The following is a 57,671-nucleotide window of genomic DNA, read 5'->3' on the forward strand; positions in this document are numbered from 1 at the left end:
GAAGAGGCAGAAGAGTTTACTGGAGATATGAGAGGAGTACATACTAAGAATTTATTTCTTAGAAATTCCAAAGGAAGCAATCATTATCTTGTTGTGACAAAGGATAGCAAAACCTTGAATATCAAAGAATTCGAAAAAAGAATAGGCGAAAAAAATATGAGTTTTGCTTCTAAGGAACGCTTAATGAAATATCTGGGATTAACACCAGGAGGAGTTAGTATATTTGGTCTAATTAATGATGAAACAAATTGTGTGAAATTAATTGTTGATCGAAGTATTTTGGAAGATGAATATATTAATTCACATCCAAATGTTAATACTGCTACAGTAAACTTATCAATTAATGATTTAATGAAATTTATAAAATGGAGTGGAAATGAAGTTGAATATCTAGATATCTAATAAAATGTTCAAGTGCACGTACCGTACACAATAATGTTATTTCATAGGCAAAGAATAATATTGCCGCTAATTGCTTATTCAAACAAGTAAGCCCCCTATCGCAGATACTATACCGCGATAGGGGGCTTAATAGGTGTAAAAAACACTGTGATTTAGTTTCTATTTATTGATAACTATTTCTTTTTTTCTTTACGCCACTTTTTTATTGATAATAATTTCTTTTCCCTCTTTACGCCACTTAGCAAATTCTGCTGCTGCAGTGAAAAGTGCATCTGTAGATGAGTTAACTGCAGTTTCACAAGAATCTTGAACAACTGCTACTATAAAGCCTACACCTACTACCTGCATAGCAATGTCATTTGGAATTCCGAATAAGCTACATGCTAGAGGAATAAGTAATAATGAACCACCAGAAACTCCTGAAGCACCAGCAGCACATACTGCAGATAGTACACTAAGAATTAATGCTGTAGGAAAATCTACATTAATACCAAGTGTGTGAACTGCTGCAAGTGTTAAAACAGAAATTGTAACAGCTGCACCAGCCATGTTAACAGTAGAACCTAATGGAATAGATACAGAATAAGTATCTTTGTCTAACCCAAGACTTTCACACAATTTCATGTTTACAGGAATGTTTGCAGCTGAGCTACGTGTAAAGAATGCTGTAATACCACTATCCTTTAAGCATCTAAACACAAGTGGATATGGGTTTTGACGAATACAAATGTATACGATAATTGGGTTCATAATAAGAACTACAAACACCATACAACTTACAAGAAGTATAAGTAATTTTCCATAACTCGCTAATGCTCCGAGACCATTTGTAGCGATAGCATCAAATACTAGTCCCATGATTCCGAGTGGTGCAAAGCCTATAACCCATACAACCACTTGAGATAATGCATCTGAAAAATTAAGAATCATTGATTTTGTTGAAGTTGCTGCATTTTTCAATGCAAATCCAAGAACACATGCCCATGATAATATACCAATATAATTAGCATTGAACAGTGCTTTTACTGGATTATCTACAAGGTTTAATAATAATGATCTAAGAACCTCTACTACACCACTAGGCGGTGTAACATTTTGAGCGCCTGAAACAAGCGTTAAGGTTAATGGGAACGCAAAGCTGGCAATTACTCCAACAAAGCCAGAGAAAAGTGTTCCTAAAGCATAAAGAGCTACAATATTTTTCATATTAGTCTTATGACCAGCCTTATGTTGAGAAATAGCTCCCATTACCAAAAACAATACCAATATAGGTGCAATCGCTTTCAGAGCACCTACAAATAAAGAACCAAAAATAACTATAAATTTTGCTTGTTCTGGAATCGTTAAAGCCAAAGTAATACCAATAAGTAACCCTATAATTATTCGTACTACTAAGCTCATTTGATTCCACATATTCATTAGTTTTTTCATATTTTGTTCCCCCTTAGTTTTTATAGAAACGACTCAGCACAAATCACTTCAGATAAACTATAATTCGACATATTGTCGTCGATAACTCCTTGATAAAACTAAGTTTACCACACATTTTGGCTAATTGGAAGTAATTTTTTTACACCTTTTTTTTCCTTAATAGCCATATTAAAAATAGAATTCACTAATTTTCATTTCCCGTAATCAATAATCTTCCTTCCTTTTATTTCAGGATGTCTTACAAGAAATATAATAAACCAACTTGTAAGTATTAATCCTTTTAGGATACTGCTAAGGCTAATGCTCCACCATACCCCACTAAGTCCAAGAAACGTTGATAACAAGAGAGCGCCTGGAATTCTCATAGCGTTTAGCACGATGCCTACTATTGATGGAGGAACTGTCCTTCCAAGACCATTAAAGGCTCCTGCAGTTGTTATTTCTAAACACATAAAAAGTTGAGAAAATCCAAGTATTCTCAAATATATTATGCCATCCTTTATTACCGCTTTTTCTGAAATGAAAATAGAAAAAATAGGCCCAGGCAAAAATATTAGAAGACAGGATGTCATAGTACCAATGATTGCAATAATACCTAGAGCTGTAAAATAGCCTTTATATATTCTATCCCACTTTTTCGCTCCAAAATTTTGCCCTATAAAGGCACTTAATGCAGTTTGGAAACCGCCAGCAGTCATCCAGGATATTGATTCGATTTGTGCCCCAACGCTTTGTACAGCAATGGGAGTTGATCCCCATCTGACAATTATCCTTGCTATTATCATTGCTATAAACGTAAATACTCCACTTTGAACCGCAACGGGTATTCCAAACCTAACAATTTTCCCTATGTGTCTCCAATCAGGTTTTTGCAGGAAATTTAATCCATTAAAATAATCGGTTTTCTTTATGATGACAAAAATAAATATTATTGTTACAACAAATTGCGCAAAAATTGTTGCAATAGCTGCTCCAGGAACTCCCATTCTAGGAAATGGTCCAAGACCCAATATCAAAACAGGATCAAGTACTATATTAACCATAAGCCCCACTGTGTTTATTCTAAACGGCGTATGACTATCTCCATGTCCATTGAATATTGCTGTAAGTACAGGTGGTAAAAAGTAAAATATCATTCCCGATGAGACTATAGCAAGATAAGTGGTTGCCATACCAACAATATCAGCACCCTTAATATTAAAAAAAACTATAAGCTGCTTTCTAAAGATTATCATTGTAGCTCCATATAAAATTGCAAAAACTAAATTCATTTGCAACGAATGTCGTATATAGCTTTTGATCTCTTTTATATCTTTCCTTCCTACAGATTGTGATACCCCAACCGCTGCTCCTATTTGTGGAATTGTAATAAATGCAAAGGCAAACCAAGTAAAAAAGCCCGCCGTACCCACTGCAGTAACGGCCCTAGCGCCTAATTGACCAACCCATATCATATCCGTCAGACTATAAGCTGTTTGTATCAGTGATGTTCCCATGATAGGTAGCGCTAGAATTATAAGTTTTTTTAAAATATTACCCTCAGTTAAATCATTCCTCATTAAGTAATCCCCCAACTTTTAGATCTAGACTTTAATTAAACTAATCCATTATTAATTATAAAATATTCTATACCTAATTCTACAAATATTTATCATTACCCTTCAAATTTCTACAAAAAAAATGAAAACTCCGTAATATTACTTTCAGAGCTTTCTTAAATAAGTTAGATTTATATCTTTAGGTTATATTATTGTGGAATTCTGTTCTATGATTCACTACAAATAATTCAATTAATAATTATACTAAACATATCTTAATACCTAAGCTATTATTTCTTGGAGTAATTTTGAGAAATACGCCGCATGAGCTTTTTCTTCTTCAAGTATAACAGACAATATTTCTGAAACATATTTTTGAGATGCTCTTTCATACATTTGAGTATAAACGCTTATTGTAAGATTTTCTGCATTAAGTGAATATGTAAGTGCTGATTTTAAATCTTTAAAGGTGTCCCTTGGTTTGTCGTTTTTATTGAAAACTTGATTTTCTATTAAGTTTCTCAAGTATTTAGTTACTACTGTATCAAAAAGATATTCAGAATCACTTTGTTTATTTGTTATTAATTCATTAAAAAGTTTTGTGAATTTCTCTTTGTGAATGAATTCTTGGCCAGCAGCCGCTAACAAAAATTCTTTGGTTTTTCCTGTGGTATAATTAACTCCATTGCTGTAAAAGTCATAACCTTCTTCTTCCATTAGTATAGCAACTTTAAACATTTCAAGTCCACTAAAAGTGTTATTTATCATAAGATCGCTCCCTTTTTATTAATTTTATATATATTTATCATAAAGTTCTTTTGTCTCTTGTTTTTTTGAATACATTAATATTAACTCCATTCCACTATATATATTCAAGACTACTTTGTAAAATCCTGCTTTAATTACTGAATATATTAGTACTAGTGCTTTTTATAGATTTAAAAGCCACTCCATCATATTGGGTAACTTAAAATTGTTCTTCGTACATGAAGTATATAACTTAGATTTTTGGCTATATTAAAGAAAGTTATTAAAATTACAAGGATAATATTTAAGACAAATTCATATAATATTAAGGCATGAAATATAATGGAGGAAAAAATGTTTAATAATAAAAATAAAAACCTAAATAAAATATTTAAAACTGCGGATGCTTATGCTGAATCATTAGAGGTAAACAGCAAAATAATTTTAGATAAAGGAACTATAACATACTATTTGATTAATATTGTAGATTACGCTGGAGGAACTACTGTATTGTTAGATAATGAAGGTAATCCTATGCTTTCCCAAGTAAGGCTATAATATTTTTATAAATGGACACATTAAATATACCCTCATTTTGCCATATTTTATTTACTTGAGGTTGATAATAATTGAGGTTTCTACTATGCTACTTATTTTTTAACAAGTAATATCGACGCCTAAAAATGGGCATGAAAAAAGCACCTGCATTGGCAGATACTTTTAATAATCAATGAGTTTTTAACAATCAATAAGTATATTAAAACCGAATTTATGCTTTTTTAACAAACTCAGATTTTAATTCCATAGCTCCAAAACCCTCGATTTTGCAATCAATATTATGATCTCCATCAATCAAACGTATATTTTTTACTTTTGTACCTATTTTAATAGATGATGAACTTCCTTTTACTTTAAGATCTTTGATTATTGTTACAGAATCGCCATCAGTTAAGACATTTCCATTTGCATCTTTGACAATCTTTTTATCTTCACTACGCTCAGTTTCTAATTCTAAACTCCACTCATGAGCACATTCGGGGCATACAAAAAGACTTCTATCTTCGTAAGTATATTCTGAATTACATTTTGGACAATTTGGTAAATCTAACATAAATTCATTTCCTCCATTCGTTATTGTTAATTCTACTATATAAGAATTATTTTTATTTTTTTACAATTTTGTGCAAAAGCCCATTTCTTTCTATGGAGCGTTTAGAACGCGTAAGAATAACAATTAAGAACTTAAAATCCACAAAAAAAAAATAGGCAATTTCTTATATTCTTATATACTATCATAGTCTTCTCATATTGACAAACCTCAACTAGGTTACCAATTTTTGTACTGCTGCCGTATCCTACTCCTAAAAACCATGTATATCAGATTGATAATAAAACAAAACAGACATGAGATTTCTCTCAATGCCTGTCTATTTTAATCTAGGAGTTTCTGTTTGCTAATATTTTGTGTTTTTATACTACTAAATATAGAGTCGATAGGTTTTCCCTCGATGTTTAAACCCTCTCGCTACCAGTTTATCAATATCTGATGCCATAGCTGCTGGTAAACAATTTGAAAAATATCTTGTTAATAATAACACAATTGTATTAAAGTTCTTTTTGCATATATCTAAGGATTAGATGGAAATATTAAAGCATTAATGCAAGAAGTGAAAGAGAGCAAATAATTAGCAAGAATAACCTGTAGACATACACTTTTAAATTTTTGGTTATTTAAATATACGAAAGATTATAAAGCTACTATTTGAATCCCTAAAAATCTTAGAAAGCAATCCAATAAAATCACAACAAAGTATTATAAAAATGAGGGAAGCCATGTCGAATTAGCAATGTTTTATCGACATGAATTTACAGAGCTTAGTCACTTGATGACAAGCTCTGTTGAACAGTACTATTTATTTGAAGTTAATTCCGATTTCATGCCAATAGCATCATTTTTAAATTCTTCATCAGCTGTAGTATTTATAATAAAGTCTAAACATTTAATCGCCTGCGTGTCATCTTCTAACGCATTATATGCATAAACTTTATAATAATAAATAGTACAAATTGATTCTACATCGTTTTTATCTACTAGCTGTAGCATTTTATCACAAATGTTAACTGCCTTTATATATTGATTAGAATTCATATACAGACATTGTAAATAATATAATGAATCAGATTTATCCCCTTCCATACTAATAGCATTTTCAAAAGCTACTATAGCTCTACTAAACATATTCAAACCAATTAGTGACTCACCTACTCCAAATAAAGCATCTGCAGAATCATTAATTTCCCTTGCAGTATTGTAATAGAGAAATGCCTTATAAAAGTCTTCCTCATTAATTAATTCCTCACCTTTGTCTATAAGAGCTTGATACTCTGTAGATGTCATGTCTAAAGTCTTTTGAAGTACTTCTTCTGAATAGACTGTATTTATAAACCCTCCGTTGTATGATTCCATATACTCTAAAACTTTTGGAATAAATATTGTTTTAGCAAAGCCAGATTCTGCATACCATATGTTTGACTGCCCCATACCCATATCTTTTCCAACAACTGCAGCTCTTGGTATTTCAAATTTTCTTTGTGATTCCGGTAGTAAGAAAGAATCTTTACTCAATGCCTCTGTACTGAAATTTAAATCTCTACCTATCCCACCATAAGGGTAAGATTCTTGTGAGTATTTATATAAAGTGGCCTTTTTGTACCAACCAACAATAACATTTTTACCTGTCTTGCCCTGTTTTGCAACCCATATTACAAGCACATTATCTATACTATCATCATTTACTGTTGCTTTTTCAAATCTTTCTAAACGCAGAGAACCGCCTCTATTTGATACATATCCATAACATTTACCGTTATAATCTTGAAAGTTATATGATTCATGAACCTCATTATTTTTGCCTTTATCCCGTCCATCAGTTTTGCCGAGTTTATCAGCATCACTTACTCCTATATAATTTTTCAACCATGTTATGTTACAAAATATAATCCTCATTATATTACCCCTCCTACATCTCAAATATATTTATCTGATAACCAAAATGATTATCATGTTTTTCTCTATTATCCATAAAAATACCCTATAGGGCAGACTTTTTTTAAAATTGTCTACTCTATAGGATACATTGCAATAATTGGAAATTATTGTTTTCTATTTTTCAGGGAATAGACTAATTTTTGGCATAAAACTCTAAAATTTTTGGAAATTTTAGGCTTACTGGAATCTCATCTTTAATAGGCACTTTTATTAAACTGCCTGAGAAATTTTCCTTATCCTTGCTTAAGTAGCTATAGATATTTTCTGTTGAAATAAAATTCTGACTAAATAGCTCATTCTTTCTTGACTTCTCTCTAAGACTTAGTGTATCACCTTGGTTAACTTTATAGGAAGGAATATCAATTCTCTTTCCATTCACTAAAATGTGGCGGTGGACTACTAATTGTCTCGCTTGTCTTAGTGTTGAAGCAAACCCTAGTCTATAGGTCATATTATCAAGCCTTCTCTCAAGGTTTTGTATTAAAACCTCTTCTGACTTTTGTTTTGAATTTAAGGCTTCAAATACATATCTTTTAAATTGTTTTTCAAGCACACCATAGTATGCTTTAAGTTTTTGTTTTTCAAGTAATTGCTGTCCATATTCAGAAAGCTTTTTATGTTCATCCACACCTCTTTCTAGTGCTTTGGGGTGATTAAACACATTTACGCCTAAGTGCCTTGCTAACTTAAATCTTGGTCCTATATATCGTGCCATTGTTATCCTCCAATATTATAAATTTTATCATATTGCGGTTAATTTGGCGCCAACAGCCTATTTATATTCTAGCATAAGAAAATCAAATTGTAAATAATAATGATTATCATTCCGATAATATATTGTGTGTTATCTTATTATTTTGTTATTTTCCAAAAGTCACAATTACCCATTAAATTTTATCTCTTTCTTAATTCCACTAATGTACATCCCTCTACTGCTTGAATTCCATTAATTCTACAAAAGTCAAGTATTTCAGCGCTTTCCGCCCCTGGTTGAATAAGTATTTTATCTATTTTTAGCTGGTGAGCTTCCTGAAGTATTTTAATACCTTTATCTGGATTAATGCATAAATTTAAAATTTCTATCTTATACGGTACATCACTTAAACGTTTATAAGCCTCATCATTTATAACAGAAGGGTTTAAACCCACTACATTAAATCCACCTTCTTTCAAAGAACTCAATATTTTATAAGCATATTTTAAACGATTTAATACATCCCCAACCACAACCCAGTTTTTATATTCTAAAAATTCATTAGCCTTCAATATTATCATCTCCTAATAAAATTTTTTTTACTTACTCATACTAATTTCCACAATGTTAGTTTACCATCTATTACACTTACTATTCTATCACAGTATGATGCAACATTTAAATCATGTGTTAGAATAATGATTGTCTTTCTACTTTCGTGAATAGATGATAAGAGCAGGTACCTAAGCAGAAATTGGTTAGGTACCTGTTTCTTATTATTTGATGAATATTATACTTGTATACTTTTTAGTTGCTCCAAATAGTAGTTTCAGCTGGAATATTATCATATATAAATTTAGCATTTTCTAGAGATAATCTTACACAGCCGTGAGATACAGGAACTCCAAGAGTGTTATCTATAATATAATTGCCTTTATTATCATATAGTACGCTATGGAATAAATAATTACCACTTATTTGAGTATAGTATTTGCACCTAGCGCCCCCATCTGCTATAAAATAACCACCTTTACTTCCAACAGTAAAATTACCTTTAACAGTAGGGGTGCTTGTTTTTCCAGAAGAGCAAACCATGGATTTAACAAGATTCCATTTTTTATTAGAGCCATTGAAGACATTTACTTTTTGTTGAGGCAAGTCAATCCATATAAAATAAGAAGTCAAACTAGCTATGTTTTTACTGTTTATAAGTTTTTCTACCTCAACCTTTGAAACTATAACCTTAGGTATAGATATTTGTGTAACTGGAGGTTTGTACATCGTCCCTGGTGCTATGGGCATATCAAGTTTTCTTAATGTTAAATTACCCACTATACCATCTTTAAGTAGATTATTTTTCATTTGAAAGTCAATAACCGCATTGTAAGTTGTGCTCCCAAAGTCACCATCTACATAAAGTTTGTAACCAAATTTATTAAGCTTTTGTTGTATTTCCTTTACTTTATTACCCTTATCTCCTTGCTTTAAGGTCGTTGTACCAATTGCCTGTTGCTTATTTTGAGTCTCGATCACAATGCCTTTAACTTGATTGCTAGTATATATTTTATTTAGGTATACTGTAACATTGTTTTTATATAGTGATGAGTCAACAATAGTCAACTTCGCAGATTCATTATCTTTAGTCGCTAAAGTAGTTCCACTTAAAATAATCATAAGTATAAAGAGAATACATGATAAGTACCTTTTATTCATACTGATACCCCTTTTTTAGGCTGTTCCCTATCAGTATATTCTCTTGGTAGTAAAGTGCTCCTAAACTTTATCTGTATGAAATTATAGGCCATTACAGTATAATAATTATATTGGTATGCTATATAATTGAATAAGGACTCAATTCTTTATAAATTTAAAAAATCCTTATTGAATTTTAATATTGAAAAAAACACCAGATTTCTCTGGTGTTTAAATTGATAATCTTGCTATTTTCAAAGCACTCTCCATACTTTTAACTGATGCTATAAACCCTGCCTTGTGACAAAATATAGCATCATCTATTTTAATTATAGAATTTATTTCTTCACTTGATTTTCCCCTAATGGATTCTAATATATCTTTTCTTGCTTCAAAAGTATCTGAAGTTTTCTTTACAGTCTGAATTTTATACTCTGAGTTGTTATCACCTGGAGAAATAACGAATAATACCTCATTATTTATATCTATTTTAAGTAACTGTTGCAGCCAAGGGCACCCGCTTTTTAAAACCATTATTTCATTAATATCTCTATTTTCAAATGCCTCGTTTACTATGGTCCTTGCTTTTATAACAGAAACCTGTCTATTTATTATTCTTTTTATAATCTCAGTAGCATACCCAGTAGCTTCTTCAAATGCCTCATCTTTAGAATCAGCAGAATCCCATGTAGGATTAAAACTTTGGATAATATCACTTATAGAAGTTACTTTAATTTCTGATTTTATATCTATGCCATTATCTGTAGCGTCAATTCCTTGTATTAAATTTTTATCAACATTATCAAAAATCGAAATTATATCATTTTCATCAAACTCCGAATTGAACTTTTGTATTACCCTAGGCCCAAATTCTCTCCAAACTAAACCACAAGCAGCATAAGGAATATTATTTTCTCTTACTTCTTTATTTAATTGGTGATGGTCAAATTCGCCTAGAGAAATATCGTAAACAAAGTCTAGGTGTCTAAGTATATTTTCATCTCTTGTTCTTGTTACCTTTATATCCCCTAGTAGTAAACTAAGTATAGCCGTAGCCATAACATCGTCTGCATGAAATTTTCCACTATGTGTTCCTAAAGTTTTAATATTCTTTTCATTAATCATCATTTACCTCTTTCATATTTATATTATAAACATATTTAAAATCATTCATTTAGGTAGTTTTTTTCTAAATCCATATAATCGTAGCAATGGCCCTTCATTTTCTGCACATTAATTTATTATTATATCACAACATTGGAGTATTTACCCTAATAATCTAGTGCGTCTTGCCATTTAATAACGTATTAATGGATTATAATATATAACAAGAAAAAAAGAAAAATTTAGATATATTTTACACCAAATCAGATAAAAGGTATATAATGGAGTTACTTATACTAAATATACTTTTGTTTCCTATTTATGCAGATGTGGCGGAATTGGCAGACGCACTAGAATCAGGGTCTAGCGCTTTACGGCATGCAGGTTCGATTCCTGTCATCTGCACCAAAAAAAACACTCGTTTTACGAGTGTTTTTTTATTTATCAATTGAATTAGTTAAAATTCCTATATTATAATATTTCAAAATATTATCTTCAGGCAGATCCTTCTTGGAGCAGCCTTTTTATCTGGTAAATACCAACTCTGTATCAGAAGACAGATATTCATTATAACTATATCCCTCTTCATTAAATTCTTTCAGTTCACCTGGCAAAATAATTTCATTCTCAATTATAAACCGGCTCATAAGCCCTCTTGCCCGCTTTGTATAAATAGTTATGACCTTGTGAGTTCCATTTCTATAATCCCTAAACACTGGTGTTATAACCTTTACATTGATTTTGCTCATATCTATTACCGATGAATATTCCTTTGATGCTAAATCTATTAGTATATTATCATTTTGACTTTGTAATTCTTTTTTAAGGTATGTAGTAATCTTATGTTTCCAAAAACTATATAAATTATTACCTCGCCTATTTTTCAACTTAGTTCCCATCTCTAACCTATAAGGTTGGATTAGGTCCAATGGTCTCAATACGCCATATAAACCTGAAAATATTCTTAAATGGTCATTAGCAAAAGATAGCTGTTGTTCACTTAAATCCCCTGTACTTAATCCTTGATATACTGCACCATCATATGCTAATAAGGCTTGTTTACCATTTGACAAGTCATGTACTTCTTTCCACATAATATGCCTCATAAAATTCTGTTGAGCAAGCTTACCGTTTACTTTCAATAATTCTTCCATTTCTGGTGGAGAATATTTTATAAGTTCCTTAATTAGAGTACTTGCTTCCTTGATAAATATAGGTTGTGTATATATATTAGTATTTAGCGCCTCCTCCATTTTCAAAGTTTTTGCTGGTGATAATATGGTAATCATTCGTAATTCACCTCATCATGATTATATCACATTATATTTTTTTATTGAGATTGAGTAATTCTAGTATCTTATTCAATTAAGCCCTTTCTCTGCATTTTTTTTGTATCATGAAACATTGCCATTCCAGTTTTCAATTTTTTGAAATTTAGCTTTTCATAAAAAATCTCTTTGCCTGGCGCTGCGTACAATATAAAATTACATTGAGGAATACATTTTAAAATGTAATTAACAATTTCTCTACCTATGTTTTTACCTTGATATTCAGGTAATACTGCTATATCATAAATTGCAGCTTGGCAAATTCCGTCTGAAAGTGCACGGCCAAATCCAATTAGCTTATCATCATCGAAAGCAAATACTACGATATAACTATTTTCGAAAGCTTTCTTGTGCACCTCATTTTCATAATAAGCCATTCCAACTTTTTTTAATATTTCAGATACACAATTCCAATCAATATTCAAACAATTGTATTGAATTCTTAGGTTCATCCCATCTCCTCCTTCAAGTATTAATGTAATACTATAAAGTAAGTATATACAATTACGTAGCGTGAGGTGCAAGTGAAATTTTCTGTATACATTCCGTATCGGTAGATTTTGCGATATATTTAATTCAACTATCTTTAATTTTGACTGTGACCCTTTTAAAAATCTATAGGGCATATATACTTTAAGTATTACAACTAAAAAGACTGTAATATAGCAATGCCTAATTACAGTCTAAAAACCATCTCTCCGGTTTCCGTGTTACTATGTATATAATATTTTCAAGTTTAAATATATGAATACTTATTAAAGTAAGTGTTTATTTATCAACTATTTATTTAGAACGTCTAAGAATAATTTTACATTGTACTCTTTTTTCCACTCTACAATTTTAGCTTTATATATCTTTTCACTTTCCACATTCAATAAATGTGCTTTTATTGAAGCTGTAACTTCAGCATCTAATGTTCTCTTTACTGATGCTTTTATTGCCTTTGCTTCAATTATGTGATACCCAAATGAGGATTTAACAGGTGAGGATACTTGACCTGCTGTTAGAGTATTTAACCCCGCCATAAAATCCGGGTCATAATTAGTATTAATTTTGGGAACTTCTCCCAAATCTTCAGATATAGGTAATAATTTATCTGCTGGACTTGCTGTAGCTGCCGCCACTTTTACTTTGTTACCTTCATATTGTTTAAATAGAGTGTCAAAAGTTGTAGTCTTATTTTTTATTTTAGCATCTATAGCTTTTGCTTCTGCCTCAGTTTTGAATAATAAATGTCTGGTCATAACCGTTTCCGGATCTACAAAAGTTTCCTTGTTTGCTTCATAGTATTTTTTAATAGCTTCATCAGTTATTTTAACGTCTTTGGTTAAATATTTTACAACTGTCTGACCTATTTCTTGTTCCCTAAAAGCAACTTTTAAAGTGTCTAAAGTATATCCATAAGTTGCTAAATCTGCAGTGAAAGCTGCCTCAGTTTCATAATTTGCTTTTGATTCTGTAATTCTAGCATCTACTGCTGTAGTTAAAGCTTCCTCTGTAGGTGTAATCTTTAACTCTGCAGCTTTTTTAAATAAAATTGTCTTTTCTACTATAGTATTTAAATATTGTTCTTTAGAGGTGTTAAACGCTTTTTTAGAAGCTGCATCTTGAGTAGTTGCAAAGTCTTCACCATACTTAGTTTTTAGTTCTTTTATTTTCTTTTTTAAATCTGTTGCATAAACATCAGCTAGTGTGATGCTCTTTCCGTCTACTTCCCCTACGATAGTCTTTTCTTCTACTGTTTTAGCGGGTGCTTCTACTGTTTTAGTTGTTTCTCCTTTGCTACACCCTTGTAAAATCAGACCCATTGTTACTATCATAACTGTTATAATTAATTTTTTGAATTTCATTACCCTACCCCTTTTTATTTATTTTTTAATTATCTATTTAATTCTTTGCGCAAACGCCTTTTAAACCGTTATAGTAGTTATTTAAAATCATTAAAAAATATTGCATACTGATAATCTTTACTCACTATGCCACAATTCCAATATTTACGTATAGCAAGTTTTAATCATCCTATTAGAACACCTCCTATGTATTAATAGGAAAATTGTACCTATTTACCGTTAAAAAGTCAATGAAAATGTAAACAATTTCAATTATAGTAGAAAAACTAGCTAATAGGTCTGAGCTAAAAATATAAAAACATACCTTAATATATAAGGTATGTTTTATGATTTTAAGCTTTTTTAACATTAAAAATCCACTAAAGTGCCCTTATTAAAGACCTCAAAAATAAATTTAAACTATTCACTTATAGAGGCGATGAACTTTCTTCTGAAATATCATTAAATAATATTGGCTTAGATGGAGTTATAGTAGAAATAGCATGCTTATATATCATCATTTGTTTTCCATCGCAATTTAATATTACTGTAAAACTATCAAACCCAGTTACATTGCCTTTTAACTGAAATCCATTTGTCAAATATAAAGTAACCGGTATTCTGTTTTTTCTTGACCCATTCAAAACTATATCCTGTAAATTATTAGTAGATTTATTCATAGGTGCACCTCCACAATTAGTATTTTTAGAATATTCTATAAACACTTTAAAAATCCTTTTAATTTTATAAAAATATAGCTATTTATTATTTATAATTTTTTCATAATATTAAGCTTACTAACAATGTACTCTACAATTTCATCATCACTGTTGAAATCATCTTTATTAATCCAATTTATTCGTGGATCTTTTCTAAACCAAGTTAACTGTCTTTTAGCATAATTCCTACTTCCTTGTTTAATCATTTCTATAGCCTCATCTAAGGATATTTCATGGTTTAAATGATATAATAACTCTTTATAGCCTATGCCCTTCATTGACTGCATATCTGAATTATATCCCATTTTTTTAAGTTCCATAACTTCTTGGACTAAATTATTTTTCACCATTATATCTACACGGGAATTTATTCTACTATATAGCTTTTGTCTATCCATATTTAGCACAAAATAATATACATTATAAGGGATATCTAAAAGGTTTTGTTCCTCTTTAAACACACTCATAGGTTTTCCACTAACTCTATACACTTCTAAAGCTCTAATAACTCTTTTTAAATCATTAGGATATAGTTTGATAAAGGATTCTTCATCAATATCTTTAAGCAAGCTATGTACATGTTCATTTCCTTCTCTAACTGCAAGCTTCGTAAGGTAATCTCTATATTCTTCATCCTTAATAGTCTCAGCAAAGTTATAATTATATATTAGTGAATTAATATAAAAACCAGTTCCACCAACTAGCATTGGAAGTTTATTTTTATTAGTTATTAGTTCGATAGCAGTTTCAGCTTTTTCTTTAAATTCAGCCACACTAAAATTTTCACTTGGCTCTATTATATCTAGTAGATGATGAGGAACTCCATTCATCTCATCTTTCGCTATTTTACCAGAACCAATATCCATATATTTGTATATCTGCATTGAATCAGCTGATATAATATCTCCATTTAGCCTTTGTGCAAGCTTTACAGAAATCTCTGTTTTTCCTATAGCTGTAGGACCTGCTAAAATAAATAAATCTTTCATATTTTCACCTTTTCTCTATTGTATTCTTTTAAATTTTTTTTCTAGTTCATTTAGTGTTATTTTTATTATTGTAGGTCTTCCATGGGGGCAAGTAAAAGGTTCATCAATATACCTTAAATCATTAATCAATTTATTTGTTTCCAGTTCTGACAGCTGATTATTTGCTTTTACAGCTGCTTTACAGGCCATAGTTGCTATACGATTATACTTAATTTCTACAGTTTTACCCGTGCCCATATTTTTTAAATTATCCAAGATCTCATTAAAGAGATTTTTAATATCTGGTTTGCCAAGTATAATAGGAACTTCCTTTATACTTATTGTGTTTTCACCAAATTCTATAATATCAAAACCAGAATTCTTAAACACCGCTTCATTTTCAATGTAGTTTGCGTAATCATCTTGGCTAAGTTCTATTACTGTTGGAGTAAGTAAAATCTGGGATACAACCTCTGAATTCATAATTTCAATTTTATATTTCTCAAATAGCACTTTTTCATGAGCTGCATGTTGGTCAATTAAATAAAGCTCATTGTATGCCTCACCAATGATATAGGTTTTATTAAATTGCCCAATAATTCTCAGCTCAGGAAACTTTGAGATTTCAGAAATTTTATTTGCTGAAGGCTCTTTATGCATATCATAATTATCACCATAGTTCTCTTTAATATTTTCAAGCCCATCTTCATTGGCGAATCCATTAGTAGTTACACTATGTGAATTATTCCACTCATTGTTTACCGTTTTATAATTAAAATCTAATGGGATTTGAACCTGTTTTTCTAGTTCCTGCTTATCTCTTTCATCTATGACTATCCTATTAAAATCATAAATTTCGCTTCTTAAAGTATTTTTTTCTATTTCATTTCCACTATAATTTTCATTATCTTCTTCTTTTATAGTGAAATTGCCACGTAAACTATCACCAATTGCAGTATGCACTGCATCAAAAACAATCTTAAATACCGCTTTATCCTCTTGGAATTTAATCTCAGTTTTTTGTGGGTGAACATTTATATCTATATACTCAGGAAAAATGTCCAGAAATACAACAAAAAAAGGAAACTTATTTATAGTCAAAAAAGATTTAAAAGCCTGCTCTACCGCTGCAGTAACTAGACTACTTTTAACATACCTTTTATTAACGAAAATACTTTGTCTATTTCGACTTCCGCGACTTATTTCTGCATTACCAATGTATCCATGAACAGACATTATATCGTTAAACTTTTCAAAACTTGTAATGTTATCTACAACCTCTTTGCCGTATATATATCTAATGGTATCAGAAATATTTGTAGAACTATAGGTAGATAAGCCCTTTTTATCATTACTCAGCAGTTTAAAAGAAATTTCATTGTTAGCTAGTGCAAGTCTGCCCAAAATATCTGATATTAAAGCTGCCTCTCTTTGAGGTGATTTCAAGAATTTTTGCCTTGCAGGCACATTAAAAAATAAATCCTTAACTTCTATAGTTGTACCAACATTACATCCTATTTCTTTAACGTATAATATATCCCCTGAGGACTGAGATATCTCTTTTCCAACCGTTGAATCTTTAGTTCTACTATTTAGTGTAGTTCTAGAGACAGAGGCTATACTTGGTAATGCCTCTCCTCTAAAACCTAAGGTGTGTATATTATAAATATCTTCAACATTTTTTATTTTACTAGTAGCATGAGGTAAAAAAGCCTTTTCTATATCATCTATATGTATTCCTTCCCCATCATCAATTACTTTTATATTTTTTTGTCCACCCTCAAAAATCTCTACGATAATATTTTTAGCACCTGCATCTATGCTATTTTCTACTAACTCCTTTACTACTGACGAAGGACGCTCTACCACTTCACCTGCAGCAATTTTGTTAGAAGTTTCAACTTCTAATATATTGATTCTCATGATAACTCACATCCTTCGCTATCTCCATAGCAACTTTGCTTTTTTTATAGCAATTTAGCTCTATTAACTAACTCATATAGTTTATTAAATCCGTCCATTGGTGTTAAATTAAGAATATTTATATTTTTAATTTCCTTTAATATATTATCTTTCTCTATGTCACTAAAATTAATTTGAGTGGCCTCATCTTCCACTATATTAGACTCATAAGTTATAGCTACTTCTTTGACTGCAGTATCAATTACTTTTTTATCATTCTTACTATTATTTTTTTTACTTGAAGTTTTCTTGTCAATTAAATCAATTTCTGTATTATTAAGATTTTCTAGTACTTCTAATATTTCGTTCGCTCTACTAATTACATCCTTTGGAAGACCTGCTAGCTTTGCCACCTCTATACCATAGGATTTGTCAGCTCCCCCAGGTACGATTTTTCTTATGAACACAATTTCATTTTGGATCTTCTTTACAGCTACAGAATAATTTTTAACTCCCTTAATCATTCCCTCAAGTTTTGTTAACTCGTGATAATGAGTCGCAAATAAAGTTTTACTCCTCAAATTGGAATTCTTACAAATATACTCAATCACAGACCAAGCAATACTTAGTCCATCATAAGTACTAGTTCCACGACCTACCTCATCAAGTAACACTAAACTTTTATTAGTTGCGTTTTGTAATATATTAGATACTTCCCACATTTCTACCATAAAGGTACTTTTACCAGCAGCAAGATCATCTGAAGCTCCTATCCTAGTAAATATCTTATCACATATAGATATATCAGCAGATGTGCAAGGAACAAAACTTCCTATTTGAGCCATAATAGTTATTAAGGCTACTTGACGCATATAAGTGGATTTACCAGCCATATTAGGTCCAGTTATTAATAGTAGTTGATTATCCACAGTATCCATAATTGTGTCATTTTCAATAAAAGTATTGGTGGGCATCATCTTCTCAACTACAGGATGCCTTCCTCCTTTAATATTAAAAATACCCTTTGCATTTATTTCCGGTTTTATATAATTATTTTCAAGCGCAATTGTTGCAAGGGAGCTTAAACAATCAATTTCTGATATTAGCATCGCAGTATTTTTCATTCTTTCAACGTGCTTTTCAATATCTTCCCGAATACCTGTAAATACCTCATATTCAATATTCACCAATTTTTCTTCTGCACCTAAAATCTTTTCTTCCATTTCCTTAAGCTCAGGAGTAATATATCTTTCTGCATTAGATAGTGTTTGTTTTCGTATATATCTACCCTCAGGAATTAGCTGAATATTTGCTTTTGTTATTTCTATATAATAACCAAACACTCTGTTATACCCTACTTTTAAGGATCTTATTCCAGTTATACCCTTCTCATCATTTTCTAATGTAGCAATCCATTCCTTACCATGAGCCTTAGCAAGCCTTAGCTCATCTATTTCAGAATTTAAGCCACCTTTAATAATATTTCCTTCTTTAATAGAAATAGCTGGATTTTCTATAATGGACTTATCTAAAGTATCATATATATCTTTTAAGTCATCTAAGCCTAAAAATATTTTCCTCATTAATTTGCTATTGAGCCCTGCTAAGATGGATTTAACCTTTGGTATTTTTTCAATAGAATTTTTAAGAGAAATCAATTCTTTTGCATTAACATTTTTGGAAGAAATTTTTCCTACAAGCCTTTCTATATCATATATATCCACTAATACATCTTTTAAATCTTCGTGGGTGGATATATTACTTTTCAATTCCGAAACAGACTCTAATCTTTCTTCTATTAAACTTTTATTTATTAGTGGTTGATCTAACCATTTACGGAGCCTTCTAGCTCCCATGGCAGTATTAGTTCTATCTAATACCCAAAGTAGCGAGCCTTTCTTAGTTTTATCCCTTAGTGTTTCCGTGAGCTCCAAATTTCTCCTAGAATTTGCATCTAAACTTACATAATCTAAAATATCATAATATCCTATAGTATCTATGTGTGACAAAGAATTTTTTTGAGTATCCATAATATATCTGAAAAGTCCTGTAATACTCCTAAGTAATGCTTCTGATAGAGTGTTCTCATAAAAATTATGAAACTGATCTTTTATCAACGTATAGTCTTTGGTTATAAAATAATCATTTGGATAAGATGAATAGGATACATTAAATCTTTCTTTTATAGCTCCTAGCATCTCGCCCGATATATCCTCTGATACAATAATTTCTTTTGGACTAAACTTTGAAATTTCATCTAATATATTAACCAGATTCAGTTTAGTATCCGTACAACTAAATTCACCCGTTGATACATCACAAAAACACAATCCACAGAAATTAGTTTTTTTATCAATGAAAATACTCATAACATAATTATTTTTACTTTCTTCTAAAAAACCAGAATCAGTATAGGTTCCGGGAGTAATTATTTTAATTATATCTCTTTTAACTATTCCCTTTGCCACTGCTGGATCTTCCACTTGTTCACATATAGCAACTTTATATCCTTTTGCAATTAGCCTGCCCACATAAGTATTGGCTGCATGGTATGGAATTCCGCACATAGGTGCTCTCTTTTCTAGTCCACAGTCACGTCCTGTAAGCACCAGCTCTAATTCCTTTGCTGCAACTTCAGCATCAGTAAAAAACATTTCATAAAAGTCACCTAATCTAAAAAATAGTATACAGTCCTTGCAGGTTTCTTTTATCTCAAAATATTGTATCATCATTGGAGTTAATGCCACTTGTAATGCCCCCTTGCTTGTCTATGCGCCTAATATTTCTTCACCCATAAGTGAAAAAGAGTGTGCATTGGTTATTTGAACTGATACCAGCTCTCCAATAGCTTTGTAATTACCTTCAAAGTTAACTAATTTTCCTGTTCTTGTTCTTCCAGTTAATTTGCTTTTATCATTTTTACTAAAACCTTCAACTAACACTTCTACAATTTTTCCTACATATTCTTTGTTTTTTTCTTTAGAAGTTCTGTTAACAACTTCTATTAATCTATTAAATCTTTCATGTTTAATTTTATCTGGTATTTGCTCGAGCATTTCATCTGCTGGAGTTCCTTTTCTTTTAGAATAAAGATACATAAATGCTAAATCAAATTTTACCTCTTCCATAAGACTTAAGGTCTCAGCAAAATCTTCTTCTGTCTCTCCTGGAAATCCAACAATAATATCTGTACTGAGTCCAACACTCGGTAATACATTTTTTATATTTTTGACTAATTCCAAATATTGATCCCTATCGTAATGTCTATTCATTTTGTTTAAAAGATTAGTTGAACCAGATTGTACTGGTAAATGAACTTGCTCACAAATTTTATCACACTCAGCTATTACTTCTATTACCTCTAAAGATAAATCCTTTGGGTGGGATGTCATAAATCTTATTCTCTCTAAATCCTCAACATTATTAATCCTTCTGAGTAACTGCGCAAAATTTATTTCAGGCACTAGTCCCTTGCCATAAGAGTTAACATTCTGACCAAGTAAGGTTATTTCTTTATAACCCTCCGCTACCATAGTTTTTATTTCACCTATAATATCTTCAGGAGTTCTACTTCTTTCTCTTCCTCTTACATAAGGAACTATGCAATAAGTACAAAAATTATTGCAACCATACATAATAGTAACAAATCCTTTTATGCTACTTTCCCTGTCTATTGGCATTCCTTCTATTATTTCTTGTTCTTTATCCCAAATTTCTACAATAGACGGTTCGCCGCCTTGAATTCTTTTTAAGTATTCAGGAAATTTATAAGCATTATGTGTTCCGATTATAATATCTACAAATGGAAATTTAGTGATTATATGTTTAGCCATGCCCTTTTGCTGCATCATACATCCAGTAACTGCTATTATAAGGTTTGGCTTTTCTTTTTTCATATTCTTTAAAGCTCCTATGTTCCCATCAACCTTTTGCTCTGCGTTTTCTCTAACACAGCAAGTATTAAATATAATTATGTCCGCAGCTTCCTTATCCGTAGTTTTTTTATATCCCATAGGTATTAACATACCGGATAACTTTTCGGAGTCCTCATCATTCATTTGACAACCCCATGTCTCTATATAATAGTTAAGTATTTCATCCATTAGTTGATTCTCCTTTATAAAAAAAGTATTACTATCTTCCTATTATATATAATTTGTAGGTTTTTTTAAAGTCATTTTTAATAATTCAATATATTTAATCATTAAATTTCTGATTTTTGGGTAATATACCTAAAAGGAGTGATTTTATATGTATGATGCAAAAAAAGATGGAAATTTTAGAAATAAACAAATACAATATGATTGTATAGGCGACAGAAGTTATTTTTGTATGTGTGCACATAGCAATATGATAAACATAAAAGTACCCTATGTACCTGTAGAAATTATAATAAGAGAATTTAAATAGTTTTTAAATTTAGGATGGGAGTCATTGGGCCATAACCATTTAGTTCCATACCCATTTTCATTCTTTATTTTAATTCTAACATAAATAGTAACACTCACTTATTTTTATTTTAACAATAAAAGTTTAAAGGAAGTGTTCATTATAATAAGGAAGTATCTTGTTAATTAAGATACTTCTTTATTATTTTGTTACGGAAAAATTAAATTATTAAGATTGGCACTCATCTGACACCGTTTTTATCGGTTTAGTACTCGGCAAATAATATATATTTAATCACACCATAATTACCATAAATTGAGCATCATAGCAATAATTTAATTAACCTGATATAATGTATGAAGGTAAATATTTTTTAAATTATAATTATATTTTTAGGAGGTATTTTTTATGAACAAACCAATACTGTCAAACCATTTCAAGAAAAGGATGCCATCAGACGTCAGACTTGGTCAGATGAAATTTGGCGAGCGTAAAGTTAAACCTGCGTTAGTCAATGTAGCAATTGGAAACGTTTCACTTCCAACAAATCCCGCTATGCAGAAAAGGATGTTTTCATTGGATGCACCTGAAAGCCCATTTGCAAAGGGTGTTGTAAGATATTCAGGTACTGCCGGTGTAGCTGAGGCTCAGGATGCATTTAAAAACATTCTAAAGTGCCAAGGTTTTGATACTAGTAAATTATTCGTTCAGGTAACCGATGGCGGATCCTCTGGTATGGAACTTTTATTACTTGGCGTTTGCGGAGCTGCAGGCACTGATGATAAACCTCTTATGATGATTGACCCAGCCTATACAAATTATATTTCTTTTGCAGAAAGAATCGGACGTAAAACTGTTACAGTAAAACGTCATTTAGGCGAAGATGGCAAGTTCAGCCTTCCAGAGCTAGACAAAATTGAAGAAACCATTAAAAAGCACAATCCCGGAGCACTTCTTGTAATACCTTACGACAATCCTACAGGACAGCTCTACGACTATGCAACTCTTAAAGCGCTTGCTAAAATATGCGTAAAATATAATATGTGGATGATCAGCGATGAAGCTTATCGTGGACTGTTTTATGTTGACGGTGACCTGGTAAGCATCTGGGGAATCACTGATGCAGATGTACCTGGCATAGAAGGCAGAAGAATAAGTCTCGATACCGCATCAAAGGTATGGAGTGCCTGCGGTTTAAGAATAGGAGCTTTAATCACTGATAGTGAAGAGTTTCATACTCAGTCAGTAGCTGAATATACTGCTAACCTTTGCGCCAATGTAATAGGTCAGTATATCTTCGGAGCACTGGCTCATGAAAGCAAGCAGCAGATTGATGGATGGTGCAAAGACATTCGTGAGTATTACAAAAAGATCATGTTTAAATTCTATAACGGTATGAAGGAACTTGACCCTGGCTTGATTGTTTCTAGCCCTGATTCATCTATATATTCAGTAGTTGACGTTAGAAATGTTGTAAAACCAGGATTTGATTCAATCAACTTTGTTATGTATTGTGCCCAGGAAGGATCAGTGGACTTAAGCGGTGTGGAAACAACTCTTCTGGTAGCACCTATGAAAGGCTTCTATGACCTTAAACCAGACGAGTTTAATCCAGGAAGCACTCAGATGCGTATCGCATTCGTAGAAACTCCAGAAAACATGGAGAAGGTTCCTGAGTTATTTGTTAAGCTTCTAAGGAAGTATGAGGAAGCACGCTAAATATGTATTAAAAATGGGGTTGTTTCAAAACCAAGTAGCCAAGCTTCCAGTAGAAAGTGGAGAAGATTTTGCTAAGTGGTTATTAACAGATTTCAATTATAATAATAAGACAGTAATGGTTGCACCAGCAGAATGTTTCTACGCAACCAAGGGACTAGTAATAAATGAAATTAGATTATCCTATTGTCTAAATACAACTGCATTAAAAGATGCTTGGAAATTTTAGGAATAGCTCTTGAAAAATATATGATACTAAATAAATAGACAATAATATAAAAGGAGGTACTCTACCTCCTTTTATATTATTAAAATTTAATTTTTTGCCAGGTATATAATTCCCTTTTAATATTAAAGCCCAGTGAACGATATAATTTAAAGGCATCAACATTATTAGAATCTACCTTCAGAGCTGCATTAGAAAAGTCATTATCCCGAGCTATATTAAGCAAATAGCCCAATAGTAACTTTCCATAACCTTCTTTTCTATATTTTCTTATAATTCCAAAATTTACTATTATAGCTACCTTATCTTCCACTATAATTTGACCATATCCAATTGGTATCTTGTCAAGTTCAATAAATATTGCACCCTTATCAAAATAATATTCTTGCGCTTCATCATAATATATATCTTCTATATTTATTGGAATTCTATCATCGTTGTTAAATATCTCATTTTGTAATAGGCAGCGTGCTTTTTCATCCTTATCCTTTTCCACTATAGAAAAAGTAATGTTATTAGGAGTAGATATACTAACATATTCTGTGCACTGTTTTTCTAGTTCCATAAATCCCTTAGCTCTTTTAAATCCTAGCTTACCTAAAATATCTATATTAACTTCATTATCTTCACATTCATAAGTTATTAAACTATCATTTTTCAGTGGACTAATTAAAGTTTCATAATAATAAATTAAATTTTTATCTTGGATTACATTTATTGAGTTAATTGAACTATGGTGTTTATTATGTTTTTCAAACCATATATAACCTATAAAATTGTTTTTTTCTTTTGTTATTTCTATTAGCAGTTTTACATTTTTCCTTAAGAATATTCTTTGGATAATATTACTTTTATCATACAGTTGAAAGAAATCTTTATTTGACAAACTAAAATTATTATTAAATTGAAAAATTTTTCTAAATTTATTAATGTTTTTTAAAGTTAGACTCATTGATTTATACATTTAGCTTTACTCCATTAATTTTATTTTTAAATAAATATCACTACTGATAAAGTATAATACATTTCTAATTATAATTCCATTACTAATATATTTACAATAAATTTATTATAATTTATATATATTCTTCTAAAAAGATCAAATAATCTTCAAAAAATTTCTCTTGATTTTCATTATAGCTTATTATTTTGTTTAGTTTATGCAAATATTTACTTTCGGACCATTTTTTTCGATTTATATATCTTCTATATCCTAACTTCCAAAATTTTTGCGGAAAAATTATTAATGCAAACATTATTTCTAAATCCTCTTTACTCAATCTATTTATGGAATTATAAGCTTCAATTAGAGCTTTAGCAAAATTAAAATCCCATCCATAAGATTTTTTGAACATCAATCTCCTAATAAGAGTTACTAAATCACTTATTTGTAAGTCAATCTTGATACTATCGAGACCAGTTATGAAGTATTCCCCCTCTTTTTTAATTATATTCTGATAATAAAAACTATTGTGACATATCGTCTTCTCATCATTCGATACTTTTAATAAAGTGTAATATTGTGACTTATTTAGCATGTTAATTGCCTTCAAACCTCTATTATAGAAGTTATCAATTCCCTCTAAAAAAATCACATCAAAATTATTTTTCACCCTTTTGCTAATAATCATTTTTTTGAATTTTTCTAGATTACTTAAATTATTAGAGAAAACCTTTGGCCAATTTTTTAATTTTTTTTCTAAGTGAATTTTGTTATGATCAATCTTATTTGATATATTATGAAATTGTGCTAAGAGTTTTGTACAATTTACAGCTTCATCAATATCAGTTAAATCACACTCACAGCCTTCTAGCCATTCCGTTAAGTAAAATATATTACTTTTATACCTTACATAAAAAGCTCCCTCTCTTGTTCTAAAATACTTAGCTATATTCGAAAATTTATTAAATATTAGCTCTTCTGCTAAAATGCAACCATTTTTAGCCTTATTTCTTCCATGTCTAATTCTCTTTAAACAGAAATCACCAATATCTGTTGTAACTTTGTACGTACCTCTAACTTTTTCTGCACTTACTAACTGGATGTTATACTTATGCATTACTGTTATTAATATTTGCATCTCTTTATTTGTAATTATTTTAAAACGTTCAACTGTCCTTGTACTCCCTTTCAATTTTTTCTCTCCCTATAATAGTGCTATTAAATTATATTAATTACTTTTATTTAGTATTCTACAATTTGTAAATAAGACATTTTTTTAGAAACAATTTCAGCTTCCACAACTCTTCTAGCACAAAAAAACGTGTATGCATAATTTTATGCTACACGTTTTTGTAAGATATTATTCTTATAGTAAATATTATACTCTTATAAATCTATTTACCAGAATTCATTTTTATAATTGCCTCTTTAATAATCCAATCTGGTGTAGACGCTCCTGCTGTAACCCCTATATTTTTAAACTTTCCATCGTTTATAAATTCATCCGGAATACCTAACACATTTTCTACATGTAATGTGTTTTCACAATTTTTTTTGCATATTTCATAAAGTTTTGTAGTATTTGAACTATTAAACCCACCAATAACTACCATAGCATCCACTTTTGTTGAAAGTTCCTCTGCGGATTCTTGACGCACTTCTGTTGCACTACAAATAGTATTAAATGCAACTATTTCCTTACATGTTTTTATAACTTTAGTTAATACCTCTTCCCAAGTAGATTGTCTTTCAGTTGTCTGAGATACGACGCATACTTTATTTGGTATATTAAAAGTGTGATCACCACTCTTAAGTATTAACGCTGAATCATTACACCATCCATTAATTCCAATAACTTCAGGATGGTTCTTATCGCCTACAATAATAATGTTGTATCCTAAATCATAGTATTTTTTCACCTTCTTGTGAATGTTCTCTACATAAGGACATGTTGCATCTATTACATTAAGCTTGTGTTTTTTCAAGACATTTAACGCTTCTTCAGATACTCCATGTGATCTTATAATAATTGTGTCATTTTCTTTTAAGCTATCAATATTATCAAGTTCTATGGGAAATATTAAATTTTCTTTTAAAAAATCTACAACATCGTTATTATGAATGAGTGGTCCTAGTGTATAGATTTCATTTTTGTACTTTTCTTTCATATTTAAAGCTGTATCTACTGCTCTTTTAACTCCAAAACAAAATCCTGCTGAATCTGCAAGTGTTATTTTTTTCATTCCGTCTTCTCCTTATATAATATATCTCATAAAATGCTAATTAATATTTGAATTAATATATTCTATCATTTTTTGCGCTACTCCATTAATACTTAAATCATTAGAATCAATTTCTATAGCATCTATGGCTTTTTTAAGCGGACTAACTTCTCTATTGGTATCAATATAGTCCCTTTTTATAATATCGCTTAAAATAGTATTGTAATCAACCTCTATCCCCTTTGAAATTAATTCTTCATACCTTCTTTTAGCTCTCTCTTCACTGCTTGCAGTTAAGTAAAATTTAAAAGTAGCATCGCGAAGCACAACAGTACCAATATCTCTGCCATCCATAATAACATTGAATTTTTTAGCTATATCTTGTTGTAACTTAACAAGAATTTCCCTGATTTTCGGCACAGCCGCATACTTTGAAACATTGTTGCTTATGATTGGCATGTTTATCATATCTGTCAAATCTTCATTGTTAACAAATAAACGGTCCTCTTGAAAATGCATTTCTAAGGATTCCACTATTTTAACTAAGTCATCTATATTTTTTTCAGAGATATTTGCATTCATAGCCTTTAAAGTAACCGCTCTATACATTGACCCTGTGTTAATATACATAAGATTGAATTTTTCACCTATTATTTTAGCAATGGTACTTTTCCCTGCACCTGCAGGTCCATCTATCGCAACAGAAATCCCCATTATACTCCACCCTCTCCTACATTGTTTCCAGCTAAATATCCTGTTGATAATGCTATTTGAAGGTTAAACCCTCCTGTATATGCATCTACATCTACCATTTCGCCTGCAAAGTAAAGATTATCAATTATTTTTGATTTCATAGTAGAAGCATCTATTTCTAAAGTATCTACCCCACCACTAGTTATAATTGCTTCTTCTATTGGTCTAAGCCCCTTAATGTTAAGCGGTAAATTTTGCAGTAAATTCACTAAGGTTTTTCTTTCTTCCTTAGTAATAGAATTCACTTTTTTGTTTTCATCAATATTAGATAATTGAATTATTGTATTAATTAGTTTACTAGGAAGTAAATCATTTAATGAATTTCTAAAATCTTTGTTTGCATATTTTAAGAAATCACTTTGAATTCGCTTATCAAGCTCAACTTCACTTAATGCTGGTTTTAGATTTATGAAAGCTTTTAATTTCACTCCTTCTTTCACAAAACTACTGCCACTTAAAACAATAGGTCCTGAAATTCCATAATGAGTAAAAAGCATTTCTCCAAATTCTTTATATATACTTTTATTTTTACAATCAGTAATTCTTAATTCTACATTTTTTAGAGAAAGACCCTGTACATCCGGGATCCACGCCTCCTCAAGCTCAATTGGTACAAGGGATGGTCTAGGTTTAATTATATTATGTCCTAAAACGCGAGCATAGGATAATCCTTCACCAGATGAACCTGTTTGTGGATATGATAAACCACCAGTACATAAGATAAAGTAATCCCCTAATATAATACTTCCATCAGCAAGCTCTACTCCAGCGATCTTTTGATTATCTCTAATTAACTTTTTCACTTTTGAATTTAACATAACTTCAACCTTATTATTTTTTAATTCCATATTAAAAGCTTTTATAATATCTGAAGACTTATCTGACTGCGGAAATACTCTATCTCCTCTTTCAACTTTAAGGTTAACTCCCAATTCTTTAAAGAAATTCATGGTATCTTCATTTGTAAAGGAATATAGTGAACTATATAAAAAATGCGGATTACATGGAATATTTTCAAAAAAATCACCAATATCCTTCGCATTTGTAATATTGCATCTACCCTTACCGGTTATATAAAGTTTTCTTCCTAATTTTTCATTTTTTTCAATGAGTACCACCTGATGTTTTGATGAAGCTGTAGCAGCTGCCATCATACCCGCTGGTCCTCCTCCAATAATAATTATTTTTGACACTTAATCACTCCCTTATAATACTTACTATTATAACAAAATATAATATAATAATCTATTATCCTTATTTAAAAAAATAAAATAATATATTAATGTATGGTTTTTATAGCAACTTCTTTTAAATAAGTAAAAAACAAAAAAATAAAAGAGAATCCCAACAAAGGGATTCTCTTTCAAACGTTTACTTGTGAATTAATAATTTCCTTGTGCGTGCATTGCGCTTGCAACTTTAACGAATCCTGCAATGTTAGCTCCAGCAACTAGATTATAACCAAATCCAAATTCTTCAGCAGAATTTTTACAATTATTGTATATATTTATCATAATTGCATGTAATTTTGCATCCACTTCTTCAGCAGTCCATGATAATCTCATGCTATTTTGACTCATTTCAAGTGCTGATGTAGCAACTCCACCTGCATTTGCAGCCTTAGAAGGTCCTACTTTAATTCCCATTTCTAAGAAGTAATCAACAGCTTCATTAGTACAAGGCATATTAGCACCTTCACAAACAATTTTTATTCCATTTGCAACTATTTGTTTAGCATGTTCAATTCTAATATCGTTTTGCGTTGCACATGGTATTACTATATCAACTTTTACATTCCATGGTTTTTCTCCAGCGTGGAATTCACAACCATACTTGTCAGCATAGTCTTTAACTCTTGCGCCTTTGTTTACATTTAACATTTCAACCATATAATCTATTTTATCTCCTGTTACTCCAGCTGGATCATATATATATCCGTCTGGGCCAGAAAGTGTTACTACTTTACCACCGAGTTCAGCAACTTTTTTACAAACACCCCAAGAAACGTTACCGAAACCTGACGCTGCTACTGTTTTACCTTTGAAATCGATTCCTTCATGTTTAAGCATTTCTTGACAGAAATAAGTTATACCAAACCCTGTAGCTTCTGGTCTTACTAAACTTCCACCATATGATAAACCTTTTCCTGTAAGAACTCCATTTTCAAATGTTCCTTTAATTCTTCTGTATTGTCCATATAAATAACCAATTTCACGTCCACCAACACCAATGTCTCCAGCTGGAACGTCCACGTCTGGCCCAATATGTCTGTAAAGTTCAGTCATAAAACTTTGGCAAAATCTCATTATTTCATTATCTGATTTTCCTTTTGGATCGAAGTCAGAACCACCTTTACCTCCACCTATTGGAAGTCCAGTTAATGAATTCTTTAATATTTGTTCAAATCCTAGGAATTTAACGATTCCTATGTAAACTGATGGATGAAATCTTAAACCACCTTTAAAAGGTCCTATACATCCATTAAATTGTACTCTAAATCCACGATTAACTTGATTAACACCTGCGTCATCTATCCATGGTACCCTAAACATAATTTGTCTTTCTGGTTCACAGAATCTTTCTAAAAGGTTTGCTTCAATGTACTCTGGGTGTTTTTCTAATACTGGTCCTAAAGATCCTAAAACCTCTTCTACTGTTTGTAAAAATTCAGGTTCGTTAGAATTCCTCTTTTTTACATTTTCCAATACTTGTTGAATATAAGCTTTTGTTTCCATAACTTAATCCCTCCTAAAAATGAATGTTTAATTTCAATTTAATATTTTAATGAATACCAAATTGCTTTATAATTAGTATATTCTATATACTTTTCAATAATCCTTCTTTATTTCTAAAAAAAAAATAATATTTCTAAAAAAAGAGTAAACATTTACATATACTGATTCTAAAGGAATATTATAGATGGACTATCTTTCATTTTTGTCTTTATATGAATAAACTTGATATTCTTCCCATATGCTCTCAAGAGTAGAAAATGTTCTTGAAATTTTTTCTTTTTCTCGCAGTCCTACAGCAATAATTAATGCATTTATTACACTAAGTGGAGCTACTAAAGAATCAACAAAGGATGCCATATTACTTTGGGCTATTAATGTGTAATCAGATCTAGCTGCAAGTGGGGATAATAAGCTATCTGTAATTGCTACAACATCTGCATTTCTACTTTTAGCAAAAGCTAAAGCTTCAATTGTTCTTGTAGCGTACCTTGGAAAACCTATTCCAATCACTACGTCTTCTTCAGATACATTAAGCATTTGTTCGAATATATCACTAACACCATAGGCAACAACTTTAACATTATCTAAAATCAGATTTAGATAAAAGGCTAAAAACTCAGCCAGTGCAGAGGAACTTCTAAGTCCAATTATGTATATTTTTTTAGCTTTAAATAGTGAATTTACTACATCCTCAAAAGTTTTATGATTGATCTTTTCAAGTGTAGCGCGAATATTTTCCATGTCTGCTTTTAATACACCTTTTAATGCATTTTCTTGTGTAATGAAGTCATTAGATAACTCAATCCTTTGCACAGTTGTTAATTTGTTTTTAATTAATTCCTGAAGAGATTTTTGCAGTTTTGGATAGCCACTAAAACCTAACTCATTAGCAAATCTTACAACTGTAGATTCACTTACCCCTACACTAGACCCTAATTTTGCAGCTGTCATAAAAGCAGCCTTATCATAATGCTTTAAAATGTATTCTGCTATTAATTTTTGTCCTTTGCTTAAACGTGGAAATTTGACTTGAATAGCCCTCATCAAATCTTGTTTATTATTTTCCATAATAACCCCCAACCTTTCTATGTTAACTAAAAATAAATGAAATAAATATTTCATTATATAATAAAATGAAATATTTATTTCATTTTATCATCTATTGACCATAGTTTCAACGAATTATTCATTTTTTATAATATTTTAGCTGTTTTTTATTTAAAACAGCTAAAATATCCTTGATAATTTCATAATTCCTTCAAAAAACCATTAATATTTTATAATTATAGATTTTTTAAATATTTTATTTCCTCCTGGGTTAAGTTCCTCCATTCGCCTTTTTCCATATTTCCGAGTGTAATCTCACCAACTGAAACTCTTTTTAATGCAATAACTGGATGCCCTATAGCATCACACATTTTTCTAATTTGACGGTTTTTTCCTTCATGAATAGTAATTGTAACCTTGCTATTAAATCCGATTCTCTTATTTATTTCAAAATTTGCTCCTGCCGTAATATATCCGTCAATATCTATACCATTACAGAACTTAGATATTTCTTCCTCTGTTGCGCAGCCTTCTAATAAAGCTATATAAACTTTATTAATTGCTTGCCTTGGATGAATCACCCTATTATAGATATCTCCATCATTAGTTAATATGATTAACCCAGATGTATCATAATCTAACCGTCCTATAGGGTATATCCTTTCTTTTGTCTTAACTAAATCTAAAATAGTTTTTCTTTCTTTTTCATCTTTCACTGTAGATACTATGCCCTCTGGTTTATTTAATGCAATGTAAACCTTATTTTCTTCTATATTGATAATTTTATTATCTACATATACAATATCTTTATCTGGGTCAATTTTATTTCCAAGTTCTGTAACTACAACATCATTTACTTTTACTCTACCTGCCGTAATTACTTCCTCACATTTTCTTCTTGAAGCAACCCCACATCTAGCCATGAATTTTTGCAAACGTTCTTCCACTATAACACTTCCTAATATTATTTTATTTACTATATAAATAAGTCTTCATAGAGAATTATATAAGTATATTAGTAAAAAATCAATTGCGGAAAACTTTTTTCATTTTATTGCCACATCTAAAGTAAAATTTTGCAATATATTTCACTCCTATTTCTTTTAATTTGCCTAATGATATAATATATATATAGAATGTAATATTCTAAATATAGAATATAAGGAGTATATATTATGGATTTTATGAATTACTACATGCCCACAAAAATATTACTAGTTGAAGATGTAGTATTAAAAAATAGCAGCCTATTTAATAATTTTGGAGAAAAAGCATTAATTGTAACTGGCAAAACTTCTTCAATCATAAATGGTTCATTAAGTGATGTTACTAGTGTATTGCAAAAGGAAGGTATTTTATATGATATTTTTAATAGTGTAGAAGAAAATCCCTCTTTAGAAACTGTAGAAAATATTGCAGAACTTGGAAGAGTGCAAAAATCTAATTTCATTATCGGTATTGGAGGGGGGTCTCCCATTGATGCCTCAAAAGCAGCAGGTGTATTAATAAATAATCCAACTGCTACAAGATACAATTTGTTTGATAGTCCCCATTTAAAATCAATACCTGTGATTGCCGTCCCCACAACAGCTGGAACAGGAACTGAAACAACACCATATTCTATTGTTACAGATAATGAACTACAAACAAAGCGCGGTATATGTCAAAGAGTATTTCCCGAATATGCTCTACTAGATGTAAAATATCTAATGTTCTTACCAGCGCAAATAACTATTAATACCTCAATAGATGCATTATCTCATCTAGTAGAGGGATATATGTCATCAAAGGCAAATGTAGTAAGTGATGCACTAGCCGAAAAGGGATTAAAATTATTTGGAGAATGTTTAAATATGATAAAAGAAAAAGATTTTACTTGTATAGTGAGAGAAAAGTTAATGTTAGCTTCTACTATAGCCGGTATGGTAATAGCACAATCTGGAACATCGCTTCCTCATGGGATGGGCTACGCTCTTACATATTCCCATAATATACCACACGGAAAAGCAAATGGAGTACTTCTAAAATCATATTTAGATTTTTGCTTGGATGAAAATAAAGTCCGAAAAATTTTATATCTCTTAACACTAGAAAATTTAGATGACCTTGGTGATTTTTTAAATGCTATGCTTGGATCTGTAAATACGGTAAGTTATGAAGAAATGTGTTCTTATGCAGACAAAATGGTTTTAAACAATGATAAATTGAAAAATCATACTTCCCCTGTGACAAGAGAAGATATCCTGAAAATATATACTGACTCCTTAAAAATATAATTCACACTACAGCATAAATTATCATATATTCTTATGCAACAAAACTTATAAAAACAAGGAAGTGTGAACTCCGCACTTCCTTGTTTTATGTCTTTAAATTTCTAAAGAAATTTTATTTACGTTAATCATCGTTTAAATTAATGTGGCAGTAACCTCCAGGATTCTTTTGTAGATATTTTTGATGATAATCTTCAGCTTCATAAAAACAAGTTAAAGGTTGTATTTCTGTAACTATTGGCTTATTATATCTACTTTGCACTTCATCTTTTATTTTTAATATAATGTCTAAATCAACATTATCAGTATAATAAATACCACTTCTATATTGACTACCTACATCAGGTCCTTGCCTATTGAAAGCCGTAGGGTCTATTATTCCCCAAAACTTATTCAATATCTTTTGAAGGGATATAATGTTTTCATCGTAACTTATTAAACATGCTTCTGCATGACCTGTGTTTCCCGTGCAAACCTCATTATATGTGGGCTCTTTCTTTGAACCATTAGCATATCCAACCACAGTTTCAACAATACCATTTATTCTTGACATATAAGCTTCTACACCCCAAAAACATCCTCCTGCTACAACAATAGTCTTCATAAACACACCTCCATATTATATAAACTAGTACATACATATATATTACTACAAATGCATTTTCTTTTCTAACTAATTGTAAAAAAATGCTCATAATAACAAGTTTATAAAACTGGTAGTTTTATTAGAATTATACTATCTCTTTCTTTTTATCTAGAAATTTAAAATCCTCTGCTACAACTTCTGTACTATATCTTTTGTTTCCATCCTTATCTGTGTAGCTATTACTGCAAAGCCTACCTGTTAAACCAATTTGACTTCCTTTCCCTAAATATTTGCACATAGTTTCAGCTAAAGCATTCCATACCAACACACTTATAAAATCTGCTTCTGGTTGTGAGTCCTTACGTGGTGTTCTATTAATCGCTAGTGTAAATTTAGTATAAAAACCTTTCCCCTCATTAAATTCTTTTAGTTCCAAATCTTTTGTTATTCTGCCTATTAATGATACATTATTCATAATATCTCTCCTTTTTATTTAATAACTTTTAAAATTATTGACAACAAAAATAAATTTTATACAAACAAATGTTTGCTTTTAAATAAATTGTTTTGGGGCAACAAAAAACTTTCGCTTTCCTAAAGTACATCTAGAAATGCGAAAGTATATTTTTTTTTAAAGTTTATTTACTGTAGTATTTGACCTTAATATGTTTTTCAATCTCCTCTTTAGTTCTCTTATCAAAAGGGTTATTTGACATTGCTGTTACAAATAAATATGGAAAAGTATTTTTTAAATGCTTCATATACATAACCCATTGGCTTACACTTGCTCTATATGCTCTTTTTATATCAAGTTCTAAATGTTCATTTTCATCATCTCGTAGTTCTGATAAATTTCTTGAAGATAACTCATCTTCTAAATGAAAAACTGCAGTTAATAAATGGGTAAAGGTTTCATGTTCCAATAAATTCGGATTTTCTAATAATCGAAGTAAAAACCCTCTTTTACTTAATAGAAATTCATTCATTTTCTCTAAATCTATTTTACAAAATTCAATTTCATAGTTATAATTTTTGCATTTTTCTAATGCTTTTTTAAAATCTTTTTCTTCCCAAGTTGCCTCAACTATAAGGAGATTTGCTATTTCATCTACCTTTGGATCAATGGATGTACAGTATTTTAAAATATTAGTTCCTACTTCATTGAAGTATACTCCTATTATTAAATTGAGTTTTTCTATTAAGCTTTCCTTCTCTCTTTCTTTAATGACTCTATCAATAACTAAGGATACTAATAAAACCTCAATTGGTATAAATGCTAATTCACCTACTAGATATATAAATATAGTATGCGCATCTCTAAAAATAAAATAGTGAAAAGAATATAATAATACTGATGAAAGTATTAATAATATGGAAAATTTCACACGCCAATCCGATTTCTTCATGCTTGTCCCCTTTCAAAATATCAATAAATGTATAATACTTTATTTGAAGTTATTTATCAAATAATCTAAACTTTATACTTTTAAAAAATAATACCCCCACCAAAAATAGTGGGGGATTTTGCTTACACTTCAACACATTTTTATTTGGTGTTGATATGCTTCTTCTTAGGGTTTTATTATTTCACCATAACTTGTATTTATCACAATATCATTCTGTTTTATGCCTTTCTAACATTTTCGATGCCATTTTTAGTGAAATGGACTAAATTATTTACCATTTTTTCACCTTCATTTTGATCATTTTTCATTACATAAGGAATTGCTTGAAGCTGAATAAGCAGTGTAGATAAGGTATGGCCAACGGAATCATGAATTACTCTTGATATTCTATTTCTTTCCCTCAAAATAGTTGGTTCTTCTACAGTGTTAGAATACTGCTGTAATTTTTCATAGGTCTCTTTTAAGTTTTCCTCTGATATTCGTAACTTATCATATAAATGCTGTGCCTCGCTTTTTCTCTCTCTTTCTTCTTCAATATATCTTCCCAAAGCTCCAAATATAACTACAATTACCGTATTAAAAATAATGTTAATGAAAACATAATTCTGCATCTTACCATAAATTGGTTTACTGCTTTGGAATACAAACCAGTCATAACAACTGAAAGGGCCACTAGAAAATATACTACATATTTAATTAATGATAAAAACGGATAATTATTTTTTTTCAATTTACCACCTACAATTTATTTAATTATTATTTTTAATATTATTCATAACAAAATATTGAAGCCTTTATGATTTTAGATTCTTCTAGCCCTTTACTGTGAATTTTAAGTTCAGAAGTAATTTCTTCTCCTGTTCTTGTTACTAGTGCTAAGTCGCCTTTTTTGAGACCTACTTTTCCCATTAATCCATTATCTATTTCTATATTACCTAGCACTATGTAAACCGCTTCTGTTATTCCATAAACTTTTTCATCATCTTTCACCTTACTATGTAACCATATATCTTTGATTTCACCACTATTCAAAAAAATGGACTCTAATGTGCCCGTGTAACCTTGTGCCAGCATTAAATTAAAATCTGTAACTTTACCAAAACTTGTTGTTGTCCAATCTCCACTAAAACTATCCTGTTCAAATGCTTTTAACGCCACATTGTGATGGTTTTCATGTTCAAGAAGTAGTTCCCCTTCAATAACCATGATGTGCCTAAATATACCTTGCAGCGAAGTAAATGTAGATTTTTCTACTTCTACCTTTGCAGAACTCAGCCTCCATTTAAAATTACGTTGACCATATAGTGAATCTTCAGGATAAATATAAAGTTCAGTTGTAGTTCCTCCAGACCATTCACTTGTTTTATGTTCATTTTCTTTAATTATTTTAATATTGTAAGACATTTATGGAGCCTCCTATTTAATTGTGTTTAATAGTAAAAGTAATAAGAACTAAGCATATATTCAACATTATACTTATCACATAATTTTTTTAAATAAACCTTAACCTTATCTTTATGTTCCAGATCTATTATGAGTTTCTTAAAATGCATTTGTTCTTTATTAGAAGCATTATTTTTTACATATCCCCATACATGTTCTGCTGTATTTATAAAACTTCCATCCTCTACATCAAAATTCATTATTTCATCTGTATACTCATAGAATTCTTGAAGATTGCAATTTTCTCTTACAAGTCGACTACACGCTTTATAATGTTTATAGTTTCTTTCCATTAGCAGATATTTATATTTTGCCCACTGCTTTTCTGTAATTACATGTTTTAATTGCTTATTCATGTTACTAACTATAAGGTTGCATTTTATAGCTGAAATATCCTTATCTTTTACTTCTAGCATAATATCAATATTAAACTCTTTAACTTGTTCAAAGTATTCTAAAAATTCTTTAACTATTATGGTATTTGAGTGAGCTCCTACATGTTTACGTGAATCTTGTTGACTATAATGCACTTTTGGATTACCATCTTCTTCTTTCCATGTTTTAGCTACCCTATTCATTATTTCTTTTATAGGCATCTCTGATTCATGATTACACTTATGGTGAAGATTATCAAATATAACAGGTATATTGATCTCACCACTTACGAAAAGCAAATCGACAATATTGAATGTTCTATCATCATTTTCAATTACAAGCCTATTCTTTACTGATGGAGATAACCTTTTAAAATTTTCTATGAACCTATTCATAGCTAAAGCCTTATCTCCATACCCACCTCCAATATGAAGTATTATCTTATTGCCTCCATCCACACCTAGGCAATCCAAAAATTTAGCATGGTATTCCAAATCTTTAATTGCCCTTACTACAATATCCTCCTTTTCCGCATTGAGTACTGTATACTGACCTGGATGCATAGAAACTCTCATGCCACATTTTTTTATATATTCCCCTATTTCATTTAATTCATTTTGAAAATACTTATACCAGGTCACTTCATTAATACTATGGCTCCCTAATGGAACTATATCTGAGCTTATCCTGAATAGCTTTATGTTATTTTTTTCATTATTCTCTAATATTTCTCTCAAATCTATTAGATTTTGCTCTAATACCTCTAAAAGCATCTTTTCCGAAAAGTTTTTTAGAGTTAATCTTCTATTTGTTCTAGCATCTATGGTAAGTGGTATGCATGCATATCCTATTTTCATATTTTCCTCCTGCCCATATATTGAAATTACACCATTATCTTCCTACACCCTTTTTTCACTATACACTAATATAAATTAAACTTCAAATATATATTAGTCACTTTCCATTTCATAAATTATTAAAGATCAAATACATTTTCAAATTTATGATTTATGACAATTTTACCTTGTTTATCTATGACCTCCTACCTGTTCTCCATTTTAACCACCACTACACATCCTAAAAAGTCCTAAGCTGATTTAAAGGTATAATTAGTCCAATGCAATTGGCTGTCCGCATAGCACATTCATCATTCTTACTATTGTAGCTAAGCCATGTTAAAAATCTGATACATCTTCAAACTTAGGTTCTACTATAAAAATACTATTCTTATCAAGAATACTCCCTTTACAGTTATCCCAAGCCAAATTCTATACATTGAAAATATTTAAATACATTTTTATAATAGCAAAAAATATATAATCCCCTAAAAAAAATAAAACTTCTTAGGTTCCATTTTATTTAAGGTAATAATGATAATAAAGATTTATTTAAATTTCGAAATATAATACAATGTTTAAAATACGTCAATTAGATCTCCAGCATTATTTTTCAACTTATCTACAGAGTGAATATACCTATTAGTAGTGGCTAAATTTTTATGAGCCGCAAAATCCCGAACTTTTTCTACGGTAGCCCCTCCTAAAATTGCCAGTGTAATAGCTGTATGCCTTGTAGAATGGACTTGCAGGTTTTTATCTATACCTGCATTTTTGCATACTTTTTTTATCATGTAATTTAAAGTGCTTGCATCTAATTTTTCTTTATTCTTGCCATTTGTTGAGTGACCAATAAATAAATACTCCTCCCCACTAGATAATTTATTTCTTTTAGTAAGGATTATATACTCGTTAATCATAGCAAGTACGCTGGCTTGAAGTTTTACTATATCCTCTTTACCACCCTTTCTCCTTACTTTAACTACATCATAACCTGTATACTTGGTAATATGCTTTATTTTAATGTTTATTATCTCAGATTTTCTTAGTGCAGTGGTTAATGCAAGTACTAAAATAGTTTTATTTCTATAACCTAATATAGTAGTTGTATCTATACTATTTAATAAGACCTTACACTCCTCTTTTGTTAAAAACTCAGTTTCCTTGTTATTTATAACTGGTTTTTCTTCTTTTAGACTTCCAAAAGGATTATATTTAATTATATGAATATCAGTAGAATTGTCTTGGTATTTTAATAACCATTTATATAGAGCACTTAATGATGATATTTTTCTATTTATAGTAGCGGAGGACATATTTTTATCCATCAATTTTATTATATAATTTTGTGTATTCAATATAGATACCTTTTTAATATCTTCTATGGTGATATCAGAAATAGAGTCTGCGCTGAAAAAATCTTTAATATCACGTTCATAACTTTTAGAAGTATAAGCACTTTTCCTAGCTTTAATCTCAAGAAAATAGCATATAAAGTGTTTATTGTCTAAAAATACGTTGGAATCACAATTGTATTCTATAATCTTATTTATCATATATATTCTCCCTTAATATTTTCCTTTTTCAATACATTTTAAAAAGCTGCAAACAGTTAGTTAGCAGCTTTTTAAAGTATACAGGCTAAAGGCATCACTTGCTATTTTTTTCAAATGCCTAATTACTCTTCTAATGAGTTAATTAGGTTTATTATTTCTTCTAAGGCTAATTTTTCATCAGCTCCATTTGCTATAACGTTTACAAGGTTGTTAGGACCAACCCCCAGAGATAAAATACCTATTAAGCTCTTAATATTAGCTTTTTTACCCATATATTCTAAACCTATATCTGATTTAAAAGAAGCGGCTTTTCTTACTAATAATGTAGCCGGCCTTGCATGCAAGCCTTTTGGATTACTAACCATAACTTCTCTTGTTACCAATTCACTTCACCCCAATACTTTAATAATAGCATAAGCTAATACAAAACAGTTTATCATTAACTCATACTATTATAATATCATTAAAAAGTATGTAAATCAATTTTAAATATTCAGAGGTTTAGATGTTCTCAACAAACCTTTCGATTCTATCAATTCCATTTTTTATGTTTTCCATTGAAGTAGCATATGATAGTCTAATAAAATTATCCGCTCCAAATGCTATACCTGGTATAACCGCAACTTTTTCTTTTTTAAGTAAAAAATCTGAAAATTGGAGTGAATCCATTATAATTTCTCCATCTATGGATTTATTCAAAATTTTGCTTAAATTAACCATAACATAGAAAGCGCCTTCAGGTTTCAAACAAGACAAATTATTAATACTATTAATTCTTTCTACCATATAATCTCGTCGATGCTTAAATTGTTCAACCATAATGTGGACATCATCTTGCTGTCCATTTATTGCTTCAACTGATGCATATTGAGCAATGGAACTCGGATTCGAGGTAGTATGACTTTGAATGTTAGTCATTAATGCGATTAATTCTGTGCTAGCAGCAGCATACCCTATTCTCCATCCTGTCATAGCATAAGCCTTAGAAACACCGTTAATTACAATAGTTCTACTATAAGCATCCTCTGATATACTTGCTATACTAATATGACCATTATCTCCATATACTAATTTTTCATAGATTTCATCTGATATTATGAATAAATTGTTTGCTTTTGCAAAATCAGCAATTTCTATAAGTTCTTCTTTTGAATATACTGTTCCTGTAGGATTATTCGGACTATTTAACACTATTGCTTTAGATTTAGAAGTTATTGCTCTATTTAGATTTTCAATTGTTAATTTAAATTTATGTATTTCTTCAGTTTGTACATAAACAGGTTCTCCATCTGCTAATTTAACGAGTTCTGGATAACTTACCCAATATGGAACTCCAATTAATACTTCGTCTCCTGGATTTAAAATAGATTGAAAAACATTAGCTAAACATTGTTTTGCTCCAGTTGAAACTATAATTTGAGCTGGTATGTAAGTTAAGTTGTTATCATTCTTTAATTTATGAATTATTGCCTGTTTTAACTCAATAATACCTGATGTAGCTGTATATTTAGTCTTGCCATCTAGAATTGCTTTTATAGCCGCATCTTGAATATTTTTAGGTGTATTAAAATCAGGTTCACCAGCACCAAAACCTATGACATCTAAGCCCTCAGCCTTCATTTTTTTTGCCTTTGCAGTTATATCCAATGTTAAAGATGGTGATATTTGTTTAGCTTTTTTAGATAATTCCATTTTTTACCCCCAACGCATATATTATTTGTATATTTTTACATAAATTTGACTTAAATTAGATAATTGAATTATTGCCCTTCATTTACAAACAAAATGAAGGATATAATTCACATAATACTAATATAGCATTTTTTTTTTGTAATGTAAATAGTATAAACCGCCTATAAATAGTGTGCAAATTTCTATAAAAAACAAAGAGCTTGTACTACAAGCCCTTTATATCTATTATCTAGGTTGAACTATTAATTTAATTGCAGTTCTTTCTTCACCTTCTATTATTACATCTGTAAATGCAGGTATACAGACCAAATCAACACCACTAGGTGCAACAAACCCTCTCGCTATAGCAATAGCCTTAACTGCTTGATTAATTGCACCAGCGCCTATTGCTTGAATTTCTGCTGCTCCACTTTCTCTCAGTACTCCGGCTAAGGCTCCTGCTACTGAATTTGGGCTCGATTTTGCTGAAACTTTTAATACTTCCATAATAAACCTCCTATTAGCCAATTTAATTGCCACATTTGTACTATTCTACAAACGCAAAAAAAATCCTCTTAAAATTTGGAAATTTTCTAAATTTTAAGAGGATTCAATATTATGTTGGTTTATTTAGCATAATCAATAGCTCTTGTTTCTCTGATTACATTTACTTTAATTTGACCTGGATATTCTAGTTCATTTTCAATTCTTTTAACTAGATTTCTTGCCAATTCAACAGCTCCTGCATCATCAATTATTTCTGGTTTAATCATAATTCGAACTTCTCTTCCGGCTTGAATAGCATAGGACTTTTCTACACCTTCATAGGAATTTGCAATTTCTTCTAGTTTTTCTAGCCTTTTAATATACGCTTCCAGTGTTTCTCTTCTTGCACCCGGTCTTGCAGCTGATATAGCATCTGCTGCTTGAACTAGTATTGCTTCAAGAGATTGCAGTTCAACATCACCGTGGTGCGCTGCAATAGCATTTACTACAATAGCTGATTCATGGTGTTTCTTTGCTATCTCTGCACCTATAAGCGCATGAGGTCCTTCAACTTCATGGTCTACAGCTTTACCTATATCATGAAGCAGTCCACACCTTTTAGCTAAGGTTGGGTCAATTCCTAGTTCAGAGGCCATAAGTCCAGCTAAATATGAAACTTCTATAGAGTGCTTTAATACATTTTGTCCATAACTAGTTCTGTATTTAAGCCTTCCAAGCAGTCTAATAATTTCTGAATGAAGACCATGCACTCCTGTTTCAAAAGTTGCTTGTTCTCCTTCTTCTCTTATATCGCTCTCAACCTCTTTTTTAGCTTTTTCTACCATTTCTTCAATTCTAGCAGGATGAATTCTTCCATCCACTATTAGCTTTTCAAGTGCTATTCTAGCAACTTCACGCCTTATAGGATCAAATGCTGAAAGAATTACTGCTTCAGGTGTATCATCAATTATTAAATCAACGCCTGTAAGTGTTTCTAGAGTTCGAATATTCCTACCCTCTCTACCTATTATTCTTCCCTTCATCTCATCATTAGGAAGAGAAACCACATGAACTGTTGTTTCTGCAACGTGATCAGCTGCGCATCTTTGAATTGCGTAAGTAATAATTTCTCGTGCTTTTTTATCGGCTTCTTCTTTTGCCTTAGTTTCAATTTCTTTAATCATAATTGCTGCATCATGTTTAATTTCTTTTTTAATTTCATCTAACAAAACTTGTTTTGCTTCCTCAGATGTTAATCCTGATAGTCTTTCTAATTCTTCCCTTTGTTTAGTGTGTAAATCTTGAACACTTTCTTCTAACATCTCAATTTCTTGTTGCTTTTTAGTAAGATTTTCTTCTTTTCTCTCTAGCACATCACTTTTTTTATCTAAAGATTCTTCTCTTTGGATATTTCTTCTCTCCAACCTTTGAACTTCATTACGTCTCTCTCTTGATTCTTTTTCTAAATCAGTTCTAAGTCTGTGAACCTCTTCTTTGGCCTCTAAAATAGCTTCTTTCTTTTTTGTTTCAGCTTCTTTTGAACTTTCGTCAAGAATTCTTTTAGCTTCTTTTTCTGCCTCAGAAATATTTGCTTGAGATCTATTTTTTCTACTATAAATTACAACAAAAATACCTACGAAAACAACAATCAAAATAGCGCAAACTATTAAAATCATTGCTCCACTATTAGCATTAAACATTATCAACACCTCCTTTGCTTATTTTCCAGTCTATTTAAGAGTAAACATGAAAGCTAGAGAAGGTGTAATATTTATTCAATTGGTAGCAATTTGAATATGCTAAACCAGTATTTGTATTTATTTTATATTACTTTTCAATTAATGTCAAGATTTTAACATTTAAATAAGTTATTTTACTTTTACTATTAATTATAATTATGCTAAACCATAGTATTATACAATTAAAAAGCATAGACTACGCACCATAATAATAATATTCCACAGTTATACTTAAAATATACCAGTTTAATTACAATAGTTAATAAAATTTAATAACCGAAACAAATAGTTAATAATTAATTAAAGAAAAAAGCAAGTAAAAACTTGCTTTTATGCTTCTTTTTTACTAAGTTCTTTTAGTTCTTTTGCCTCTTTTGCTTCTTTTTTATCAATTACTGGAGCTTTTGCTAATGGCAAATTATATTTTTCCCTGATTTTATTTTCTATTTCGAACATTACCAAAGCATTATCTTTAAAGTATTGTTTTGCATTTTCTCTTCCTTGTCCAAGACGTATATCTCCATAGGCAAACCATGCTCCACTTTTTTGTACAATTTCTTCTTTAACTCCTATATCTAAAACATCTCCCTCTCTAGATATACCTTCACCATACATAATATCAAATTCAGCTTGTTTAAATGGAGGAGCCACTTTATTTTTAACTATTTTTATTCTTGTTCTATTTCCCATAAATTGATCACCTTGTTTAATTGTATCTATTCTTCTGATATCTATTCTAACAGAAGCATAAAATTTTAATGCTCTACCGCCAGGAGTTACTTCTGGATTCCCAAACATTACTCCAACTTTTTCTCTTAATTGGTTTATAAACACAAGAACACATTTTGATTTATTTATAGATCCAGCAAGCTTTCTTAGTGCTTGTGACATAAGTCTTGCTTGCAGTCCTATATGAGAGTCTCCCATTTCACCTTCAATTTCAGCTTTAGGCACCAATGCGGCTACTGAATCCACAACAATAACATCTATAGCCCCTGAACGAACTAAGGCCTCTGTAATCTCTAAAGCCTGCTCACCGGTATCTGGTTGTGAAACTATTAAATCATCTATATTAATTCCTAGTGCTTTAGCATAAATAGGATCTAGTGCATGCTCTACATCAATAAATGCAGCTGTGCCGCCTTCTTTCTGTGCTTCTGCAACTACATGTAGTGCAATTGTAGTTTTACCTGAAGATTCTGGTCCGAAAATTTCAATCATTCTTCCTCTAGGCACACCACCTATACCTAGCCCTATATCTAGTCCTAAACAACCAGTAGAAATAGCATCTACATTTAAAGTACTATGATCTCCAAGTTTCATTATTGAACCTTTACCGAATTGTTTCTCTATTTGACCCATAGCTGCTTCTAGTGCTTTTAATTTTTCATTATTCATTTATTTCCCCTTTGGGTTCACCATCCTTTTCATTGCGAACATTTGTTCTATATTAAGTATACACTATTTGATTTGCACGGTCAATATGCAAAATAAAAGTTCCCACTTTTTCCTCCTCTTGGATCATTTCGGAATATTATAATGGGAACCCTTTATTTGTATTATTAACAAATTATATTAAATTAATCACTTATCAATTCTAATTGATTCTTTATTTTTAACAAAATAGTCAACGCCTGATATTATTGTAATAATAACTGCAGCAGCCATAAATATATTAGTTAAGTTACTTAGAATTGGATTTAATTCTGGGCTTAAATCCTTTAAATTATACAATAAGGCTATAATTATTGCTACTATTTGAATAACAGTTTTTATTTTCCCCCACCAGCTAGCTGCAATTACTTTTCCTTCTGCAGCAGCTATTGTTCGAAGGCCTGAAACTGCAAATTCTCTAGCAATTATAATCATAGCTACCCAACTAGGCACAATGTGAAGTTCCACCAAAGATACAAGTGCAGCAGTAACCAAGAGTTTATCCGCTAGTGGATCCATAAATTTACCGAAATTAGTTATTTGGTTTCTGCTTCTAGCTATATAACCATCTAATTTGTCTGTAAGAGAAGCTACTATGAAAATAGCAGTAGCCACTTCTCTCCCATAAGGTATGTTCTTAGCTGCCATAAATATTAAAAATACAGGCACTAGAAAAATTCTAATCATTGTAAGTTTATTTGCCAGATTCATAGCACACAACTCCTATTAAATCATATTCTAAAGCTTTTGTAACCTTCACCTCAACAAATTCTCCCTTATTATAAACCACATTAGAGTCAAAGAAAATATTTCCATCAACTTCCGGTGCCATTTCATAACTCCTACCAAAATATGTTTTATCATTAACGCCTTCTACTAAAACCTTGTATATTTTTCCTATTTTTTTACTATTTAGTTCTTTTGATATACTTTGTTGTATTAACATTAGTTCTTCTTCACGTTTTACTTTTATATCATCAGAAATTTGATTTTCCATTTCTGCTGCTAAAGTACCATCTTCCATTGAATACTTAAATACTCCCAATTTATCAAACTTAATTTCCCTAATAAATTGTTTTAACTGCTCAAAATCCTCCTGCGTTTCACCAGGGAATCCAACTATTATTGAAGTTCTAAGATTTACTTCCACAATGTTTTTTCTCATTTTATTTATGTTTTCTGTTATAACATTCTTTCTTCCTTTTCTTCTCATGGATTTAAGAATATCATCACTTATATGTTGGATTGGTATATCTACATATTTACATACTTTATCGTTTATTGATATTTCATTAATAATTTCATCTGTCATTTCTTCTGCATAACAGTAAAGTACTCTAATCCATTCAATTCCACTTATTTTAGAAATTTCTCTTATCAACTTGTGTAAGTTTTTTTCACCATATATATCAATACCATATCTAGTGGTATCTTGAGCAACTAAAATAATTTCTTTGCAACCATGCTGGCTTAACTCCCTAGCCTCTTGTACTATATTTTCCATCTTTCTGCTTCTATATTTGCCCCTAATATTCGGAATTGCACAATATGCACAAGCATTATCACAACCCTCAGATATTCTAACATATGCAGAATAAGTTCCTGTAGTTAATATTCTTTGTCCTTCATTAATATTTTCATCACTATAACTACAATGTTGTACTTTAATATTATTTAAAAGCACCTCTTCTATACTGCTTAATAACTTATTATAATCGTTGACACCAAGCATTATATCAAGTTCTGGCATAAGTTCAATCAGTTCCGCTCCATAACGCTGGGTAAGGCACCCCGTTGCAATTAAAACCGTACACTTGTATTTGTCTTTGTATTTTGACATTTCAAGAATAGTGTCTATTGATTCTTGTTTTGAAGATTCTATAAATCCACAAGTATTTACTAAAATTATATTTGCAAGTTTGGGATCATTGGTCATAGTATATTTTTCACTTAAACTGCTTATTATAATCTCACTATCAATTCTATTTTTATCACAACCTAAATTTATAACTCCAACTTTTAATTTTTCCACCGGTCATCCTCCTTGTTTGTCTCTCTGAGTAGATAACATTTATTAACTGTTATCCTCCTTGTCTTGTTATATAAGTAAATAATAGTTATTAACTATTATCCTCCTATAATTGTACACATAAATTATTGTAAATGTGATTTACAAATTAAACAAGGGTATTTGCGATTTTTCTTAAAGAAATTTATGTTATTAGTCATTTAATTCGCTATGGCTTAATAATATTTCTCTAGGCTTACTTCCATTTCTACCTGAAATAATTCCGCGTTCCTCCATTTGCTCTATAATTCTTGCTGCTCTATTATACCCTATTTTTAGCTTACGTTGCAATAAGGAAGTGGAAGCTTGATCATTTTCAACTACAATTTTAATTGCTTCATTTAATAATTCATCAATATCATCGGCTTCATCTTTATTACTTGAATTACCTTCTATTTCGTCTATTATTTCTTTTTCATAGCTTAGTTCTGTTTTCTGACTTTTTATAAAATCAACAACTCGTTCAACTTCTTCTTCTGATACAAATGCTCCTTGAATTCTAACTGGTTTAGCCTCTCCTACAGGATAAAAAAGCATGTCGCCTTTACCTAGTAATTTCTCTGCACCTGCTGAGTCTAAAATTGTTCTTGAATCTATTTGACTTGAAACTGCAAAGGATATTCTTGAAGGTATATTAGCCTTTATAACCCCTGTAATAACATCTACAGATGGTCTTTGCGTTGCAATTACTAAATGCATACCGGCCGCTCTAGCCATTTGTGCCAGTCTTCCAATGTATTCCTCTACATCATTAGCACAAACCGTCATGAGGTCTGCTAACTCATCAATTATAATTACTATCCAAGGTAATTTATTTTCCGCAATACCTTTATTAACTAATTCATTATATCCTTCAATATTACGTACATTGTTTTCAGCGAAAAGCTTATACCTTCTTGTCATTTCATTTACAGCCCAATTTAATGCGCCTGCAGATTTCTTAGGGTCAGTTACAACTGGTATCAATAAATGCGGTATCCCATTATAAATATTTAATTCAACTACCTTAGGGTCAATTAATAATAGCTTAACCTCCTCTGGAGAATATTTATAAAGTAAACTTATTATTAATGAATTTATACAAACACTTTTTCCAGATCCCGTAGCTCCTGCTACCAACAAATGAGGCATTTTAGTTAAATCCGAAACAACACAATTACCACCTATATCTTTCCCCAAACTAAAGGATAAATTTTTATTTGCAGCTGAAAATTCACTAGACTCTATTACCTCTCGAAGGTATACTGCACTTAACTCTTTGTTTGGAACTTCAATTCCTACAGCTGCCTTACCAGGTATTGGTGCTTCAATTCTTACACCAGAAGAAGCTAAATTTAATGCAATATCATCTGCGAGATTTACAATTTTACTAACCTTGACACCAGCATTTGGTTGAAGCTCAAATCTTGTAACTGATGGTCCTTTTGTAACTTGAATAACTTTTGCTTCAACTCCAAAGCTACTTAATGTCTCTTGCAGTTTATTAGCACTACTAAGCAACTCTTTTTTATCATTTTTATTCATTTTTGAAGTAGTATTTTCATTTAATAGGTCTACAGTTGGAAAATCATATTTATTGTTTGACTTTGAATGTACACTATTTAATTGTATTTCTTGTTCTACTTCTTGTTTAATAGAATTATCTACATACTTCTCTTTTGATACGCGTACATTGTCTGGTTTAATATTATCAAGAGCTTCCTCTTTAGTTATAATTTCCACATCAGACGCAACTTCATTTGACCTTAAAAAATCAAATATTTTAATTTTATTGTTAATTCCCTTTATAAAATCATTTTTATCTGCATTTGGAACTATTACTTCTTCTTGCTTATCACCATTCTCTATATATAACTCCTTATTATCCTTATTATCATTATTATTCTTACTCTTTTTGATTATAAACTTATCTTTTAGATTAAAACAGATATCATACAATGATATTTTTAATATTAAAGTTAAACATATAACATAAACACCAATAAAAATAATAAAACTTCCCACAGCACCAAATAATGTATGCAGTGGTACATCAATTAAATAACTAATAATTCCACCATGCAGCACATGCTCTGAATTGTATATTTTATTAATTCCCTGCAAAAACTCTCCTTTTGCATAATACTTATTAAATGATAACATTTGTATAAAAAGCAATGTATTTATTATAAAAAGTATTATTCCATAAAACTTCTTGCTGAAGTTTATCTTTCCTTTCTTAACAATATAGCATATACCAATAAATATTATCGAAAAAGGCGAAAGGTATGCACCCACCCCCAGTATTGCAAAAAGTAAATGGTTAATAAAATCACCTATGGTTCCCGATATGGAATCAGAACTTGAAAACATAGTAGAGAATATACTAAATAAAATTAATATTCCAATTGTTATTAAAATAATTCCAAAAATTTCACTATCAAAATCTACACTACTCGCGACTTTAGATTTGGTTTTTTTTCTAGCCAAAGTATCACCTCCATTCTTAATATTTCTACAAATTTTAGAAATCTCCTTTAACTTTATATAGCTTTATAGATGAATTTTAAACTATATCCATAAAGAATACAATTGATTCTAGCAGTTATGATAAAAAAACCAATAAAATAGATATAAATAGGCCCTAAGAACCTATTTATATCTATTTTTAAGCCTTATCTATCATTTCGTTTAATTTTGATAAGGCCTCACTAATGCCACCAACTTCATCTATTAATCCATTATCAACTGCTTGTTTTCCGATAAGTATAGTGCCCATATCATTTAAAAGCTCATCAGTTTGATGCATTAATCTATTTACGGTTTCCTTATCGATTTTGGAAGTTCTAATAATAAACTCAGTTATTCGTTCTTGCATTTTATTAAAGTATTCAAAAGTTTGAGATACCCCAATTATCAAACCATTCATTCTTATAGGATGAATTATCATAGTTGCAGATGGGGAAATAAATGAATACGCAGCAGCTGTTGCCAGCGGGATACCTATTGAATGACCTCCTCCGACTACTAGTGATACAGTTGGTTTGCTAACGCTTCTAATCATCTCCGCTATAGCAAGGCCTGCTTCCACATCTCCTCCTACAGTATTTAGAACTATAAGAATACCTTTTACTTTTTCATCTCTTTCCATAGCAATTAACTCTGGAATAACATGTTCATACTTAGTAGTTTTAGTTTGAGGAGATAACATCATGTGTCCTTCTATTTGACCAATAATAGACAAAATTTGTATTTTATCATTTTGAATCGGAACATTAGTTACTCCCAGTTCTTTGATATTCTCAACTTGTTGATTTGAATTTTCCACAATAATTTCTTTTTTTTGATCTTCTTTATTTTTCTTAGCTTCTTTATTTTTTTCAACTTTTGGCATTTGCATTCCTCCTAATCCATCTTTATTTTGTGCATTAAGAGAAACTATATACATTTATTATCCTAATTTAAATTCCCTATGCAAGGCATTAATTGCTGCTTCAACATATCTCGCTTCTACAAGACACCATATAGTCATATGAGAATCTGCTGTTTGAAGAACTTCAATTTTTTCTCTAGTTAAAGCCTTAAGAATTCTAGCCATGACACCAGGTATTCCTCTCATTTTTGAACCTATAATTGAAATTTTGCTACAATCCCTCACATAAGAATAGGACATATTAGTCTCTTTTATTAAATTTTCAAATTTAATAAAGTCTTTTTCATCAATAGTAAATATTTTTTCTTTAGGAAAAACGTTTATAAGATCTATACTTATAAGATTTTCAGCTAAAATATCAAAGAGATCATCGTAGTTAAGATCTGAATTTTTGCATATTTTTATTTGAACTCTACTATTCATATGTGTAATTCCTGTAATTATATTTTCATAACCTTCGCTTCCCAAGTTACTAATTACCGTTCCATCACAATCGTTCATAGTGTTTTTTATAACTAATGGTATATTATACTTTCTAGATATTTCCACTGCCCTTGGGTGTATAACCTTAGCTCCTTGATCTGCAAATTGAAAAATTTCATCATAACTTATTTTCTTTATTAAAGTTGCTTCGGAAACTATTCGTGGATCTGCTGTCATAATACCATCTACATCAGTGTATATTTGAGTCTCTACTGCATTAAGTGCTGCACCTAATATGGCAGCAGTAACATCACTTCCACCTCTCCCTATAGTGGTAATATAGTTATTCTCATCCTTACCTTGAAATCCTGCGACCACAGGAATTTTTCCCTTTTGCAGTATGCTAAGTATTTGTTTTGTGTCCACATTAAGTATTGCTGCATTGTTATAATTGCAATCTGTAATTATACCTGCTTGTCCTCCAGTTAAGGGCACTGCATCAATACCATTATTATTTAACTCATTGCACATTATTACAGTACTTATAGTTTCACCACAACTCATTAGTAAATCTACTGCTAGTGGATTTACTGATTTAAAGTTATCATCTATAAGGGATAGAAGAGTGTCTGTAGCATAAGGCTCACCTTTTCTTCCCATGGCAGATACTACTACCACGGGAAAATAACCTTCTTGCTTTGCATTTAAAACTTTGCACACTACCAGCTTTCTCTTTTCCTCCGTTGAAACGGAGGTGCCTCCAAATTTTTGTACTATTATCTTCATTTATGTCCTCCATAATTAAATATGAGATTTTTTTAAAAATTCATTATCAACATCAATTATTATAGTTCTGGAACCTATTTTTTTAACATATTCCCATGGTACTTCAATGATATCGTTGCTTTTGAAAAAACTAAATTTAGAACTCCCTTCATTAATAATTAAAAATTTCAGAAGACCATTCTCATCGATGACTACATCATTGCTACCTAAATTGCTATATTTATCACCATCATTAATGTTGATAATTTCATATCTTTCCATTTCACTGTACAGCTTTATATTATCTTCCATAGAAATTCCCTCCTTAACAATACTTTGAAGGGTCATTAAACTAAATACAATTACCTTTTATTTATTTTGATGCCCCTAGAATACTATGGCATATATTGTGGAGTTATGCATAATTTCTATATTATTATAAATAAATTTACTTATCCATAGAAATAATATTACCTTTAAAAAGTTTTTTAAGCATTTCTCTTTCTTTACCTACATAGGCAGAATTTATTATACCCTTATTAAAAGTCTTTTCCATTACGGTGTTTACCCTTATCATATCTATATCATTTATTTTTTGCAATACGTCTTTAGGAGTATTAATTCTATTCAAAAACATAACAGACTTACCATTGCTAAACATTCTACTACTTGTGCTTTCAAGCCCTAGAATATAACTGCCCTTTAACTGCTCTTTAGCCTTTAGTAATTTTTCATTATCTATTCCTGCTTTTGCAAATTTGCTAACCTCTTCTTTTATTGCCTCAATAGCAACTTCCGCATATAGTGGATTGAGCCCCGCATAAATGCTTACAACTCCTGTATTTTTAAATGCTGACAAATAAGAATAGATTGAGTAACACAGGCCTAACTCTTCACGAACCTTTTGAAATAGCCTAGAGGAGGCTCCTCCTCCTAATATATTACTTAGAAGTATTAGAGTATAAGTATCCTCATTTCCAATCTCCACACCAGGAATTCCAAGGCTTATGTGAAGTTGTTCAATATCTTTTCTTCTAAAATAATGGTGATTTAGTAGCTGTGGACTACTATATTTTGTAATATTCTTATTTTTAGTATGCCATTTCCCAAAATATTTTTCTAGAAGCTTTTCTATATTTTTCATGTCAAATTTACCAGAAATTGATATAACTGAGTTTTCTGGTATATAATACGAGTCAACGTAATCTAACATCATTGTTCTATTAAAAGATTTTACTGTATCCATTGTTCCTAAAATAGGTAAGGAAATAGAATCCTTACTCCAAATTGCTTTTGTGTGTAAATCTACTAACACATCTTCCGGTGAATCTTCACTCATGTTTATTTCTTCGAAAATTACACCTTTTTCTTTTTCAATTTCATCTTCTGAAAAATTACTATTGAAAAGCATATCTGACAGAATATCCAATGATAATTCTAAATGTGTATCTAAGGCTTTTATATAATAACATGTGGCTTCTTTTCCTGTAAATGCATTTATTTGACCGCCCACGTCCTCAATAGCTTCAGCAATTTGTTTTGCAGTTCTACCTGGCGTTCCTTTAAAAAGCATATGCTCAATAAAATGTGATATTCCACTGTTGCTTGTATTTTCATTTCTTGAACCATTTTCTATCCATAAGCCTACGCTTACAGAATTTACATATTCAATGTCTTCAACTACAACTCTTAACCCATTATTTAACTTAAATAAATTGTACATATGCGCCTCTCCTTAATGCGAATTTATATTTACTATGTGCATATTAGGGGAATATTATTAAAAAAAATAAAAAGGCATCTAAGCCCTTCTATTATTCAGCATCTTTTTTTTCATTTTCACTATCTTTAATAGCATCTCTTCTTGAAAGATTTACTCTTCCTTGATTATCTATTTCCATTACTTTTACTAATATTTCATCACCAACTGATACAATATCTTCTACTTTATTTACTCTAGCAAAATCAAGTTTAGAAATATGCACTAATCCTTCTTTATTAGGAAGTATTTCAACAAATGCTCCAAAAGCAGCAATTTTTGTTACTTTTCCTAAATATATTTCTCCTACTTTAACAGATTTAGTTAGATCTTCAATTATTTTTACTGCTCTATTTGCACAAACACTATCGCTAGACATAATAACAACTTTTCCGTCATCATAAGTATCTATTTTAACACCAGTTTCTGCTATGATTTTCTTTATCATTTTTCCACCAGGTCCAATTATGTCTCTAATCTTATCAGGTGCTATGTTTAGTGTGTAAATTCTAGGTGCATATATTGATATTTCAGCTCTTGCCTCTGAAATACATTGATTCATTTTCTCTAATATATGAAGTCTAGCTTTTTTAGCATCGATAATTGCAGTTCTAATACAATAATTAGATAAGCCATGAAGCTTTGTATCAACTTGTATAGCTGTAATACCTAACTCAGTTCCAGCTACTTTAAAGTCCATATCGCCAAAGAAATCTTCTATACCTTGAATATCTGTTAAAACTTTTTCTTTAGTCAAGTCAGCGTTTGTTATTAGCCCCATTGCAATTCCCGCTGCTGGTCTCTTAATTGGAACTCCTGCATCGAGTAGTGCTAAAATACTTGCACTTACACTAGCTTGAGATGTTGAACCATTTGAACTTAGTACTTCTGATACTACACGAATAGCATATGGGAAATCTTCTACAGAAGGTAAAAGTGGTTCTACCGCTTTCTCTGCTAGTGCACCATGACCAATTTCACGTCTTCCAGGTCCACGCATTGGTTTAACTTCTCCTACGCTATAAGCTGGAAAATTGTAATGATGCATGTATCTTTTAGAATCTTCATTCCCTATTCCATCTAAATTCTGAGCTTCACCTAATGCTCCAAGTGTAGCAACTCCCATTACTTGAGTAAGACCTCTTGTAAATAATCCAGTTCCATGAGTTCTTGGAAGTATTCCTACCTCGCAACTTATTGGTCTAACTTGATCAAAAGCTCTTCCATCAGGTCTTCTATCTTCGTTAAGCATCATATTTCTAACTATTTCCTTTTGGATACCATATGCAACTTCACCTATATCTGATTTTTTATCTGGGTACTTTTCATTAAATTCAGCGCTTATTTTTTGTTTTATTTCATCTACTTTTGTATTTCTCTCATCTTTATCCATTATGTACATTGCTGTCTTAAACATATCAAATGAGAATTCCCTAACTTCACTTTGAAGAGTTTCATCTATTTTACTTATTACAGGAACAACTTTTTCTTTTCCAAATTTAGCCACAGCTTCTTCTTGGAAAGCTACAATTTTTTTACATGCTTCAAAAGCAAAATCAATTGCATTTATCATTACATCTTCTGGTATTTCATTTCCGCTTGCTTCTATCATTGTTACATTGTCTTTCGTTGCACAAACTGTAAGATTCATAGAACTAGCATTTCTCTCTTCTACAGTAGGACTCAATATGAATTTATCATCCACAAGGCCCACTGAAACCGTTGCAACAGCATCAGTAAAAGGTATACTAGATAGGCATAATGCCATTGATGCTGCGTTCATAGCAAGTATCTCAGGTGAATTATCTTGTTCAACTGATAATACAGTACAAACAATTTGCACATCATTTTTATAGCCTTTAGGGAATAGTGGTCTGAGTGGTCTGTCAATACCTCTTGCTGTTAAAATTGCTCTTTCTGATGGTCTTGCTTCTCTCTTTATGAACCCACCAGGAATTTTACCAACGGCATAAAGTCTTTCTTCATATTCTACACTTAGCGGAAAGAAATCAATACCTTCCTTTGGTTTTTCTGATGCATTTGCATTAACCATAACTACTGTCTCACCATAGCTCATGAATATTGCACAGTTTGAAAGCATTCCAACCTTACCATATTCAACTTTAAGAGTTCTACCTGCAACAGTAGTTTCTATAACATGAATCATATATTTGCCTCCCTTCAATTTTTACTAATATTATTAACTAATATACGTGTTTTTAACTCTAATTTATATTTTTTTACTAATACTTAAAATAATAGAGCGGCTAAGCCGCTCTTAATTACTTTCTTAGTCCAAGTTCTGCAAGAATTGCACGATATCTTTCAATATCCTGGTTCTTTAAGTAACCTAACATACCTTTTCTTTGTCCAACCATCATTAATAGACCTCTTCTTGAATGGTGATCTTTTTTATGAATTTTTAAGTGTTCAGTTAACTCTAAAATTCTTTCAGTAAGTAGTGCGATTTGCACTTCTGGAGAACCTGTATCTCCTTCATGTCTCGCATGTTTTACCATTATTTCTTGTTTTGTAGCCTTTTGCATTTTACAACACCTCCGAATATAATCCCCATATTCCAAGTACATCGTTGGCGATTCGGTGAACTTAGGATAAGGTTCAAATCAATTATAACAAACTAAAATTAAATTGTAAATTAATTTTTACATCTTATCGCAGTTTTTCTATTTTTTTTGCTTTAAAGCATATTCTTTATCTTTTATAAGTTGTTGCCTTAGTTCCTCAATGGTATCAAATTTCACTTCATCTCTTATTCTGTTTACAAAGTAAATTTTAACTATTTCACCATAGATTTGTTTATCAAAGTTCAAGATATACGTTTCCACCGATAGCTTCCCACCTTCTACAGTAGGATTATATCCTATATTAGTTATAGCTTTATAAATATTATTATCATACTCAGCTAGTGTATAGTATACCCCTCCTTTAGGAAGAATATATTGTTTTTTGTAATTTAAATTTACAGTTGGAAATCCAATAGTTCTGCCAAGTTGTTTTCCTTTAATTACTTCGCCAGTAATAGTGTGTGGTCTTCCTAAAAGTTCATTTGCTTTAATTATATCTCCCTCAGCTATAAGGTGGCGAATGCTAGAACTACTTACTACTTCATTGTTAACACTAATGGCCTCACAAACATATAGTTTATATCCTAGTATGCTACTATATTTTTGAAGCATTTCTACATCGCCTAAATTTTTATATCCAAATCTATAATTAAAACCAACAACTATTCCCTTTGCATTATAGAATTTAACCATGTTTTTTATGAACGCTTCTGGAGTTATCTTCATAAACTCTTTATCAAAATTAACTAAATTCACTATGTCAATTCCTGTGTTCTCTAATAATCCTAGTTTAGTGTCATTATCCATTATGAGCTTTGGACAAATCTCTTTGTTGATAACAGACAATGGATGATTTTTAAAAGTACAAATCATACTTTTTGCATTATTCTCTTTTGATAATTCCACCGTTCTATTTATAAGATACATATGTCCTAAATGGAGTCCATCAAAACTTCCTAAGGCAATGTATGTTGGATATTTAAACTTTGTTTTAAAATTATCTTTTATAATTTCCATTTTTAATATACTCCTATATAAATGATTTTATTAGCCTAACACCATCATTACCTTTATCTGCAATCCCAATAAAGTCATTGTTATTATTATAGATACTATACATTTTTTCACTTTCAAACTTAGAAGCTAAAGTTTTATCTTTAACTACAACACCATTTAATAAGAACTTAACGAATCTATCCTCGATGGTAATTTTAGTATTATTTTGAAAAATACTTTCTATAGGCATAATATGCCCATTTACATTTTCTTCATTTAAATCCTGAATATTTATAGCATCTTCAATATGAAATTGCCCTGTAGCTGTTCTTTGCAAGTTCCACATCATACCACCACATTTTAATAATTCTCCAATATCATAACATAGACTTCTAATATATGTACCCTTAGAGCATTTAACCCT

At 30.6% G+C, this 57,671-nt stretch carries 52 protein-coding genes, 1 tRNA gene and 2 pseudogenes (2 of these 55 cut by a window edge); 7 read left to right on the plus strand and 48 right to left on the minus strand.

Annotated features, from left to right (window positions below; genetic code table 11):
* Window positions 1-402, plus strand: the 3' portion of a protein-coding gene (locus G9F72_RS16050; protein ID WP_164955653.1) for a prolyl-tRNA synthetase associated domain-containing protein. It extends 90 nt beyond the left edge of the window; 402 of the gene's 492 nt are visible here — the last part of the coding sequence; its start codon lies off the left edge, out of view; it ends in the stop codon at window positions 400-402.
* A 189-nt stretch (window positions 403-591) separates the two neighbouring features.
* Here G9F72_RS16050 and sstT read toward each other — a convergent pair whose 3' ends face one another.
* The 3 genes from sstT to G9F72_RS16065 form a co-directional block, all read right to left on the minus strand.
* A complete protein-coding gene (gene sstT / locus G9F72_RS16055; RefSeq protein ID WP_164955654.1) occupies window positions 592-1,833 on the minus strand; it encodes a serine/threonine transporter SstT in 1,242 nt (413 codons plus the stop codon).
* 191 nt (window positions 1,834-2,024) lie between these two features.
* Complete coding sequence (locus G9F72_RS16060; protein ID WP_164955655.1) at window positions 2,025-3,392, minus strand: MATE family efflux transporter; 1,368 nt, start codon at window positions 3,390-3,392, stop codon at window positions 2,025-2,027.
* A 261-nt stretch (window positions 3,393-3,653) separates the two neighbouring features.
* Complete coding sequence (locus G9F72_RS16065; protein ID WP_224676147.1) at window positions 3,654-4,139, minus strand: ferritin family protein; 486 nt, start codon at window positions 4,137-4,139, stop codon at window positions 3,654-3,656.
* A 333-nt stretch (window positions 4,140-4,472) separates the two neighbouring features.
* Here G9F72_RS16065 and G9F72_RS16070 point away from each other — a divergent pair, with 333 nt between their 5' ends.
* The gene (locus G9F72_RS16070; RefSeq protein WP_164955197.1) at window positions 4,473-4,676 is read left to right on the plus strand and encodes a DUF6440 family protein; all 204 of its coding nucleotides are present in this window, start codon (window positions 4,473-4,475) and stop codon (window positions 4,674-4,676) included.
* Window positions 4,677-4,887: 211 nt separating this feature from the next.
* Here G9F72_RS16070 and G9F72_RS16075 read toward each other — a convergent pair whose 3' ends face one another.
* The 6 genes from G9F72_RS16075 to G9F72_RS16100 form a co-directional block, all read right to left on the minus strand.
* Window positions 4,888-5,229, minus strand: coding sequence for a zinc ribbon domain-containing protein YjdM (locus tag G9F72_RS16075; protein ID WP_164955656.1), 342 nt, complete (start codon window positions 5,227-5,229; stop codon window positions 4,888-4,890).
* 798 nt (window positions 5,230-6,027) lie between these two features.
* Window positions 6,028-7,125 (minus strand): tetratricopeptide repeat protein, encoded by a 1,098-nt coding sequence (locus tag G9F72_RS16080; protein WP_224676148.1) that lies wholly within the window; start codon window positions 7,123-7,125, stop codon window positions 6,028-6,030.
* Window positions 7,126-7,300: 175 nt separating this feature from the next.
* Complete coding sequence (gene rpsD / locus G9F72_RS16085) at window positions 7,301-7,882, minus strand: 30S ribosomal protein S4 (protein WP_164955658.1); 582 nt, start codon at window positions 7,880-7,882, stop codon at window positions 7,301-7,303.
* Between the two features lie 179 nt (window positions 7,883-8,061).
* The gene (locus G9F72_RS16090) at window positions 8,062-8,433 is read right to left on the minus strand and encodes a CoA-binding protein (protein WP_164955659.1); all 372 of its coding nucleotides are present in this window, start codon (window positions 8,431-8,433) and stop codon (window positions 8,062-8,064) included.
* 235 nt (window positions 8,434-8,668) lie between these two features.
* Complete coding sequence (locus G9F72_RS16095) at window positions 8,669-9,574, minus strand: L,D-transpeptidase family protein (RefSeq protein WP_164955660.1); 906 nt, start codon at window positions 9,572-9,574, stop codon at window positions 8,669-8,671.
* Between the two features lie 210 nt (window positions 9,575-9,784).
* Window positions 9,785-10,678, minus strand: a complete 894-nt coding sequence (locus G9F72_RS16100; protein WP_164955661.1) for an MYG1 family protein — start codon at window positions 10,676-10,678, stop codon at window positions 9,785-9,787.
* Window positions 10,679-10,980: 302 nt separating this feature from the next.
* Here G9F72_RS16100 and G9F72_RS16105 point away from each other — a divergent pair.
* A tRNA-Leu gene (locus G9F72_RS16105) sits at window positions 10,981-11,065 on the plus strand.
* A gap of 116 nt (window positions 11,066-11,181) precedes the next feature.
* On the opposite strand, the gene yaaA is transcribed toward G9F72_RS16105, so the two are convergent.
* From yaaA to miaB, 8 genes are all read right to left on the minus strand, one after another.
* On the minus strand, window positions 11,182-11,946 hold the full coding sequence (gene yaaA / locus G9F72_RS16110; protein ID WP_164955662.1) for a peroxide stress protein YaaA: 765 nt from the start codon (window positions 11,944-11,946) through the stop codon (window positions 11,182-11,184).
* A gap of 68 nt (window positions 11,947-12,014) precedes the next feature.
* Window positions 12,015-12,437 carry a GNAT family N-acetyltransferase gene (locus tag G9F72_RS16115; RefSeq protein ID WP_164955663.1) on the minus strand — a complete coding sequence of 141 codons (423 nt, stop codon included), beginning with the start codon at window positions 12,435-12,437 and terminating at the stop codon, window positions 12,015-12,017.
* A 327-nt stretch (window positions 12,438-12,764) separates the two neighbouring features.
* Window positions 12,765-13,835 carry a peptidyl-prolyl cis-trans isomerase gene (locus tag G9F72_RS16120; RefSeq protein WP_164955664.1) on the minus strand — a complete coding sequence of 357 codons (1,071 nt, stop codon included), beginning with the start codon at window positions 13,833-13,835 and terminating at the stop codon, window positions 12,765-12,767.
* A gap of 407 nt (window positions 13,836-14,242) precedes the next feature.
* A complete protein-coding gene (gene hfq / locus G9F72_RS16125; protein ID WP_164955665.1) occupies window positions 14,243-14,494 on the minus strand; it encodes an RNA chaperone Hfq in 252 nt (83 codons plus the stop codon).
* A gap of 89 nt (window positions 14,495-14,583) precedes the next feature.
* Window positions 14,584-15,522: a tRNA (adenosine(37)-N6)-dimethylallyltransferase MiaA gene (gene miaA, locus G9F72_RS16130; protein ID WP_164955666.1), complete on the minus strand. Its 939-nt coding sequence runs from the start codon at window positions 15,520-15,522 to the stop codon at window positions 14,584-14,586.
* A gap of 15 nt (window positions 15,523-15,537) precedes the next feature.
* Window positions 15,538-17,424 carry a DNA mismatch repair endonuclease MutL gene (gene mutL / locus G9F72_RS16135; RefSeq protein WP_187356022.1) on the minus strand — a complete coding sequence of 629 codons (1,887 nt, stop codon included), beginning with the start codon at window positions 17,422-17,424 and terminating at the stop codon, window positions 15,538-15,540.
* 44 nt (window positions 17,425-17,468) lie between these two features.
* Window positions 17,469-20,150, minus strand: a complete 2,682-nt coding sequence (gene mutS / locus G9F72_RS16140) for a DNA mismatch repair protein MutS (RefSeq protein ID WP_164955667.1) — start codon at window positions 20,148-20,150, stop codon at window positions 17,469-17,471.
* Between the two features lie 21 nt (window positions 20,151-20,171).
* Window positions 20,172-21,506 (minus strand): tRNA (N6-isopentenyl adenosine(37)-C2)-methylthiotransferase MiaB, encoded by a 1,335-nt coding sequence (gene miaB / locus G9F72_RS16145; RefSeq protein WP_164955668.1) that lies wholly within the window; start codon window positions 21,504-21,506, stop codon window positions 20,172-20,174.
* Window positions 21,507-21,654: 148 nt separating this feature from the next.
* Between miaB and G9F72_RS16150 the strand changes: the two genes are divergently transcribed.
* The 3 genes and pseudogenes from G9F72_RS16150 to G9F72_RS16160 form a co-directional block, all read left to right on the plus strand.
* The gene (locus tag G9F72_RS16150) at window positions 21,655-21,813 is read left to right on the plus strand and encodes a hypothetical protein (protein WP_164955669.1); all 159 of its coding nucleotides are present in this window, start codon (window positions 21,655-21,657) and stop codon (window positions 21,811-21,813) included.
* Window positions 21,814-22,200: 387 nt separating this feature from the next.
* On the plus strand, window positions 22,201-23,511 hold the full coding sequence (locus tag G9F72_RS16155; RefSeq protein WP_164955670.1) for a pyridoxal phosphate-dependent aminotransferase: 1,311 nt from the start codon (window positions 22,201-22,203) through the stop codon (window positions 23,509-23,511).
* 34 nt (window positions 23,512-23,545) lie between these two features.
* Window positions 23,546-23,775, plus strand: a pseudogene (locus tag G9F72_RS16160) (pyridoxal phosphate-dependent aminotransferase); the annotation flags it as partial.
* Window positions 23,776-23,816: 41 nt separating this feature from the next.
* Here G9F72_RS16160 and G9F72_RS16165 read toward each other — a convergent pair.
* The 8 genes and pseudogenes from G9F72_RS16165 to G9F72_RS16200 all read right to left on the minus strand — a co-directional run bounded on the left by G9F72_RS16165 (window position 23,817) and on the right by G9F72_RS16200 (window position 32,381).
* A complete protein-coding gene (locus tag G9F72_RS16165) occupies window positions 23,817-24,698 on the minus strand; it encodes a GNAT family N-acetyltransferase (protein ID WP_164955671.1) in 882 nt (293 codons plus the stop codon).
* 112 nt (window positions 24,699-24,810) lie between these two features.
* Window positions 24,811-25,869 carry a CotS family spore coat protein gene (locus tag G9F72_RS16170; protein WP_224676149.1) on the minus strand — a complete coding sequence of 353 codons (1,059 nt, stop codon included), beginning with the start codon at window positions 25,867-25,869 and terminating at the stop codon, window positions 24,811-24,813.
* A gap of 205 nt (window positions 25,870-26,074) precedes the next feature.
* A pseudogene (locus G9F72_RS16175) lies at window positions 26,075-26,920 on the minus strand (4-hydroxy-3-methylbut-2-enyl diphosphate reductase); the annotation flags it as partial.
* Between the two features lie 36 nt (window positions 26,921-26,956).
* The gene (gene cmk / locus G9F72_RS16180) at window positions 26,957-27,613 is read right to left on the minus strand and encodes a (d)CMP kinase (protein WP_164955673.1); all 657 of its coding nucleotides are present in this window, start codon (window positions 27,611-27,613) and stop codon (window positions 26,957-26,959) included.
* Window positions 27,613-28,845 carry an NAD(P)/FAD-dependent oxidoreductase gene (locus G9F72_RS16185; RefSeq protein ID WP_164955674.1) on the minus strand — a complete coding sequence of 411 codons (1,233 nt, stop codon included), beginning with the start codon at window positions 28,843-28,845 and terminating at the stop codon, window positions 27,613-27,615. The genes cmk and G9F72_RS16185 overlap by 1 nt, the downstream gene beginning before the upstream one ends.
* Window positions 28,846-29,034: 189 nt before the next feature.
* Window positions 29,035-30,387, minus strand: coding sequence for an NADP-specific glutamate dehydrogenase (gene gdhA / locus G9F72_RS16190; protein ID WP_164955675.1), 1,353 nt, complete (start codon window positions 30,385-30,387; stop codon window positions 29,035-29,037).
* A gap of 189 nt (window positions 30,388-30,576) precedes the next feature.
* Window positions 30,577-31,455, minus strand: coding sequence for a MurR/RpiR family transcriptional regulator (locus G9F72_RS16195; RefSeq protein ID WP_164955676.1), 879 nt, complete (start codon window positions 31,453-31,455; stop codon window positions 30,577-30,579).
* 215 nt (window positions 31,456-31,670) lie between these two features.
* On the minus strand, window positions 31,671-32,381 hold the full coding sequence (locus tag G9F72_RS16200) for a pseudouridine synthase (RefSeq protein ID WP_164955677.1): 711 nt from the start codon (window positions 32,379-32,381) through the stop codon (window positions 31,671-31,673).
* 228 nt (window positions 32,382-32,609) lie between these two features.
* On the opposite strand from G9F72_RS16200, the gene G9F72_RS16205 reads away from it, so the two are divergent.
* Window positions 32,610-33,710 (plus strand): iron-containing alcohol dehydrogenase family protein, encoded by a 1,101-nt coding sequence (locus G9F72_RS16205; RefSeq protein WP_164955678.1) that lies wholly within the window; start codon window positions 32,610-32,612, stop codon window positions 33,708-33,710.
* 121 nt (window positions 33,711-33,831) lie between these two features.
* Here G9F72_RS16205 and msrA read toward each other — a convergent pair whose 3' ends face one another.
* The 23 genes from msrA to truB all read right to left on the minus strand — a co-directional run.
* Window positions 33,832-34,311 (minus strand): peptide-methionine (S)-S-oxide reductase MsrA, encoded by a 480-nt coding sequence (gene msrA / locus G9F72_RS16210; RefSeq protein ID WP_164955679.1) that lies wholly within the window; start codon window positions 34,309-34,311, stop codon window positions 33,832-33,834.
* Window positions 34,312-34,438: 127 nt separating this feature from the next.
* Window positions 34,439-34,768, minus strand: coding sequence for a single-stranded DNA-binding protein (locus G9F72_RS16215; protein ID WP_164955680.1), 330 nt, complete (start codon window positions 34,766-34,768; stop codon window positions 34,439-34,441).
* Window positions 34,769-34,931: 163 nt separating this feature from the next.
* Window positions 34,932-35,699 carry a hypothetical protein gene (locus tag G9F72_RS16220; RefSeq protein ID WP_164955681.1) on the minus strand — a complete coding sequence of 256 codons (768 nt, stop codon included), beginning with the start codon at window positions 35,697-35,699 and terminating at the stop codon, window positions 34,932-34,934.
* A gap of 218 nt (window positions 35,700-35,917) precedes the next feature.
* On the minus strand, window positions 35,918-36,310 hold the full coding sequence (locus tag G9F72_RS16225; protein WP_164955682.1) for a histidine kinase: 393 nt from the start codon (window positions 36,308-36,310) through the stop codon (window positions 35,918-35,920).
* A gap of 157 nt (window positions 36,311-36,467) precedes the next feature.
* Window positions 36,468-37,103 (minus strand): HutD family protein, encoded by a 636-nt coding sequence (locus G9F72_RS16230; RefSeq protein WP_164955683.1) that lies wholly within the window; start codon window positions 37,101-37,103, stop codon window positions 36,468-36,470.
* 26 nt (window positions 37,104-37,129) lie between these two features.
* Window positions 37,130-38,374 (minus strand): UV DNA damage repair endonuclease UvsE, encoded by a 1,245-nt coding sequence (uvsE, locus tag G9F72_RS16235; protein WP_164955684.1) that lies wholly within the window; start codon window positions 38,372-38,374, stop codon window positions 37,130-37,132.
* Between the two features lie 557 nt (window positions 38,375-38,931).
* Window positions 38,932-39,909, minus strand: a complete 978-nt coding sequence (locus tag G9F72_RS16240) for a tyrosine-type recombinase/integrase (RefSeq protein ID WP_164955685.1) — start codon at window positions 39,907-39,909, stop codon at window positions 38,932-38,934.
* A gap of 122 nt (window positions 39,910-40,031) precedes the next feature.
* Complete coding sequence (locus G9F72_RS16245; RefSeq protein ID WP_164955686.1) at window positions 40,032-40,292, minus strand: HPr family phosphocarrier protein; 261 nt, start codon at window positions 40,290-40,292, stop codon at window positions 40,032-40,034.
* A gap of 118 nt (window positions 40,293-40,410) precedes the next feature.
* The gene (locus G9F72_RS16250; RefSeq protein WP_164955687.1) at window positions 40,411-41,601 is read right to left on the minus strand and encodes a pyridoxal phosphate-dependent aminotransferase; all 1,191 of its coding nucleotides are present in this window, start codon (window positions 41,599-41,601) and stop codon (window positions 40,411-40,413) included.
* Between the two features lie 225 nt (window positions 41,602-41,826).
* Entirely contained in the window at window positions 41,827-42,087 is a 261-nt protein-coding gene (locus G9F72_RS16255; protein WP_164955688.1) for a stage V sporulation protein S, read from the minus strand.
* Between the two features lie 119 nt (window positions 42,088-42,206).
* Window positions 42,207-43,742, minus strand: a complete 1,536-nt coding sequence (gene rny, locus G9F72_RS16260; RefSeq protein WP_164956061.1) for a ribonuclease Y — start codon at window positions 43,740-43,742, stop codon at window positions 42,207-42,209.
* 393 nt (window positions 43,743-44,135) lie between these two features.
* Window positions 44,136-45,203 (minus strand): recombinase RecA, encoded by a 1,068-nt coding sequence (recA, locus tag G9F72_RS16265; RefSeq protein ID WP_164955689.1) that lies wholly within the window; start codon window positions 45,201-45,203, stop codon window positions 44,136-44,138.
* A gap of 186 nt (window positions 45,204-45,389) precedes the next feature.
* The gene (gene pgsA / locus G9F72_RS16270) at window positions 45,390-45,950 is read right to left on the minus strand and encodes a CDP-diacylglycerol--glycerol-3-phosphate 3-phosphatidyltransferase (protein ID WP_164955690.1); all 561 of its coding nucleotides are present in this window, start codon (window positions 45,948-45,950) and stop codon (window positions 45,390-45,392) included.
* Window positions 45,934-47,271 carry a 30S ribosomal protein S12 methylthiotransferase RimO gene (gene rimO / locus G9F72_RS16275; protein ID WP_164955691.1) on the minus strand — a complete coding sequence of 446 codons (1,338 nt, stop codon included), beginning with the start codon at window positions 47,269-47,271 and terminating at the stop codon, window positions 45,934-45,936. Before rimO ends, pgsA begins: the two co-directional genes overlap by 17 nt.
* 189 nt (window positions 47,272-47,460) lie before the next feature.
* Complete coding sequence (locus G9F72_RS16280; protein WP_164955692.1) at window positions 47,461-49,776, minus strand: FtsK/SpoIIIE family DNA translocase; 2,316 nt, start codon at window positions 49,774-49,776, stop codon at window positions 47,461-47,463.
* A gap of 178 nt (window positions 49,777-49,954) precedes the next feature.
* Window positions 49,955-50,680: a ClpP family protease gene (locus G9F72_RS16285; protein WP_164955693.1), complete on the minus strand. Its 726-nt coding sequence runs from the start codon at window positions 50,678-50,680 to the stop codon at window positions 49,955-49,957.
* Window positions 50,681-50,737: 57 nt separating this feature from the next.
* Window positions 50,738-51,928, minus strand: a complete 1,191-nt coding sequence (gene dapG / locus G9F72_RS16290; protein WP_164955694.1) for an aspartate kinase — start codon at window positions 51,926-51,928, stop codon at window positions 50,738-50,740.
* 15 nt (window positions 51,929-51,943) lie between these two features.
* The gene (locus tag G9F72_RS16295) at window positions 51,944-52,219 is read right to left on the minus strand and encodes a YlmC/YmxH family sporulation protein (protein ID WP_164955695.1); all 276 of its coding nucleotides are present in this window, start codon (window positions 52,217-52,219) and stop codon (window positions 51,944-51,946) included.
* 136 nt (window positions 52,220-52,355) lie between these two features.
* The gene (locus tag G9F72_RS16300) at window positions 52,356-53,630 is read right to left on the minus strand and encodes a M16 family metallopeptidase (RefSeq protein WP_164955696.1); all 1,275 of its coding nucleotides are present in this window, start codon (window positions 53,628-53,630) and stop codon (window positions 52,356-52,358) included.
* A gap of 91 nt (window positions 53,631-53,721) precedes the next feature.
* Window positions 53,722-55,833, minus strand: coding sequence for a polyribonucleotide nucleotidyltransferase (locus G9F72_RS16305; protein ID WP_164955697.1), 2,112 nt, complete (start codon window positions 55,831-55,833; stop codon window positions 53,722-53,724).
* A 115-nt stretch (window positions 55,834-55,948) separates the two neighbouring features.
* On the minus strand, window positions 55,949-56,212 hold the full coding sequence (rpsO, locus tag G9F72_RS16310; RefSeq protein WP_164955698.1) for a 30S ribosomal protein S15: 264 nt from the start codon (window positions 56,210-56,212) through the stop codon (window positions 55,949-55,951).
* Window positions 56,213-56,350: 138 nt separating this feature from the next.
* A complete protein-coding gene (locus G9F72_RS16315) occupies window positions 56,351-57,268 on the minus strand; it encodes a bifunctional riboflavin kinase/FAD synthetase (RefSeq protein ID WP_164955699.1) in 918 nt (305 codons plus the stop codon).
* A gap of 13 nt (window positions 57,269-57,281) precedes the next feature.
* Window positions 57,282-57,671: the end of a tRNA pseudouridine(55) synthase TruB gene (truB, locus tag G9F72_RS16320; protein WP_164955700.1), read on the minus strand. 480 nt of this gene lie beyond the right edge of the window; only the last 390 of its 870 coding nucleotides appear in the window; the start codon falls outside the window, past its right edge; the stop codon is at window positions 57,282-57,284.

The organism is Clostridium estertheticum (assembly GCF_011065935.2).
GTDB lineage: Bacteria > Bacillota > Clostridia > Clostridiales > Clostridiaceae > Clostridium_AD > Clostridium_AD estertheticum_A.

Bases quoted from the DNA above. Each gene is read 5' to 3' on its own strand.
- sstT (WP_164955654.1), bottom strand. From the start codon at position 1,833: ATGAAAAAACTAATGAATATGTGGAATCAAATGAGCTTAGTAGTACGA.
- G9F72_RS16060 (WP_164955655.1), bottom strand. From the start codon at position 3,392: ATGAGGAATGATTTAACTGAGGGTAATATTTTAAAAAAACTTATAATT.
- G9F72_RS16065 (WP_224676147.1), bottom strand. From the start codon at position 4,139: ATGATAAATAACACTTTTAGTGGACTTGAAATGTTTAAAGTTGCTATA.
- G9F72_RS16070 (WP_164955197.1), top strand. From the start codon at position 4,473: ATGTTTAATAATAAAAATAAAAACCTAAATAAAATATTTAAAACTGCG.
- G9F72_RS16075 (WP_164955656.1), bottom strand. From the start codon at position 5,229: ATGTTAGATTTACCAAATTGTCCAAAATGTAATTCAGAATATACTTAC.
- G9F72_RS16080 (WP_224676148.1), bottom strand. From the start codon at position 7,125: ATGAGGATTATATTTTGTAACATAACATGGTTGAAAAATTATATAGGA.
- rpsD (WP_164955658.1), bottom strand. From the start codon at position 7,882: ATGGCACGATATATAGGACCAAGATTTAAGTTAGCAAGGCACTTAGGC.
- G9F72_RS16095 (WP_164955660.1), bottom strand. From the start codon at position 9,574: ATGAATAAAAGGTACTTATCATGTATTCTCTTTATACTTATGATTATT.
- G9F72_RS16100 (WP_164955661.1), bottom strand. From the start codon at position 10,678: ATGATTAATGAAAAGAATATTAAAACTTTAGGAACACATAGTGGAAAA.
- yaaA (WP_164955662.1), bottom strand. From the start codon at position 11,946: ATGATTACCATATTATCACCAGCAAAAACTTTGAAAATGGAGGAGGCG.
- G9F72_RS16115 (WP_164955663.1), bottom strand. From the start codon at position 12,437: ATGAACCTAAGAATTCAATACAATTGTTTGAATATTGATTGGAATTGT.
- G9F72_RS16120 (WP_164955664.1), bottom strand. From the start codon at position 13,835: ATGAAATTCAAAAAATTAATTATAACAGTTATGATAGTAACAATGGGT.
- hfq (WP_164955665.1), bottom strand. From the start codon at position 14,494: ATGAATAAATCTACTAATAATTTACAGGATATAGTTTTGAATGGGTCA.
- miaA (WP_164955666.1), bottom strand. From the start codon at position 15,522: ATGAAAGATTTATTTATTTTAGCAGGTCCTACAGCTATAGGAAAAACA.
- mutL (WP_187356022.1), bottom strand. From the start codon at position 17,424: ATGAGAATCAATATATTAGAAGTTGAAACTTCTAACAAAATTGCTGCA.
- miaB (WP_164955668.1), bottom strand. From the start codon at position 21,506: ATGGATGAAATACTTAACTATTATATAGAGACATGGGGTTGTCAAATG.
- G9F72_RS16150 (WP_164955669.1), top strand. From the start codon at position 21,655: ATGTATGATGCAAAAAAAGATGGAAATTTTAGAAATAAACAAATACAA.
- G9F72_RS16155 (WP_164955670.1), top strand. From the start codon at position 22,201: ATGAACAAACCAATACTGTCAAACCATTTCAAGAAAAGGATGCCATCA.
- G9F72_RS16165 (WP_164955671.1), bottom strand. From the start codon at position 24,698: ATGTATAAATCAATGAGTCTAACTTTAAAAAACATTAATAAATTTAGA.
- cmk (WP_164955673.1), bottom strand. From the start codon at position 27,613: ATGGGGATTTCTGTTGCGATAGATGGACCTGCAGGTGCAGGGAAAAGT.
- gdhA (WP_164955675.1), bottom strand. From the start codon at position 30,387: ATGGAAACAAAAGCTTATATTCAACAAGTATTGGAAAATGTAAAAAAG.
- G9F72_RS16195 (WP_164955676.1), bottom strand. From the start codon at position 31,455: ATGGAAAATAATAAACAAGATTTGATGAGGGCTATTCAAGTCAAATTT.
- G9F72_RS16205 (WP_164955678.1), top strand. From the start codon at position 32,610: ATGGATTTTATGAATTACTACATGCCCACAAAAATATTACTAGTTGAA.
- msrA (WP_164955679.1), bottom strand. From the start codon at position 34,311: ATGAAGACTATTGTTGTAGCAGGAGGATGTTTTTGGGGTGTAGAAGCT.
- G9F72_RS16215 (WP_164955680.1), bottom strand. From the start codon at position 34,768: ATGAATAATGTATCATTAATAGGCAGAATAACAAAAGATTTGGAACTA.
- G9F72_RS16220 (WP_164955681.1), bottom strand. From the start codon at position 35,699: ATGAAGAAATCGGATTGGCGTGTGAAATTTTCCATATTATTAATACTT.
- G9F72_RS16225 (WP_164955682.1), bottom strand. From the start codon at position 36,310: ATGCAGAATTATGTTTTCATTAACATTATTTTTAATACGGTAATTGTA.
- G9F72_RS16230 (WP_164955683.1), bottom strand. From the start codon at position 37,103: ATGTCTTACAATATTAAAATAATTAAAGAAAATGAACATAAAACAAGT.
- uvsE (WP_164955684.1), bottom strand. From the start codon at position 38,374: ATGAAAATAGGATATGCATGCATACCACTTACCATAGATGCTAGAACA.
- G9F72_RS16240 (WP_164955685.1), bottom strand. From the start codon at position 39,909: ATGATAAATAAGATTATAGAATACAATTGTGATTCCAACGTATTTTTA.
- G9F72_RS16250 (WP_164955687.1), bottom strand. From the start codon at position 41,601: ATGGAATTATCTAAAAAAGCTAAACAAATATCACCATCTTTAACATTG.
- G9F72_RS16255 (WP_164955688.1), bottom strand. From the start codon at position 42,087: ATGGAAGTATTAAAAGTTTCAGCAAAATCGAGCCCAAATTCAGTAGCA.
- rny (WP_164956061.1), bottom strand. From the start codon at position 43,742: ATGATTTTAATAGTTTGCGCTATTTTGATTGTTGTTTTCGTAGGTATT.
- recA (WP_164955689.1), bottom strand. From the start codon at position 45,203: ATGAATAATGAAAAATTAAAAGCACTAGAAGCAGCTATGGGTCAAATA.
- pgsA (WP_164955690.1), bottom strand. From the start codon at position 45,950: ATGAATCTGGCAAATAAACTTACAATGATTAGAATTTTTCTAGTGCCT.
- G9F72_RS16285 (WP_164955693.1), bottom strand. From the start codon at position 50,680: ATGCCAAAAGTTGAAAAAAATAAAGAAGCTAAGAAAAATAAAGAAGAT.
- dapG (WP_164955694.1), bottom strand. From the start codon at position 51,928: ATGAAGATAATAGTACAAAAATTTGGAGGCACCTCCGTTTCAACGGAG.
- G9F72_RS16295 (WP_164955695.1), bottom strand. From the start codon at position 52,219: ATGGAAGATAATATAAAGCTGTACAGTGAAATGGAAAGATATGAAATT.
- G9F72_RS16300 (WP_164955696.1), bottom strand. From the start codon at position 53,630: ATGTACAATTTATTTAAGTTAAATAATGGGTTAAGAGTTGTAGTTGAA.
- G9F72_RS16305 (WP_164955697.1), bottom strand. From the start codon at position 55,833: ATGATTCATGTTATAGAAACTACTGTTGCAGGTAGAACTCTTAAAGTT.
- rpsO (WP_164955698.1), bottom strand. From the start codon at position 56,212: ATGCAAAAGGCTACAAAACAAGAAATAATGGTAAAACATGCGAGACAT.
- G9F72_RS16315 (WP_164955699.1), bottom strand. From the start codon at position 57,268: ATGGAAATTATAAAAGATAATTTTAAAACAAAGTTTAAATATCCAACA.